The organism is Mesorhizobium sp. Arg314 (assembly GCF_053714275.1).
In genome coordinates this window covers 1-54,582 of the sequence record NZ_JBSKBP010000023.1, presented here as the reverse complement: position 1 = coordinate 54,582, position 54,582 = coordinate 1, and the positions used below count along the sequence as shown (strand labels likewise).

The 54,582-nt window shown below is 64.1% G+C and carries 58 protein-coding genes; 39 read left to right on the top strand and 19 right to left on the bottom strand.

The genetic code is table 11. The features are described from left to right. Positions 1-158 precede the first annotated feature (158 nt). The 10 genes from ACWGS9_RS22525 to ACWGS9_RS22480 all read left to right on the top strand — a co-directional run bounded on the left by ACWGS9_RS22525 (position 159) and on the right by ACWGS9_RS22480 (position 12,695). Entirely contained in the window at positions 159-1,343 is a 1,185-nt protein-coding gene (locus ACWGS9_RS22525) for a glycosyltransferase family 4 protein (protein WP_454507321.1), read from the top strand. Further along, positions 1,340-2,647, top strand: a complete 1,308-nt coding sequence (locus ACWGS9_RS22520) for a polysaccharide biosynthesis protein (RefSeq protein WP_454507320.1) — start codon at positions 1,340-1,342, stop codon at positions 2,645-2,647. Before ACWGS9_RS22525 ends, ACWGS9_RS22520 begins: the two co-directional genes overlap by 4 nt. A gap of 9 nt (positions 2,648-2,656) precedes the next feature. Continuing rightward, a complete protein-coding gene (locus ACWGS9_RS22515; RefSeq protein ID WP_454507319.1) occupies positions 2,657-3,886 on the top strand; it encodes a GNAT family N-acetyltransferase in 1,230 nt (409 codons plus the stop codon). A 94-nt stretch (positions 3,887-3,980) separates the two neighbouring features. Then, the gene (locus tag ACWGS9_RS22510) at positions 3,981-4,205 is read left to right on the top strand and encodes a hypothetical protein (RefSeq protein ID WP_454507318.1); all 225 of its coding nucleotides are present in this window, start codon (positions 3,981-3,983) and stop codon (positions 4,203-4,205) included. A 264-nt stretch (positions 4,206-4,469) separates the two neighbouring features. Then, positions 4,470-6,959, top strand: a complete 2,490-nt coding sequence (gene ligD / locus ACWGS9_RS22505) for a DNA ligase D (protein ID WP_454507317.1) — start codon at positions 4,470-4,472, stop codon at positions 6,957-6,959. A 449-nt stretch (positions 6,960-7,408) separates the two neighbouring features. Further along, positions 7,409-8,317: a non-homologous end joining protein Ku gene (gene ku / locus ACWGS9_RS22500; protein WP_454507316.1), complete on the top strand. Its 909-nt coding sequence runs from the start codon at positions 7,409-7,411 to the stop codon at positions 8,315-8,317. Between the two features lie 17 nt (positions 8,318-8,334). Further along, positions 8,335-9,438 (top strand): tetratricopeptide repeat protein, encoded by a 1,104-nt coding sequence (locus ACWGS9_RS22495; RefSeq protein WP_454507360.1) that lies wholly within the window; start codon positions 8,335-8,337, stop codon positions 9,436-9,438. 209 nt (positions 9,439-9,647) lie between these two features. Further along, entirely contained in the window at positions 9,648-10,298 is a 651-nt protein-coding gene (locus ACWGS9_RS22490) for an alpha/beta hydrolase family protein (protein WP_454507315.1), read from the top strand. Between the two features lie 167 nt (positions 10,299-10,465). After that, a complete protein-coding gene (gene xth, locus ACWGS9_RS22485) occupies positions 10,466-11,239 on the top strand; it encodes an exodeoxyribonuclease III (protein ID WP_454507314.1) in 774 nt (257 codons plus the stop codon). A gap of 265 nt (positions 11,240-11,504) precedes the next feature. Beyond that, entirely contained in the window at positions 11,505-12,695 is a 1,191-nt protein-coding gene (locus tag ACWGS9_RS22480) for a hypothetical protein (protein ID WP_454507313.1), read from the top strand. Positions 12,696-12,858: 163 nt separating this feature from the next. Here ACWGS9_RS22480 and ACWGS9_RS22475 read toward each other — a convergent pair whose 3' ends face one another. Then, positions 12,859-12,948, bottom strand: coding sequence for a putative RiPP precursor (locus ACWGS9_RS22475; RefSeq protein ID WP_454507312.1), 90 nt, complete (start codon positions 12,946-12,948; stop codon positions 12,859-12,861). A 356-nt stretch (positions 12,949-13,304) separates the two neighbouring features. On the opposite strand from ACWGS9_RS22475, the gene ACWGS9_RS22470 reads away from it, so the two are divergent. From ACWGS9_RS22470 to ACWGS9_RS22455, 4 genes are all read left to right on the top strand, one after another. Further along, positions 13,305-15,308, top strand: a complete 2,004-nt coding sequence (locus ACWGS9_RS22470) for an amidase (RefSeq protein WP_454507311.1) — start codon at positions 13,305-13,307, stop codon at positions 15,306-15,308. Positions 15,309-15,457: 149 nt separating this feature from the next. Continuing rightward, complete coding sequence (locus ACWGS9_RS22465; protein ID WP_454507310.1) at positions 15,458-16,234, top strand: hypothetical protein; 777 nt, start codon at positions 15,458-15,460, stop codon at positions 16,232-16,234. A 201-nt stretch (positions 16,235-16,435) separates the two neighbouring features. Further along, positions 16,436-16,768, top strand: coding sequence for a hypothetical protein (locus ACWGS9_RS22460; protein WP_454507309.1), 333 nt, complete (start codon positions 16,436-16,438; stop codon positions 16,766-16,768). A 131-nt stretch (positions 16,769-16,899) separates the two neighbouring features. Beyond that, positions 16,900-17,046, top strand: coding sequence for a hypothetical protein (locus tag ACWGS9_RS22455; protein WP_454507308.1), 147 nt, complete (start codon positions 16,900-16,902; stop codon positions 17,044-17,046). Between the two features lie 9 nt (positions 17,047-17,055). Here ACWGS9_RS22455 and ACWGS9_RS22450 read toward each other — a convergent pair whose 3' ends face one another. Continuing rightward, positions 17,056-17,583 (bottom strand): hypothetical protein, encoded by a 528-nt coding sequence (locus ACWGS9_RS22450; protein ID WP_454507307.1) that lies wholly within the window; start codon positions 17,581-17,583, stop codon positions 17,056-17,058. Between the two features lie 139 nt (positions 17,584-17,722). On the opposite strand from ACWGS9_RS22450, the gene ACWGS9_RS22445 reads away from it, so the two are divergent. The 6 genes from ACWGS9_RS22445 to ACWGS9_RS22420 all read left to right on the top strand — a co-directional run bounded on the left by ACWGS9_RS22445 (position 17,723) and on the right by ACWGS9_RS22420 (position 22,681). After that, on the top strand, positions 17,723-18,271 hold the full coding sequence (locus tag ACWGS9_RS22445) for an isochorismatase family protein (RefSeq protein WP_454507306.1): 549 nt from the start codon (positions 17,723-17,725) through the stop codon (positions 18,269-18,271). A 261-nt stretch (positions 18,272-18,532) separates the two neighbouring features. Further along, entirely contained in the window at positions 18,533-18,988 is a 456-nt protein-coding gene (locus ACWGS9_RS22440) for a GFA family protein (RefSeq protein WP_454507305.1), read from the top strand. A gap of 462 nt (positions 18,989-19,450) precedes the next feature. Next, positions 19,451-20,647, top strand: coding sequence for an amidohydrolase family protein (locus ACWGS9_RS22435; protein ID WP_454507304.1), 1,197 nt, complete (start codon positions 19,451-19,453; stop codon positions 20,645-20,647). Between the two features lie 101 nt (positions 20,648-20,748). Then, on the top strand, positions 20,749-20,931 hold the full coding sequence (locus ACWGS9_RS22430) for a DUF2934 domain-containing protein (protein ID WP_320216258.1): 183 nt from the start codon (positions 20,749-20,751) through the stop codon (positions 20,929-20,931). A 90-nt stretch (positions 20,932-21,021) separates the two neighbouring features. After that, positions 21,022-22,335: a mechanosensitive ion channel family protein gene (locus tag ACWGS9_RS22425; protein ID WP_454507303.1), complete on the top strand. Its 1,314-nt coding sequence runs from the start codon at positions 21,022-21,024 to the stop codon at positions 22,333-22,335. A gap of 190 nt (positions 22,336-22,525) precedes the next feature. After that, positions 22,526-22,681, top strand: a complete 156-nt coding sequence (locus ACWGS9_RS22420; RefSeq protein WP_454507302.1) for a DUF1127 domain-containing protein — start codon at positions 22,526-22,528, stop codon at positions 22,679-22,681. Between the two features lie 110 nt (positions 22,682-22,791). Here the strand turns inward: ACWGS9_RS22420 and ACWGS9_RS22415 are convergent, their stop codons facing one another. The 4 genes from ACWGS9_RS22415 to ACWGS9_RS22400 all read right to left on the bottom strand — a co-directional run bounded on the left by ACWGS9_RS22415 (position 22,792) and on the right by ACWGS9_RS22400 (position 24,759). Continuing rightward, positions 22,792-23,088, bottom strand: coding sequence for an antibiotic biosynthesis monooxygenase (locus ACWGS9_RS22415; protein ID WP_320216255.1), 297 nt, complete (start codon positions 23,086-23,088; stop codon positions 22,792-22,794). A gap of 12 nt (positions 23,089-23,100) precedes the next feature. Beyond that, positions 23,101-23,415, bottom strand: coding sequence for a GYD domain-containing protein (locus tag ACWGS9_RS22410; protein ID WP_454507301.1), 315 nt, complete (start codon positions 23,413-23,415; stop codon positions 23,101-23,103). Positions 23,416-23,651: 236 nt separating this feature from the next. Next, positions 23,652-24,392, bottom strand: coding sequence for a sulfotransferase family protein (locus ACWGS9_RS22405; protein ID WP_454507300.1), 741 nt, complete (start codon positions 24,390-24,392; stop codon positions 23,652-23,654). A 178-nt stretch (positions 24,393-24,570) separates the two neighbouring features. Beyond that, complete coding sequence (locus tag ACWGS9_RS22400; protein ID WP_454507299.1) at positions 24,571-24,759, bottom strand: hypothetical protein; 189 nt, start codon at positions 24,757-24,759, stop codon at positions 24,571-24,573. Between the two features lie 385 nt (positions 24,760-25,144). Here ACWGS9_RS22400 and ACWGS9_RS22395 point away from each other — a divergent pair, with 385 nt between their 5' ends. Next, on the top strand, positions 25,145-26,314 hold the full coding sequence (locus tag ACWGS9_RS22395) for an aminotransferase-like domain-containing protein (protein WP_454507359.1): 1,170 nt from the start codon (positions 25,145-25,147) through the stop codon (positions 26,312-26,314). Positions 26,315-26,494: 180 nt separating this feature from the next. After that, positions 26,495-27,040: a YbhB/YbcL family Raf kinase inhibitor-like protein gene (locus tag ACWGS9_RS22390; protein ID WP_454507298.1), complete on the top strand. Its 546-nt coding sequence runs from the start codon at positions 26,495-26,497 to the stop codon at positions 27,038-27,040. Between the two features lie 327 nt (positions 27,041-27,367). Here the strand turns inward: ACWGS9_RS22390 and yghU are convergent, their stop codons facing one another. After that, positions 27,368-28,237 carry a glutathione-dependent disulfide-bond oxidoreductase gene (gene yghU / locus ACWGS9_RS22385; protein ID WP_454507297.1) on the bottom strand — a complete coding sequence of 290 codons (870 nt, stop codon included), beginning with the start codon at positions 28,235-28,237 and terminating at the stop codon, positions 27,368-27,370. A gap of 227 nt (positions 28,238-28,464) precedes the next feature. Between yghU and ACWGS9_RS22380 the strand changes: the two genes are divergently transcribed. Together ACWGS9_RS22380 and ACWGS9_RS22375 are read left to right on the top strand one after the other, a co-directional pair. Further along, complete coding sequence (locus ACWGS9_RS22380) at positions 28,465-29,367, top strand: S1C family serine protease (RefSeq protein WP_320216251.1); 903 nt, start codon at positions 28,465-28,467, stop codon at positions 29,365-29,367. A gap of 13 nt (positions 29,368-29,380) precedes the next feature. Beyond that, positions 29,381-30,337 carry a LysR family transcriptional regulator gene (locus ACWGS9_RS22375; protein WP_454507296.1) on the top strand — a complete coding sequence of 319 codons (957 nt, stop codon included), beginning with the start codon at positions 29,381-29,383 and terminating at the stop codon, positions 30,335-30,337. Here the strand turns inward: ACWGS9_RS22375 and ACWGS9_RS22370 are convergent. Beyond that, on the bottom strand, positions 30,288-31,010 hold the full coding sequence (locus ACWGS9_RS22370) for an SDR family oxidoreductase (RefSeq protein ID WP_454507295.1): 723 nt from the start codon (positions 31,008-31,010) through the stop codon (positions 30,288-30,290). The two genes, ACWGS9_RS22375 and ACWGS9_RS22370, sit on opposite strands and share 50 nt — an antisense overlap. 453 nt (positions 31,011-31,463) lie before the next feature. On the opposite strand from ACWGS9_RS22370, the gene ACWGS9_RS22365 reads away from it, so the two are divergent. Beyond that, positions 31,464-32,060, top strand: a complete 597-nt coding sequence (locus tag ACWGS9_RS22365) for a YdeI/OmpD-associated family protein (protein WP_454507294.1) — start codon at positions 31,464-31,466, stop codon at positions 32,058-32,060. Between the two features lie 178 nt (positions 32,061-32,238). Here the strand turns inward: ACWGS9_RS22365 and ACWGS9_RS22360 are convergent, their stop codons facing one another. Next, positions 32,239-32,535 (bottom strand): hypothetical protein, encoded by a 297-nt coding sequence (locus ACWGS9_RS22360; RefSeq protein ID WP_454507293.1) that lies wholly within the window; start codon positions 32,533-32,535, stop codon positions 32,239-32,241. Positions 32,536-32,895: 360 nt separating this feature from the next. Here ACWGS9_RS22360 and ACWGS9_RS22355 point away from each other — a divergent pair, with 360 nt between their 5' ends. The 7 genes from ACWGS9_RS22355 to ACWGS9_RS22325 all read left to right on the top strand — a co-directional run bounded on the left by ACWGS9_RS22355 (position 32,896) and on the right by ACWGS9_RS22325 (position 40,684). Beyond that, positions 32,896-34,269, top strand: a complete 1,374-nt coding sequence (locus ACWGS9_RS22355) for an adenylate/guanylate cyclase domain-containing protein (protein WP_454507292.1) — start codon at positions 32,896-32,898, stop codon at positions 34,267-34,269. Positions 34,270-34,608: 339 nt separating this feature from the next. Beyond that, positions 34,609-35,316, top strand: coding sequence for an SDR family NAD(P)-dependent oxidoreductase (locus ACWGS9_RS22350; protein WP_454507291.1), 708 nt, complete (start codon positions 34,609-34,611; stop codon positions 35,314-35,316). 476 nt (positions 35,317-35,792) lie between these two features. Next, complete coding sequence (locus tag ACWGS9_RS22345; protein WP_454507290.1) at positions 35,793-37,001, top strand: ABC transporter substrate-binding protein; 1,209 nt, start codon at positions 35,793-35,795, stop codon at positions 36,999-37,001. Positions 37,002-37,045: 44 nt separating this feature from the next. After that, a complete protein-coding gene (locus tag ACWGS9_RS22340; protein WP_454507358.1) occupies positions 37,046-37,798 on the top strand; it encodes an ABC transporter ATP-binding protein in 753 nt (250 codons plus the stop codon). Next, a complete protein-coding gene (locus ACWGS9_RS22335) occupies positions 37,791-38,495 on the top strand; it encodes an ABC transporter ATP-binding protein (RefSeq protein ID WP_454507289.1) in 705 nt (234 codons plus the stop codon). Before ACWGS9_RS22340 ends, ACWGS9_RS22335 begins: the two co-directional genes overlap by 8 nt. A gap of 322 nt (positions 38,496-38,817) precedes the next feature. Beyond that, a complete protein-coding gene (locus ACWGS9_RS22330) occupies positions 38,818-39,705 on the top strand; it encodes a branched-chain amino acid ABC transporter permease (protein WP_454507288.1) in 888 nt (295 codons plus the stop codon). A gap of 1 nt (position 39,706) precedes the next feature. Beyond that, the gene (locus ACWGS9_RS22325; protein WP_454507287.1) at positions 39,707-40,684 is read left to right on the top strand and encodes a branched-chain amino acid ABC transporter permease; all 978 of its coding nucleotides are present in this window, start codon (positions 39,707-39,709) and stop codon (positions 40,682-40,684) included. A gap of 56 nt (positions 40,685-40,740) precedes the next feature. Here ACWGS9_RS22325 and ACWGS9_RS22320 read toward each other — a convergent pair whose 3' ends face one another. The 3 genes from ACWGS9_RS22320 to ACWGS9_RS22310 all read right to left on the bottom strand — a co-directional run bounded on the left by ACWGS9_RS22320 (position 40,741) and on the right by ACWGS9_RS22310 (position 43,353). Continuing rightward, positions 40,741-41,271: a hypothetical protein gene (locus tag ACWGS9_RS22320; protein WP_454507286.1), complete on the bottom strand. Its 531-nt coding sequence runs from the start codon at positions 41,269-41,271 to the stop codon at positions 40,741-40,743. Further along, entirely contained in the window at positions 41,271-42,770 is a 1,500-nt protein-coding gene (locus tag ACWGS9_RS22315) for an HD domain-containing protein (RefSeq protein WP_454507285.1), read from the bottom strand. The genes ACWGS9_RS22320 and ACWGS9_RS22315 overlap by 1 nt, the downstream gene beginning before the upstream one ends. A 112-nt stretch (positions 42,771-42,882) precedes the next feature. Then, the gene (locus ACWGS9_RS22310) at positions 42,883-43,353 is read right to left on the bottom strand and encodes an Lrp/AsnC family transcriptional regulator (RefSeq protein WP_454507284.1); all 471 of its coding nucleotides are present in this window, start codon (positions 43,351-43,353) and stop codon (positions 42,883-42,885) included. 103 nt (positions 43,354-43,456) lie between these two features. On the opposite strand from ACWGS9_RS22310, the gene ACWGS9_RS22305 reads away from it, so the two are divergent. The 4 genes from ACWGS9_RS22305 (at position 43,457) to ACWGS9_RS22290 (ending at position 48,760) form a co-directional block, all read left to right on the top strand. Continuing rightward, positions 43,457-44,659 (top strand): diaminopropionate ammonia-lyase, encoded by a 1,203-nt coding sequence (locus tag ACWGS9_RS22305; protein WP_454507283.1) that lies wholly within the window; start codon positions 43,457-43,459, stop codon positions 44,657-44,659. A 14-nt stretch (positions 44,660-44,673) separates the two neighbouring features. Further along, entirely contained in the window at positions 44,674-45,828 is a 1,155-nt protein-coding gene (locus tag ACWGS9_RS22300) for a M20 aminoacylase family protein (protein ID WP_454507282.1), read from the top strand. 321 nt (positions 45,829-46,149) lie between these two features. Beyond that, on the top strand, positions 46,150-48,252 hold the full coding sequence (locus tag ACWGS9_RS22295; RefSeq protein ID WP_454507281.1) for an EAL domain-containing protein: 2,103 nt from the start codon (positions 46,150-46,152) through the stop codon (positions 48,250-48,252). Positions 48,253-48,358: 106 nt separating this feature from the next. After that, the gene (locus tag ACWGS9_RS22290) at positions 48,359-48,760 is read left to right on the top strand and encodes a hypothetical protein (RefSeq protein WP_454507280.1); all 402 of its coding nucleotides are present in this window, start codon (positions 48,359-48,361) and stop codon (positions 48,758-48,760) included. Positions 48,761-48,819: 59 nt separating this feature from the next. Here ACWGS9_RS22290 and ACWGS9_RS22285 read toward each other — a convergent pair whose 3' ends face one another. Both ACWGS9_RS22285 and ACWGS9_RS22280 read right to left on the bottom strand, forming a co-directional pair. After that, on the bottom strand, positions 48,820-49,119 hold the full coding sequence (locus tag ACWGS9_RS22285; RefSeq protein WP_454507279.1) for an AzlD family protein: 300 nt from the start codon (positions 49,117-49,119) through the stop codon (positions 48,820-48,822). Next, positions 49,116-49,859 carry an AzlC family ABC transporter permease gene (locus tag ACWGS9_RS22280; protein ID WP_454507278.1) on the bottom strand — a complete coding sequence of 248 codons (744 nt, stop codon included), beginning with the start codon at positions 49,857-49,859 and terminating at the stop codon, positions 49,116-49,118. The genes ACWGS9_RS22285 and ACWGS9_RS22280 overlap by 4 nt, the downstream gene beginning before the upstream one ends. A 169-nt stretch (positions 49,860-50,028) precedes the next feature. On the opposite strand from ACWGS9_RS22280, the gene ACWGS9_RS22275 reads away from it, so the two are divergent. Next, on the top strand, positions 50,029-50,487 hold the full coding sequence (locus ACWGS9_RS22275; RefSeq protein ID WP_040981044.1) for an Lrp/AsnC family transcriptional regulator: 459 nt from the start codon (positions 50,029-50,031) through the stop codon (positions 50,485-50,487). A 160-nt stretch (positions 50,488-50,647) separates the two neighbouring features. Here ACWGS9_RS22275 and ACWGS9_RS22270 read toward each other — a convergent pair whose 3' ends face one another. The 3 genes from ACWGS9_RS22270 to ACWGS9_RS22260 are packed head-to-tail and all read right to left on the bottom strand — an operon-like array spanning position 50,648 to position 51,746. Continuing rightward, the gene (locus ACWGS9_RS22270; protein WP_454507277.1) at positions 50,648-50,962 is read right to left on the bottom strand and encodes a plasmid stabilization protein; all 315 of its coding nucleotides are present in this window, start codon (positions 50,960-50,962) and stop codon (positions 50,648-50,650) included. Positions 50,963-50,993: 31 nt separating this feature from the next. Continuing rightward, positions 50,994-51,209: a hypothetical protein gene (locus tag ACWGS9_RS22265; RefSeq protein ID WP_454507276.1), complete on the bottom strand. Its 216-nt coding sequence runs from the start codon at positions 51,207-51,209 to the stop codon at positions 50,994-50,996. Between the two features lie 24 nt (positions 51,210-51,233). Beyond that, complete coding sequence (locus ACWGS9_RS22260) at positions 51,234-51,746, bottom strand: hypothetical protein (protein ID WP_454507275.1); 513 nt, start codon at positions 51,744-51,746, stop codon at positions 51,234-51,236. Between the two features lie 379 nt (positions 51,747-52,125). On the opposite strand from ACWGS9_RS22260, the gene ACWGS9_RS22255 reads away from it, so the two are divergent. Further along, positions 52,126-52,350, top strand: a complete 225-nt coding sequence (locus tag ACWGS9_RS22255; RefSeq protein ID WP_454507274.1) for a hypothetical protein — start codon at positions 52,126-52,128, stop codon at positions 52,348-52,350. Positions 52,351-52,389: 39 nt separating this feature from the next. Here the strand turns inward: ACWGS9_RS22255 and ACWGS9_RS22250 are convergent, their stop codons facing one another. Next, positions 52,390-53,283, bottom strand: coding sequence for an alpha/beta fold hydrolase (locus tag ACWGS9_RS22250; protein WP_454507273.1), 894 nt, complete (start codon positions 53,281-53,283; stop codon positions 52,390-52,392). A gap of 32 nt (positions 53,284-53,315) precedes the next feature. After that, positions 53,316-53,549 (bottom strand): DUF6894 family protein, encoded by a 234-nt coding sequence (locus tag ACWGS9_RS22245; protein ID WP_454507272.1) that lies wholly within the window; start codon positions 53,547-53,549, stop codon positions 53,316-53,318. Between the two features lie 163 nt (positions 53,550-53,712). On the opposite strand from ACWGS9_RS22245, the gene ACWGS9_RS22240 reads away from it, so the two are divergent. Next, entirely contained in the window at positions 53,713-54,432 is a 720-nt protein-coding gene (locus ACWGS9_RS22240) for a Crp/Fnr family transcriptional regulator (protein WP_454507271.1), read from the top strand. Positions 54,433-54,582 lie beyond the last annotated feature (150 nt).

Here is a 54,582-nt window from a genome sequence, read left to right as displayed (position 1 = left end):
GGTCGCAGCCGGGCATTCAAGACCCGGCATGATCCTTGCTCCGGGGCCTCCAGTGGCCACCGCTGGGTAGGGCGGCGTGCGGATTTGGCATGAAGTTCCTTCCGCGCTTGAAGGGTCCGGTGCAGAGCGGACTCGGGGTGCAAGGTGGAAAGATAGCAATGCGCATTGCCTGCGTTCATCAGGGCTACGAGCTCTATGGCTCTGACCGCAGCTTCGCGGAGAACGTGGCTGCGCTGCGCGCCGCGTTTCCGGCCGCCGAGATCGAGGTCGTGCTGCCGCGCGAGGGGCCGATCGTCGATATCCTGAAGCCGCATGCCAGCCGCATCGTGTTCGAACCGCTCTGGGTGCTCAGGCGCCAGGCGATGCTCAAGCTCGCCACCGTCGAGATGGCGCGGCTGCCGGCGGCGCTCTGGCGGGCCTGGCGGCGCATGCGCGACAACGACCTGACCTATATCAACACCTCGATCATCGCCGACTATGCGCTGGCCGCGCGCTTGAAGCCGCGCAAGGCGCTGCTGCACATCCACGAAATCCCCGAGGGCGTCCTGCGCAAGGTGCTTGTCGCCCTGATGCGCTGGAGCCGCGCGGACCTGATCTTCAATTCACGCGCCACGCGCGCCAGCTTCGGCGATCCGCCGGTGCTCGATGCCAAAGGACGGCGCACGCATGTCGTCTATAACGGCGTCGCCGGTCCCGCCGCGGCCCTGCCGACGACCTATGACGGCAGCCGTCCGCTCAAGGTCCTGCTGCTTGGCCGCGTCAACCGCATCAAGGGGCAGGAGGTGCTGCTCGAAGCGGTTACGTCGCTGGAAGCCGCTCTGCGCGATCGCGTCGAGGTCCGCCTCGTCGGCGGCGCCTTCGAAAGCGTCGAGCGTGAGCAGGCCTTGGCCGGGCTGGTCGAGCGCATGGGGCTGACCGGGCATGTCGAGGTGCTGCCTTTCGTCTCCGACCCCGCCGACCATTACCGCTGGGCGGACATCGTGGCGGTGCCGTCGCGCCGTCCGGAATCGCTTGGCCGCGTCGCCATCGAGGCGATGAGCTGGGGCAGGCCGCCGCTGGTGTCGGCGATCGGCGGGCTGGTGGAAGTGGTGGCCGACGGCGAGACCGGCTGGCATGTGCCGCCGGGCAACGCCGCGGCCCTTGCCGACAAGCTCGGCGAGATCATTCTGCGGCCGGATCGCTGGCGCGGCTTCGCCGCTGCCGGCCGGGCGCGCTACGAGGCGGTCTTCAGCGAACCGATCGCCGCCGCCGCGATCGTGGCGATCGTGGCCGACAAGCTGAAGGCGGCAACGCCGCGGCCGCGGCGGGCGCGTGTCGCCCGCGAGGCGGAGACGAGCCTGTGAAGTTCGCGTTCCCGGCCCATCTGGTGCGGCGCCTGATGCTGATGATCGGCGGCGAGGCCATGCAGAGCGGCTTCCATTTTGCCCTCAACATCGCGCTGCTGCATCTTTTGTCGGCGGAAGGTTACGGTCTCTTCGCGCTGGCCATGGTGATGGGCGGCGTCGGCCTGTCCTATGTTCGCTCGCTCACCGCCGTTCCCGCCACAATATGGATGAGCAAGAGCACCAACAGCGCCGGTGTCAACGCCCATGACGTCACCTTCGGCTCGGCGGCGCTGGTGGTGGCGCTGCTGATGGGGCTGGGCACGGGGCTGCTGATGCGCCTGCTGGGCGACCCGAGCGGCGTCGGCGCCGCCTGCTTCGTCGGCGCCTGGTCGCTGCGCAGCCATATGCGCTCAGCCTTCTTCGCGCGCCGCATGCAACTCGTCGTCTCCATCAGCGATGCCGTGTTCACCATCGCGGGCACGGTGCTCGCTGGGGCGGCGATCTGGTTCTTCGCGGACGCGCTTCAGGCCACCTTCTATGCGCTTGCCGCGGCCAATGTGGTCGGCATCGCCGTGCTGGTGAGGCTGGCCCGCCGCAAGCTGCGTATCTCTTTCCGCTCGCCGACCTGGCGGCGCTACGCAAAGCTCTGGCCGCAGCTCCGCTGGTCGGGGTTCAGCGCCACCACCACCAACATCCAGGGGCAGTGCCTGGCGCTGCTGGTCGCCGGCATTGCCGGACCTGCCGCTTACGCGCCGCTCGCGGCGGTGCTGGTGCTGTTTGCGCCGCTGCGCATCTCCACCCTTGCCTTCTCGAACATGACGCAGCCGGAACTGGCAAAGCTGGCGCGCAACAAGGAGTTCGACCGCGTGTGGACGCAGGCCAAGATCTGGGCGCTCGTCATGGGAGGTGGCAGCCTGGTCTATGGCTGCGGCATCCTGTTCATCCTGCCGATGATCAAATCCCAGGCGCTGCAGCATGCCTCGGTCGGGCTGATAGGGCTTTTCGCCATCGCCAACTTCGTGCCGATCATGGCCTATGTCATGCCGCGCGTGGTGCTCGAGATCCTCGGCGATTTCCGCATCGTCGCCTTCATCACCATGGCCGGCGCGATTGTCGGGCTGACGACCATCGGGATCCTGCTGGCCTTCGCGCCGCCGACATGGTCGCTGGCGGGTGCGGCGGTTTCCGAAACCTTCGTGCTGGTGGCCTCATGGTATTTTGCGGCCAACCGCATGTGGAACCTCAAACACCCGAACGAGCAGCGCCGCACCGTGATCGGCGCCTGGCGCCGCGCGGCCACGCTGGCCGCGCAGAGACGATAGGAGAATGATGTGTCAAGCCAGGCAATGTCGATGGCCGCGATGACGACCGGCTTGGCCGACGATGAGGCATCTGCGCACGCCGCCGGCGCAGCCAGTGGCGCTTACGTGGCGCGGCTGCACACCGGCCTCCAAGCCGTCAAGCCGCTCTGGCTGTTTCTTGAAACGACGGGCGTGTGCACCGGCCACCAGCATTTCGCCTGGGCCGAAGGGATCGTCGAACGGCTTGTGCCCACAAAAGCCGAACTTGCCGTCGTCGAGCTGGGGGACGCCGCGACAGGCGAACCGGTCATGCTTTTGCCGCTGATGCGGCGCCGCGCGTTCCACCATTGGGTGATCGAGTGGCTGAACTGCGGGGTGTGCGACTATGCAGCACCCTTGCTCGCCGACGCGACCCCCTGGACCAGGCAATCCGCCGAGGCCGCGTGGGCCGCGGTTCTTTCCGTGCTGCCGCCGGCGGATCGCATCCACATCACCGGTATCCCGAAGGAGATCGGCGGCGTCGCCAATCCCCTGGCGCTGCTTTCGCCGGCGCGCGACTCCATCCACTCCCACTACGGCATCGCCATGGACGGCGACGCCGAAACCGTCGTCAAGCGCATCTGTCGCCCGTCCTTCGTCAAGGCGCTCAACAAGGACCTGCGCCGGCTCGAGCGCAACGGCGGCCTGGCCCTGGTGGAGGCCGACACGCCGGCCCTGATGGACTCCATCTTCGGCAAGCTGGTCGAGATGCGGCTCAGCCGTTTTCGCGAGCTCGGCCGGTTCGATCTCCTCGCGCAGCAGCCGGTCGTCGATTTCTACCGCGACGCCGCCCATCGTGGCCTGACAGACGGTTCGGTGCGGATCTTCGGCCTGCGCGCCGGCGACACCATGGTCGCGGTCCAGTACCTGGCTGTCCATTTGGGCACCTTGCATGCGCTTCTGGTCGCGATCGACCAGGGTGCGGTTCCCAACGTTTCGCCGGGACTTTGCATTATGGGCGAGCTGATCAGATGGGGACGCGGGCAGGGGTTCGATTACTTCGACCTGTCGGTCGGCAACCAGAGCTACAAGGAACATATGGGCGCGGTGAAGTCCGTTCTGTCCGAACTTTGCTATGGCATCACGCTGAAGGGGGTGACCGCTAGCGGCGCCATAAAGTACCGCGGCCAAGGCGTTGCCTTCGTGCGCGACAACCCGCGCCTGTTCAAGGTCGCGCAAGAAACGATGCAGCGCTGGCGGCGGCTGCGGGCGCCGCGGTGAGCAGCACCCCGAGCCCGGCAAATTGACTCATATTGCGCTCTCCGCCATGCTTATGTCAGCCGCATCTCCAGCGGCAGCGTGTTCGAGTGAGGCCATGGCCAGTCCCGTCGCCAGAGAAAATTCCCGCCGCGCCGCGGTGAAGACCGCGCTCGAGCGTCACAAGGTCTATGTTACCGGGCAGCGTTTTTCCGGCGGCACCTACAGCGCCCGCGTGCTGGTCGACGGCGAGGCCTACTGGGTCGACGAGTTCCGGCTGAGCCAGCTGAGGCAAGGGCTGACGCCCGCCGAGCTGGAACTGACGCCGGCGATTGACGATTGATCCTGGTCCCTTGCCCCGCCGCGATTTAGGAAAATCCGAAATGCTGGCGGGACAGCACCCCCCTCTGGCCTGCCGGCCATCTCCCCCGCGCGGGGGGAGATTGGCAGGTTCGCTGCCGGCGCTTTTCCTGCAGCGTTTGCGATTGGCGAAACCGGCGGCGACATCTGATCTCCCCCCTTGCGGGGGAGATGTCCGGCAGGACAGAGGGGGGTGTGCCGGAACGCGGCGCTGGCAGCCTTCGCTTGACATCACTCCCGCCTAGTCATGCCCGCCAAGCTCAAATCCTACCGCGCCAAGCGCGAATTCTCCCGCACGCCCGAGCCTGCCGGCGGACCGGAAGTCGGTGGCTCCAACCGCTTCGTCGTCCACAAGCACCACGCCACCGCAGACCACTATGATCTGCGTCTCGAAGTCGGCGGCGTGCTGAAGAGCTGGGCGGTGCCGCGCGGACCTTCGCTCAATCCGGCCGACAAGCGCCTCGCCGTCGAGACCGAGGACCACCCCATCGAATACATCGACTTCGAGGGCGTCATCCCCGAGGGCGAATATGGCGGCGGGCCGATGATCGTCTGGGACACCGGCACCTGGGCGCCGATGGAGGATGTCGAAATGAGCCTCAGGACCGGCGCCTTCAAGTTTCGGTTGGCCGGGCAGAAGCTGAATGGCGGCTGGATGCTGACGCGTCTCAAGCCGAAGCCCGGCGAGGACGAAAACAAGAAGAACTGGCTGCTCTTCAAGGAGCGCGACCTCGCCTCGGACACCAAGCTCGACATCCTGGAAGCGCGGCCTGAAAGCGTGAAATCGGGCCGCCGCATCGAGGAGCTGGCGGCGCCGCCTAAGAAGCGCGAACGCCTGCCGCCGAAAGCCGGCTCGCTGAAACCCGCCGCGCTGCCCGGCGCGCTGAAGGGCGACCCGCCGACCCGCATCGAGCCGCAGCTCGCCACGCAGGTGCCGAAACCGCCAGGCAGCGATGATCCTGCCGAGCGCACCGGCGAGCTCTGGCTGCACGAGATAAAATTCGACGGCTACCGCACCATGGCGCATGTCGTGGATGGCGAGGTGCGGTTGATCACCCGCGGCGGCATCGACTGGACGAAGCGCTACGGCGATCTTCCGCAGGCCTTTTCGCGACTGCCGGTCGCCCAGGCGATCATCGACGGCGAGATCATGGTGCTCGACGACAAGGGCATCTCGCGTTTCGCGCTGCTGCAGGACGCGCTGGCCGAAGGCGCCGGCTCGAAACTGCATTTCTATGCCTTCGACCTTCTCCACCTCGACGGCTGGGACCTGCGCAAGGCGCCGCTGCAAAGGCGAAAAGGCCTGCTTGCCGAATTGCTCGCCGGCCAGGCCGCCAACGCCGCCATCCAGTACAGCGACCATGTCGAGGGCGACGGGCGAGGGCTCTACGAACAAGCCTCGGACCTTGGATTGGAAGGCGTCGTCTCCAAGCGCGCCGACGCCATCTATATCAGCGGCCGCACCAAGAGCTGGACCAAGGTCAAGGCGCAAAAGACGGATGATTTCGTCATCGCCGGCTACACCGTCTCCGATCGCGCGGAGGGGCTGGCGGCGCTGGGCATGGCCGAGTTCGAGAATGGCGAGCTGCATTATCGCGGCAAGGTCGGCACCGGCTTCGACCGCGACATGGCGGGCGACCTGCTCGTCAGGCTGGAGCGGATGACCGCCGGCGCCACGCCACCCGAAGGCGTGCCGCGCGAGATCATGCGCGAGATGCATTGGGTGAAGCCGCTGCTGTCGGCACGCGTGCGCTATTCGAACCGCACCGCCGACAATGCCATCCGCCACGGCGTCTTTCGCGGGTTGCGCGATGTCGGCGGGCTGACCACGCCAGCGCCGGTCAAGCGCAAGCGGCTGATCGCGGAGTCCGATCTCGCCACCATCTGGGTCACCAATCCGGAACGGCGCCTGTTCGGCAAGACCGGGCCGACCAAACTCGACATCGCCGTCTATTACGCGCTGGTCGGCGATTTCATGCTGCCGCACATCATCGGCCGGCCGGTGTCGCTGGTGCGCTGCCCGACCGGCAAGCCGCAGGACTGCTTCTTCCAGCGCCACGCCTTCACCGGCATGCCGCCTTCGGTGGCGGTGTTCGAGAGCATCAATTCGGAAGGCGAGACGAAAACCTATCTCTCGGTCGAGGACGCCAAGGGCTATCTGGCGCTGGCGCAGTTCGGCGTGGTGGAATTCCACACCTGGGGCACGCATCGCTCGAAGCTCGACAAGCCCGACCAGATCGTCTTCGACCTCGACCCGGGCGAGGGGATTTCCTGGCGCGAGGTGGTGGAGGCTGCCGTCCACATCAAGGGCGGGTTGGAAAGCCTCGGCCTCGTGCCCTTCGCCAAGACCTCCGGCGGCAAGGGCATCCACATCACCGTGCCGGTGACGCGCAAGCAGAACTGGAAGAAGCTGCACCAGGCATCGAGCGCGATTTCGACTTTGCTGGCAGCAAGCGCGCCCGACAGCTTCACCACCACCATGGGCAAGGAAAACCGCAAGAAGCGGATCTTCATCGACTTCCACCGCAACGCCCGAGGCCACACCTCCGCGGCGCCCTATTCGCTGCGCGCCCGTACCAATTTGCCGGCCTCGACGCCGGTAAGCTGGATCGACCTGGAGACGGTCGACGCGCCCGAGGACCTGAACTACGCCTCGCTGCCGGGCTTGCTGGAGACGTCGGGCGATCCCTGGGCTGAGATCGACGAGGCGGCGAGGGATCTGCCGGCCGTCGGGTAGTTGGATTCTCGGCTTTGCGGAAACAGCCTCAATTTGGCCGATCGGGCAATCTTGTAACTATATGATCATAAAAGATTTTCTTAAATGGTATATGGAAATTGGCCGATCTTTTGGCCGATCTTCCAATTCGGCTACGGCGGAAGCTTGGACGGGGCCACGGCACTCTATCGCCATCGACGCTCCTTACAATTTGAATTATTCTCCCGCCGGCCCCGAAAAACATTTCGCTAGGAATTCGGCTGTAAGGTGAGGGGTCGGTGTAGGATTTCCACGGCGCCAATCGTCCTTTGGACGAAGCGCTGAAGAGAGCATGATCCCAAAAGTGGGAACCGGTTTTGGAGAAGATCATGCTCAAGCTAACGAGCATGGTCCCAAAAAGTGGGAACCGGTTTTTGGACAAGACCATGCTCCACCATAAATGTCAGCGCATGGCCGCGTAGGAGTTCATCATGGCGCCCAGGGCAAGTTGGAAAGGTTACCTCAAGCTCAGCCTCGTCAGCTGTCCGGTCCGGCTCTATCCGGCCACCAGCGCGAGCGAGCGTATTTCGTTCAATCAGCTGCACAAGAAGACCCACAACCGCATCAACATGAAGCCGGTCGATCCCGAGCTTGGCCTGGTCGAGCGCTCGGACCTGGTGCGCGGCTACGAGTATGAGGACAAGCAGTACATCATCATCGATGACGCCGACCTCGATGCGGTCAGGATCGAGTCCAACCACACGATGAACATCGAGGCCTTCGTCGACGAGGGTGAGGTCGATGTCATCTACCAGGACGCGCCCTATTATCTGGCGCCCGACGGCGCCATGGCGGAGGAAACCTTCGCGGTGCTGCGCGAAGCCATGCGCAAGTCCGGCAAGGTTGCCATTGCGCGCCTGGTGCTGTCCAGCCGCGAGCGTGTCGTGACGATCGGGGCGCGCGAGAACGGCATGTTCGTCTGCACGTTGAGGAATCCCAACGAAGTGCGCGGCACCAATGAATATTTCGGCAACATCCCGGATGCCAAGCCCGACGCGGAAATGCTGCAGCTGGCCGAGGCGCTGATCAAGCAGAAGGAAACCCACTTCGATCCGAAGAACTACGAGGATCGTTACGAGGTGGCGCTGATGGCGATGATCCGCGAGAAGCTGAAGGGCCACAAGCCGATCATCGCGGCCGCGCCCGAGCGCGGCAACGTCATCAACCTGATGGACGCGCTGAAGGCGAGCCTCTCGCAGCAGGCGAAGCCTCCGGCCAAGTCGAAGAGCAAGGCCGAGGAAGCGCCAGCCAAGCCCGCCAGGAAGGCGGCTGCCGGCGGCGCGCCTGAGAACCCGCTGAAGGCGAACCTGTTGAAGGCCGTCGGCAAGAGCAAGAAGTGACGGGAAATGCAGGGTCAGTGATCGTTCCCGGCGCCGTCTTCGGCGTCGTCGGCGCGCTGGCCGCCTTTCCGCTGCGCCTGGCGGCGCGGGAGGTCGAGCGCCGCCATGCGGAGCTGAGGCGCGGCGTCACCCGCCGCACCACTGATGTCGTGTTCGGCCGCGCGCTTCTCGCCAAGGCCGGAATGACGAGAGCCGGCGATGCCGATATCGAGCGTTGCGCGAAGGCTGAGCGCGAAGCCGGTCGCGCGCTGATCAGCGAGAATGGTTTCCTGCGGCTGCTCGGGCTGATGAAGGCGCCGGACGCCTCCTCGCTCTCCAGGCAGTCGCTCATCGACCAATCGCGGCTAGCCGGTGCCGATCTCGACATGCTGTCGCTGTTCGACGCCTTCGAGCATGACGGCGAACCCTATTCCTTCCGCGACCTGATCCTGGCGCGCAAATATGCCGGGCTGATCGCCAGTGGCGCCTCCTGGGGCGCAATCGCGCGTTCCGTGCACCGCTCCGGCCCGGTCGCCTCGCTCACCGCCAAGTCGCTCAACCTCGGCTCGCAGCGCGGCCGCCCCGATGCGATTTATCTCGACGAAGGCCGGAGCGAGCTCGACGGCCAATTGCTGTTCGACCTCGGCTCCCCGGAAGACGACACGCTGGAGGAGCTGTTCGCCGAGGCGGAGATGGCGGAAGAGGAGGGGCGCCACGACGATGCGGCCGCGCTCTACCAGCGCTGCCTGGCGATCGACCCGAAAGACGCCATCGCAGCCTTCAACCGCGCCAACTGCCTGCGTGGCGCCGGCCGCGTGGCGGAGGCAGCGCACGACTACGCGCGTGCGATAAAACTCGATCCGGGCTTCGTCGAAGCCTGGTTCAACCTCGCCGGGCTGATGAGTGACGAGGGCAAGGTTGCCTCGGCGCGGCGGCATCTGCAGAAGGCAATCGCGCTCGACAAGACCTATGCCGACCCGGTGTTCAACCTCGCGCGGCTGGAATTCGATGCGGGCAATCTTGCCGAGGCGCGCCGGCTGTGGGTGCGCTACCTGGAGCTCGACGCGAAGTCCGAATGGGCGCGGACTGCGCAAAAGGGGATACAGTTCGTGGATTTGCATATGGCGCGCACGGCGGGGTGAGCGCCTAGCCTTCTCCCCTTGTGGGAGAAGGTGGATCGGCGCATAGCGCCGAGACGGATGAGGGGTGTTGGAAGGAATGAGGCGCTGGTGACCTTGTCGCTAGTAAGGATATCGATGGACGTGTCCGCCAAGCTGGAGCACCCCTCATCCGTCCGAGCTTCGCTCGGCCACCTTCTCCCACAAGGGGAGAAGGAGAGGTTGGAGCACCCATGACCCACTTCCTCTTCGACGGCCATGACACCGCCCCCGTCACCATCCTGCTCGCCCACGGCGCCGGCGCGTCAATGGACTCGCCCTCGATGACCGCCACTGCCAAGGCACTCGCAGCGGCCGGCTTCCAAGTCGCGCGTTTCGAGTTCCACTACATGGCGGCGCGCCGCTACGGTCACCGCAAGCCGCCGCCGCGCGCCGAGACTGTGAACCCGGAATACATCAAGGCGATCGCCGATCTGCGCGCCAAGGGCGTGGCCGGCAAGCTGATCATCGGCGGCAAGTCGATGGGCGGCCGCGTCGCCTCGATGGTCGCCGACGAGATGTTTGAAAAAGGCGAGATCGCCGGTCTGGTTTGCCTCGGCTATCCGTTCCATCCGCCGGGCAAGCCCGAGCAGTTGCGGACGAAGCATCTCATTGATTTGAAGACCCCGGCGCTGATCTTCCAGGGCACGCGCGACGAGTTCGGCACAAGGGATGAAGTCGCGAACTACGGCCTTTCCAATGCCATCGAGGTGATCTGGCTCGAGGATGGCGACCACGATTTGAAGCCGCGCAAGGCGATCTCGGGCTTTTCGACGGCGGATCATCTGAAGACGGTGGCGGAGACGATCGACGCTAAATTCGCGCCCTCGAGCTCGTCATCCTAGGGCGAAGCAAGGAGCGAAGCGACGCGCGCAGACCCTAGGATCCATGCCGTTACATACGAGCGTTGCGGCGTCTCAGAATCCTGCATCGCCGAACCCCACGGCGACCGTCACGGCATGGATCCTCGGGTCAAGCCCGAGGATGACGAAGCGAGGCGCGTCTTCGGCAAATGAAGCTCGCCACCTTCAACATCAACAACATCAACAGCCGGCTGGAAAACCTGCTCGCCTGGCTCGCCAGGGCAAAGCCCGATGTTGTCTGCCTGCAGGAACTCAAGTCCCGCGACACGCAGTTTCCGCTGACCAGACTTGCGAACGCAGGCTATGGCGCGGTGTGGAAGGGCGAGCCTACCTGGAACGGCGTCGCCATACTGGCTCGCGGCGCCGAACCCGTCCTGACCAGAGATGCACTGCCCGGCGACGATGCCGACCGCCAGGCGCGCTACATCGAGGCGGCGGTCGACGGCGTGGTCATCGCCTGCCTCTACGCGCCGAACGGCAACCCGCGGCCGGGGCCGAAATTCGACTATAAGCTCGCCTGGCACGAGCGCTTCGCCGCGCATGCCGGTGATCTCCTCGACACCGGCCTGCCGGTGGTGCTCGCCGGCGACTTCAACATCGTGCCCGAACCGCGCGACATCTATGAGACCCGCTCCTATGACGACAACGCGCTGGTGCAACCGCAAAGCCGCGCCGCCTTCGCCGCGCTAATCGACCAGGGCTGGACCGACGCGCTGCGCAAGGTCTTCCCCAAGGAGGGGAAGCTTTACACCTTCTGGGACTACCGCCGGAACCGCTGGCTGCGCGACGCGGGATTGCGGCTCGACCACATATTGCTGTCGAAGAAGCTGGCGCGAAAACTGAAAGCGGCGGGCATCGACCGCGAGGTGCGGGGAGGGGACAACCCCAGCGACCACGCGCCGGTCTGGGCGGAATTGGGGTGAGGAGGGGCGCGGCGTGTCTTAAGCACCTCAATCGGCTTGACCGAGTTCCCGCCCACCCCCCCTCTGTCCTGCCGGACATCTCCCCCGCAAGGGGAGATGTCCGGCAGGACAGAGGGGGGGGTGCTGTCCCGCCGCCATCGCCCGCTTCTCGCCAACTGCAGCTGTGCAGGAAAGATGACGCAGGCTAGGTTGAAAATATATTCAAGGGGGACCAACATCATGCTCGTGATCTTGAACGCATGTCTCCATCCATCGCCTCCCCGCCATGGCTGACACTGCCCTCGTCGTCCTCATCTCGACCCTCGTCCTTGCCGGCGCGATCGCCCTGATCGCGATCGCGCTGCGGCGGGGCCGCAAGCGCCGCAAGGCGCGCGGCAACCCCAATCCGGCCGGCGACTATGCGCAGCGCGTCACTTGGGGCCCGACATCCGGCAAGCTCAACTTCTCGTCCTTCGTCTACATGGATGTCGACGACGACGGCACCTATGGCGTGGCCGACCGGCCGATGGCGGGCGTTATGGTGCGGCTCTATGACGAGCGCGGCGCGTTCCTTGCCGCCGCGCGCAGCAACGGCGCCGGCTTCGCCAATTTCGCGATGTCGGCCAAGCGCCGCAGCGCGGTGATCCAGCGGCCCGGGGTCTATCGTTTCGCGGTCTCGGTGCCGCCCGGCTGGCGCGCCAGCAGCGCCAATGCGGACCAGCCGGTGCGGCTGCTGGAAGCGCCGGGCTCCATGGTTGGCCTCGCCGGCGAGGGCCTGCCGAAGCCGGTCGGTCTGGCGCCGCGGCGGACGGTTAGCGGCAGCACGCCGGCCGGGACGGGCGCCACGCTGTCGGTCATGGGCAAGGGCCAGTTGCTCGAGAGCCGCGCCCTGCCCGCGGACGCCGCCTTCCGCCTCCCGCTGGGCATCGATGCCGATGAAATCGTCATTGCCGGTTCCGGGCTCGACCGGCGACTCAAGCTATCGGCCTATCCGGTCGATCTCGGCCGGTTGTCGCCCGGTGCGCCGGCGCCCGAGGCAACGCTCACCGTCATCGGTTTCGACGACATAACCCCGCGCGGCCTGTGCAAGGTGCCGTCAGGCCATGCCGGGCTCGACTGGCGCAATCTCAACGCCATGTCGCGCGACCACACGCCAAACAGCGAGGGCTATGTCAACGGCAACGTGTCGGGCGCCTACATCGCCTATACCAGCAGCGGCCATCCGGCCGAGTTCGGCCGCGCCGCGCCCTTCGGCTTCCATTCGGTGATGCTGACCGCGGCCTGGCTTACGTCGGAAGGCGAGGTCGCGCTGGTCGAAAGTTGGCTGGGGGAGGAACTGATCGCCAGGAATGAGATCGTGCTGTCGGCGCTGGCGCCGGTCCACCATGCGCCGATGCTCAAGGCGGTGACACGCGTGCGTATCTCCACCAGGCACCACTGGCAGGCCGTGCTGGATGATCTCGTGGTGGCGCTCTGATGTCGCCGGAGCGTACCGGCGGGACAAGGCCTGAAGGCCACCGGCAGACACAGCGGCTGGCCACGTAACCATCAGGAATGTTGGTCAAAGTCCAAGAGCTGAATCACAAGATAATCCCGGCCGTGGCGGGGATTATTGAGAGATCAATTTTTGGGTAGCCCTATCAGGCGCCGTTGACAAGCGAAGCAGTCGCCACAACCGTCGAAAGCTGGCCCTTGCGTACGAAAACCGGCTTTTCGTAAGTCTTCTTCATGTAATTGCCCTCGTAAAACATTGGCGGATAATCTCATATGAGCGGTTTCTGTCAAGCAAACGGCCGAGCAGGCCGTGCCTTTGCGGGGGCGCCGGAAGGCGGGCGGGACAGCACCCCCCTCTGGCCTGCCGGCCATCTCCCCCCTCTGGCCTGCCGGCCATCTCCCCCTCGAGGGCCCCAAGGGGGAGATCAGCAGCTTCCGTGCGCCGCCATGCCCTGCGAGGCCGACAATTGGCGAAAGCGTTCGCGACATCAATCTCCCCCCTTGCGGGGGAGATGCCCGGCAGGGCAGAGGGGGGGTGTGACGGAACGCGGCCTTGGGTCGATACAGCCGATCACGGGCGCAAGGACGAATCATGCCCTCTCTCCACCTCGTCGAAGCCTCGATCGCCGACCTGCGCCGCGCGCTGGCAGACGGCACCGTCACCAGCGTCGAGCTGGTCGGCGCGTATCTCAGGCGCATTGCGCATTACGATCGCCACGGCATCGCGCTCAACGCCGTGCCCATCCTCAATCCGAACAGTTTCGAGGAGGCCGAGGCCTCCGACCGTCGTCGTCGCGAGGGCAGGGTCCTCGGGCCGCTCGACGGCATCCCCTACACCGCCAAGGACAGCTACAAGGCGAAGGGCCTGACGGTGGCGGCCGGCTCGCCGGCCTTCGAGCGTCTTGTTGCCGCCGAGGATGCTTTCACCATCGCCCGGCTGCGCGCCGCGGGCACGGTGCTGATCGGCCTCACCAACATGCCGCCGATGGCCAATGGCGGCATGCAGCGCGGCGTCTACGGCCGTGCCGAGAGCCCTTACAACAGGGATTTCCTCACCGCCGCCTTCGCCTCCGGCTCATCCAACGGTTCGGGCACGGCGACTGCCGCGTCGTTCGCCGCCTTCGGCTTGGGCGAAGAAACCTGGTCGTCCGGGCGCGCGCCGGCCTCCAACAATGCTTTGGTCGCCTACACGCCCTCGCGCGGCGTGATCTCGGTGCGTGGCAACTGGCCGCTGGTGCCGACCATGGATGTGGTGGTGCCGCATACACGCACCGTTCCCGACATGCTGGAGCTGCTCGAAATCATCGTCGCCGACGATGTCGAGACGCGCGGCGATTTCTGGCGCGTGCAGCCCTGGGTGGATATCCCTAGAGCCTCGGCGCTGCGGCCGGCGAGCTATACGGCGCTTGCCGTGCAAGGCGCGCTCAAGGGCAAACGCCTCGGCGTGCCGAAAATGTATATCGGCAAGGATGATGGCGCGGAGCGCCCGATCGAGACCCGCGCCTCGGTGCTGGAGCTGTGGCGGCAGGCGGCGCGCGATATGGAAGCGCTCGGCGCCGAGGTGGTCGAGGTCGATTTCCCTGTCGTCTCCAACTATGAGCGCGCCCGTCCGGGCGCGCTGTCGATGGTCGACCGCGGGCTGGTGCCGGTGGAATTCGCCGGGTGCGAGATCTGGGAGCTGTCCATCTGGTCGTGGGACGATTTCCTGCGCGCCAATGCCGATCCGGCTATCCCCGATCTTGCGTCGGTCGACGGCAACAAGATTTTCCCGCAGCCGCCCGGCACGCTGCCCGACCGTTATGGGGACGCCGATTTCGATCTGGGGCAATATGTGGAGCGGGCAAAGAAAGGCGTGGCGCCGCTCGCGGACATTCCGACCATAGAGGCGGGACTGAAGGGCCTGGAGGCAACGCGCCGCGTCGATTTCGAGGACTGGCTCGATGCCAACCGCCTCGATGCCGTGGTGCTGCCGGCTGTCGCCGATGTCGGCCCGGCCGATGCCGACATCAACGAGGCCTCGGCCGCGCTTGCCTGGCGCAACGGCACCTGGGTCGCCAACGGCAATCTCGTCTGGCGCCATCTTGGCATCCCGACGGTGACGGTGCCGATGGGCACCATGGCCGACATCGGCATGCCGGTCGGATTGACCTTCGCCGGTAAGGCCTATGACGACGCGGCGCTGTTGGCGATTGCCGGCGATTACGAACGCGCCACGCAACGCCGCACCGTCCCGCCGCGCACGCCGGCGCTGGCCGATGATGTGTTCGAGGGCAGGGGCGTGGCGGCAGGCGATGCGCCGCTTACGCTTGCGCTCACCGGACAGACGACGCATTTCGGCGACACCGACGAGATCGCGATCATGCTGGAAGTGGGCGCGGACGAGCCGGCCGCCGTCAAGGTTCACGTCAATGGCGAGCCCGTCCTGATGCAAGCGAGCGGTAACCGATACACCGGCCGGGTGGTCGTGCCGGCCTCGACGCACCAGGGCCTCCACAGCGTCTGGCGCGGCGCCTACGGCTCGATCGTCACGGCCATCGCGCGGTTGCCCGATGGGCGCTGCAAGGGAACCTTCATAATCACCGGCGGGATCGGGTGACAGGCCACGGCCGATCTGGCAGAGTGACCATACGAGGCCGGGCTGGTCTGTACCTGTTTACCGCTCGGGAGGGGTCATTGCACGTTGGCGGGTCAGTCCGTTTTTTGGCTGGACTTCGGTTTAAGCTGATCCGCGCGGTCGTGGCATTGATGGGACTTGCCCTGCTGGTGGAGGGCTGCGCCAACCCCAAGATCATCGAAAGCGCCGTGCCGCAGGCTGCCAAGCCGAAAGCCGCCGCACCCAAGCCTGACAAACTGGCGGCTGCCTCACCAACTGCTCCACCGGCGGCGGCGCCCGTTGTCGCATCCGAGAAGTCCTGCACCGCGCAATGGAAATCCCATGGGCACACTACCCAGCCGGAGGCGCAGGCCTTCGCGAAAAACTGCCTTGCGGGGCAGGGCGCGGTGGCAAAGATGGTCGACCACAAGACCGTGACGCGCAAGCTGGCATACCTGATCGATGCCGAAAAGCCGCTGAGCGGTCTCGAGCCTTCCGATATAGGGGTTTTCTGCCCGGGCTATCTGCGCCAGGACCGCAGCGGCCGTGCCGTGTTCTGGCGCACGCTGCTCGCCGACCTGGTCAGCGCGGAATCCGTCAACAACAGCGCGGCCGCCTATTGGGAAGCGGACCAGGATCAGTATTCGATCGGCCTGCTGCAATTGTCGCTGTCGGACGAGCAGAGATACCATTGCGGCTTCAAGTCGGAGGTCGACATCACCGACCCCGACCGCAACCTTGCCTGCGGCGTCAAGGTCGTGACGATGCTGGTCGGCGCCGACGGCGCGCTCGGCGGCGATGCGGGCAATGAAATGAAGGGCATCGGCGCCTACTGGCAGAATTTGCGCCGGCCTTCGGAAATGCGCGGCAGGCTGATCGCCGCCACCCGCGCGATCCCGCAATGCCTGGCCGATCCGAGGAATGCGTAAGCGGGAACGCCGCAGCCCAACACTCCGACCACCTTGACCATGCTTAATCCCGAGCTAACCAGGGAGCGATAGACTGCCGGCATGAATTGGTGGATCGGATCGTGCTGGATGCTTGGCAGCCTCGGTTCTGCGGCGCTCGACTATTGAATCCAAAAACTTGCTGCCAGACCGTGGCTCGCAGACTGGCCGTGGCGTCTGGCGATGTACCTTGTGCTTGGCGGCCTCGTCGCGATGGTAGGATACGTGCCTGTCTTCGTTTACCGCTTCGCGCAGGCGGTCATCGGCCTCTATAATCATCCGCCAACCGCAAGGATGTTGCTGGCGCTTTTCCCTTTGGCGGTTGCCAGCATTGTCGCCGTTTTAGCCTTCAGGAGAGTTGCCTGGATAGGCGGCGGATATTGCAGTCAGCTTCACCGTGGTCATTCGCTGGCAGTCGTCTGGCGGATTGTCGCTGCGCTTTCGTTGCTGGCCGTTGCAATGGCTGCTCTTGGCGTAGGTGTCCTTGGCAATTTGTATCTTTTGCAGGATCACTAGCGGGGTGATCGGCGCGGCGCAGTATCTCCCCGTAGGCGCCGCGCTACTCTAGCCAGTCCACCACGAGCGCCACCACCCCGAACGCCCTGCCCGCCGCGCACACCGCGTTCCAGCCGCCCCAGGCCCAGGCGATGCCGGCCAGCAGCGAGCCGATCGCTCCGCAGGTACGCTGCTGGCTCTTGCACCGTCCGCCGGCCGGAAGGCTGGCGCGCCCGATCGCGGTCTTTCGCGATGCGCTGGCGCAAGCGCTGAAGGGGCCGATGCCGCCGATGTCGTAGGGCGGGGCCTTATCTTTCCCCTGACCGTGGAAAAAGCGATTTCAACATCTTGGCAAAGCTAAGTGTTAGAGACTGCCAGAGGGAGTGGACTGAGCCGTCCTTTGAGTTCGCTACCTCCGGGTCTTGCGATCGGGGCAGGGAGGCGAGCCACGAATCCCAAAACTTCTGCTGCATGTGGACGAACACGGGCGTCACATCATAGCCTTCGTCAAATATATTGACTAAGTCGCTCTTCTTAGGATGTTCCCCGGTTTTCACCTTGCAGACCACCAATCCACGACTCATCTCTGTCACGGTGCCTTCAGGGAAAACATTGTAACTAGCGCCATAACAAAAGGGCAGTATCCCTTCCACTTCGAGCTGCTTGCGGATTTGGCATAGGGCTTCGAAATAGTCGTCTTCTTCTGCCTCGATGACCTTGTTCCGATAACTGCAGGTGAGCCTGCACCTTGTTCCCATGTCGTGCAGCGCAAACACCGCTTGCTCGTCACCGCCAGTGCCTCCGCCGATCAGATGCACCGTGTATTGTTCATTCATTGTCACCCCCCAATCCCTCGACCTACCTTAGTTGTAGCATTTTGTGATTTCAACTGGGGGTTGTTTCTCCTGACTGAGGAAGACGCTTGCCGGCTGTTCCCGTTCTTGACCCATCCCCCACCCACGCTATCTTCGCGCCATGCCGGACATCACCCCATCCCCCGCCGCGCCGCTCATCGTCATCGACCTGCAGACCGGCATGTTCGACGGCCGCTTCGATCCGCCGATCCACGACGCCGACGCCATCGCCGAACGCACGCGCAGGCTGATCGACTGGGCGCGGCATTCCGGCCGCAAGGTGGCGTTCATCCGCCATGACGGGCCGGAGGGCGACCCGCTGGCGCCGGGCGCTTCCGGCTGGCCGGTATGGCCGCCGCTCGGCCAGGCCGCCGACGAGCCGACCTTCGGCAAGAAGGTCGGTAATGCATTCTCCAACCCCGACCTGGCCGAATGGGTGGCGGGGCAGGGCGCCGGCGACGTCGTGCTCATCGGCGCCCAGACCGATTTCTGCGTCGCCGCCACAGTGAAGGGCGCCTTTGCCGAAGGCCTCGGCGTCACCGTGGTCTCCGACGCGCATTCGACGCTGGATTCGCTGGAGGAAAAGGCGCCCGACATCATCGCCCGCCACAACGAGGCATTCGCGGCGCAGGGCGTGCGGATGACCACGACGGCGGAGCTGGTTGGCTGAACGCTTTCTTCCTTCTCCCCTTGTGGGAGAAGGTGGATCGGCGCGTATCGCCGAGACGGATGAGGGGTGTTCCAGCGGAGTGAGACGCTGGCGTTCCCTGGAGCACCCCTCATCCGTCGCCTTCGGCGACGGTGCCCGGCCCTTCGCATTGCTCAGGGCGTTCGAAGCTCGAAAAGCCAAGCAATTGGCCTTTCGTCCGCTGCGCAGACCACTTCTCACCCCACAAGGGGAGAAGGGAAAACCCAACCCAAGGAGCCGATCTTGCCCACCGTCACTCTTCCCGCCGAAGGTGGCTGCCGCTGCGGCCGCGTGCGCCTCAAGATTTCGGCAAGCCCCTTGCTCACCATGGCCTGCCATTGCACCGGCTGCCAGCGGATGTCGTCCAGCGCCTATTCACTGAGCGCGGCGATCCCTTCGGAAGGTTTCGAGGTGACCGGGGGCGAGCCGGTGATCGGCGGCCTGCACGGCGCCTCGAAACATTATTTCTGCGGCTATTGCATGACCTGGATGTTCACGCGGCCGGAAGGGATCGACTGGTTCGTCAATCTGCGCCCGACCATGCTCGACGACCATGCCTGGTTCACGCCCTTCATCGAGACCTGGACGGCTGAGAAATTGCCTTGGGCGGCGACATCGGCCGTGCACAGCTACGCGGCGCTGCCCGCCTTTGAGGAATATGAGCCGCTGGTCGCGGAATACGCCGCGGCGCAGGGGTAAAAAACGGCGACCCTGGGCCAAGGTCGCCATTGGCATTTCCGTTCATGGTCGACGCGTCCGTTGGGGGCGCATTGTTGGGGATGTGCTTGGGCGTCCGCGTCGACCACGGCGGCCTCATACCGCAGACTTCACCATGCCATATTTGCCGCCCGCTGAAACTTCCGCGAAAACGGTATATTGCGGGCTCTTTCCTTCACCCCTTGCGGGAGAAGGTGGCCGAGCGAAGCTCGGTCGGATGAGGGGTGTTCCAGCTTGGCAACGCCGCTTGCCCAGATGTGACCGCACGGGTTCACTGGCGCCTCATTCCTTCCAACACCGCTCATCCGTCTCGGCGCTGCGCGCCGATCCACCTTCTCCCACAAGTGGAGAAGGGAAAGGCGAGACACTTTCTCCCTCGATCCGCATTGACCTCGTCCGCTCGACCGGCAACGACTGACGCTTGCCTTTTCAACGGATTGCATCGTGAACCAGACTCATTTTCTCAACGCCAGACTTGCCGACGGCACGGTCGCTGACCTCACCGTCGCCGGCGGCCGCTTCAGTGCCGTCACTCCGGCCACCAATGCCGCCACGCCGCCGGCCGGCGCTATCGACCTCGCCGGCGAGCTCGTGTTGCCGGCCTTCGTCGAGGGCCATATCCACCTCGACACCTCCTTCTATGGCGATGCCTGGCGTCCGCACATTCCCTGCACCAACGGTTTTGATGTGCGCGAGCGCGTCGCTTTCCAGATGCGCAACCTCGAGCGGGCCGCGCCGATGGAAGAGCGCGCGAAATGCCAGCTCGAGCTCTGCGTCGGCCATGGCAGCCTCGCCATGCGCAGCCATGTCATGGTCGATACCGCGGTCGGGCTGAAGCATGTCGAGACGATCCTCGCCGTACGGGAAAAGCATCGCGATCTGATCGACATCCAGCTCGTCGCCTTTCCGCAAGGCGGCATCCTGTCCTCGCCCGGCACCGCGGAGTTGCTCGACGAAGCGCTGAAGCTCGGCTGCGACCTGATCGGCGGACTCGACCCGGCGAGCTTCGACCGCGATGTGAAGGGACACCTTGATGTGGTCTTCGGCCTTGCCGAAAAGCGCGGCGTCGGCGTCGACATTCATCTGCATGACGGCGGCACGCTCGGCCTGTTCGAGATCGAGGAGATAGTCGCCCGGACCACGGCATTGAGTATGCAGGGAAAAGTCGCTGTCAGCCACGCCTACGCGCTGGGCGACATTTCCGCCGACGCGCTGGCCAGGGCTGGCGAGAGGATCGCCGCCGCCGGCGTCGCCATCATGACCAACGCGCCCGGCGATCATCCTTTCCCGCCGGTGGCGGCGCTGCGCAAGGCGGGCGTCACAGTCTTCGCCGGCTCCGACAACATCCGCGATTCCTGGTGGCCCTATGGCGATGGCGACATGCTGAACCGCGCCAACATGATCGGCTACCGCTCCGGCTTCTACGAGGATCGGGAGCTGGAAGCCGCCTACGACGTGGTGAGCCATGCCGGCGCGAAGGCGCTGGGCTTGGAAGGCTACGGCATTGCGGTAGGCGCCAAGGCCGACTTTGTCGCGCTCAAAGCCGAGCATGTTCCGCAAGCCGTGGTGGCGGTGCCGAAGGAACGCACAGTTTATCGGGCGGGCACCGCCATTGCCAGGGATGGCGCGATGATCGGGTGAGGCGGGTCGCGCCGAGAAAATTGGCCACCGCCGGGCCTTCGCATGGATCGTTTCGCTGGCGCCGGCGTTCCTTCTGGTGGAACAGAGATCGGGAGGTTTCCATGGCTGACCAGAGCAGGGAAGACCGTATCCGCCAGCGTGCCTATGAGCTTTGGGAAAAGGAAGGAAAACCCGAGGGCGCCGACTTGCGCTTTTGGGAACAGGCGATGGACGAGATCGACGCAGAGGATCAACGCAAGGGTTCGTCGGACAAACGCCGACGCGCCGGCTCGGGCGGCGCATAGCCGCCGGATCGCCATGAATGCGTGGCCTTGAAACGGGCCGTGGAAAAGCGGGTTCAAATTCTTTAGCCCGTTCATGATGGGCGTGTGGCAATGGATGTTCGCGACGCCATGAGCCGAGCGCTGGTCTGGTCCAGCGGATGGATCGACTATGCCGCCACGCCGTGGCTCCTCTATCAGCTCGCCATTATCCTCACGCTGTTCGTCGCGGCCAAGCTCGCTGGCCGGCGCGTCGAGCCGCTCATCGAGGACCAGGCTCGCCAGATCAAGGGGCACCCTGGACTGCTGCGGGTCGTGATCGCCCTGTTGCGGCGGACCGACTGGATTCTCTTCGCCCTGTTCCTGCTTGCCGCGCTCAATTTCATGCGCGCTTTCGTGTGGCCAAGCCACCTCTACCTCCTCCATGTTGTGCTTTCTCTGTCGCTTGCCTGGCTTGTCGCGTCGGTGCTGTCGCGCGTCCTCCACAATCGCCTCGCCGCTCGTCTGCTCGGCTGGCTGATCTGGATCTACGCGGCGCTTGTCATCCTGGGCATCAGTGACGAGACCGCGGCCTTCCTGGACAGCCTGGCAACCCCTTTGGGTGCGGTCCGATTTTCGGCTCTGATGTTGCTCAAGGCGGCGGTGCTGCTGGTCGCCACGGTCTGGCTTGCGGTGGTCATCGGCAACTATGTTGACGAGCGCGTCCGCATCTCCGAGGACCTGACACCCTCGATCCGCGTCCTCGTAGGCAAGGTGGCAAAGATCGGCCTCGTGCTGGTTGCCGGCGCTGTCGTCCTCTCCGCCGTCGGCGTCGACCTGACGGCGCTGACGGTTTTCTCCGGAGCGATTGGCGTCGGTCTCGCCTTCGGGCTGCAAAAGGTCGTTTCGAACTTCGTCTCCGGCATCATCATCCTGCTCGACAAGTCGATCAAACCGGGCGACACCATCTCGCTCGAAGGCACATTCGGCTGGATACGTGAATTGCGGGGGCGCTTCGTCTCGGTGGTCACGCGCGATGGCCGCGAATATCTCATCCCGAACGAAGACTTCATCACCCAAAGGGTCATCAACTGGTCGTTCAGCGACAATCTCGTGCGGCTCGACGTGGACTTTGGCGTCTCCTATGACGCCGACCCGCATAAGGTCAGCGAACTGGCGATAGAGGCCGCGATCAGCGTCGGCCGGGTCGAAGCCGACCGGCGGCCGGTCTGCTGGCTGACGGGGTTCGGCGACTCCTCGCTCAACTTCGTCCTGCGCTTCTGGATCCGCGATCCGCAGCAGGGCCTGACCAATGTGCGCGGCAAGGTGCTGCTGGCGCTGTGGGATACGTTCAAAAAGAACGGCATAGGCATCCCCTATCCGCACCGCGAGGTCATCGTGAGGGAGGCAGGGCCGACCGGGCTGAAAGGCAACTGGGCGGCACGTTGAAACGGCGGCGGGATCGCGGCCACGCGCCTGTAAATCCCATAAAATAGTTTGCATGCATATGTTTCAAGTCGCTCCGGCTTCGTGAAACATTTCACCGTTCGCGCGCAATCCACCGGTTACAGACGCATCGCAAAAGCGGAGTCGGGAAGAAGCGGCACCGGTTCTCCGCCGCTTATTTTGAGGGGTTTTCATGTTCAAAAGTCTCAACCGAATCCGCGCCGCATTCGCGCAGGCCAGCAAGCGCCGGCGCACGACGCGCGAGCTCAACGAGCTGCCTCCGGAGATCCGCAAGGACATCGGCTGGCCGCGGGCCCCTCAGGACGACGAGATCCGGTTGCCGTTCTGAGGCGAACGCGGAGGCGCCACACCAGCGCCGGCGGCATGTCGCGGAGCTTCATGCCAACGGCGCTGGCCGGGCGCGCAAGGCGGCCCGGCCAGCGCCAAACGGCGGCGCCTTCAGCCTATTTCGGCAACGACTGTCCCCGACACCGGATCCGTCACACCGAGATCGCCGCCGAGATCTTCAAGCATCTCGCGAAACGTGTCGAGAACGCCGATCATCATCGGGCGCGCCGCGGCGAGACTGTCCATGTCGTTCCATTCGCCGACCATGCAGAATGTGCGCTCGCCGGTCTTGATAAGGGCGCCCTTGCGAAAGCCCTTGGCGTTCAGCGAGATCTTCTCATGTGCCTCGACGAAGGCCTTTTCCTTGCCTGGCTTGGTGCGAAAGCGGACTACGTTGTAGGCAGTCATGGCGCCCTCCTGTCAGCCGGCAGGTTTGTAGGCGCCGGCGGCCTTGTTGGCGGCCGCGATCACTGACTTCATGTCGAGCTCTTCCAGAACGACGAGATCGCTCACCGAACCGCTTGCCCGCACCGCGAGCGTCATGCCCATCCCGGCAATCTGGTCCGGCACCTCGCCATTGACGATGACGTCATAGATGCCGCGCGTAAACATCAGGTTGCTCATCTTGCCGCCTACACTTTCAAAGAGCGCCTTGATTGCGGCTTCCCGGTTCGATCCTTGCATCAGTCCTTTGGCGGCATGGGGTTCGTAAGTCGCCAGTATGGTAACCTTCATGGGATCCTCCTCCACATATCACGACCGCCGGCTGCTTGAGCAGCGCGGATCTGCTGGCTTTCTCTGACATTTGACCTGGTCTGCGGACCGCCTGGGCACTACGGCAAGCGGGCGGTTCAACCGGAGCATGGCTTCGGCTTCCTACAATATGCGCCTATTCTAATATAACGACAATCCCGCCATGCGCCGGAGCACCGGGGCCTTGCCGATTTATCGACCGTCGCGAGTGGCTGTCGTTACCCCAGCCACCACCATAGTCCGCCGAGCGCCAGCGCGATCGCGGCCGCCACGCCGGCCAGCATCAGATAGGATCCCATGATCATGCCGTTGATGATCTTCTTGATGCTGGCGCGGTCGTTGAGGTTGGGGAAGGGCTCGTTGGGCAGCGCGACGCCGAGGAAATCGCAGAGCGGCGCCCAGCCGTCGCTGACCTTGAACACAAGCAGCTTCTCGGGCGGCACCGCCGCCTTCACCTCGTCGATATAGGAATTGTAGCGTGCCACCGCCTTGTCGCGGTCGTTCATCACGCCCTTCAACGTTCGGCCCCAGACCAGCTTGCGCGACATGTCGCCGAACTTGCGGCCAAACGGCGTCAGCCATTCCAGCACCCTGAACTGCCAGACATTTTCGGTGAAGTAGATCGTGTCGATGGTGCTGTCATACCAGGCTTCGGCGCCGCGCGGATGCAGCGTCAGAAGCACCTTGGCTTCCGGATAGGCGGCCATCAACTCACGCCACACGCAGCAGCCCGGATTGTCGACGGTCGCCCGGTAATTGGCGAAGACCCGGTTCCAGTCCTGCTGCATGCCGGGCGGGCTGTTCGCCACCTTGCGCCAGAAATCGAGATGACCCTTGTTGGCCTTGTTGATGATGACTTCCTGCATGTGGTAGCTCGGAAATCCGAGCCTGTTCAGCGCGGCGAAAGTCGACCATGTGCCGGTGCGGCCGAACCCGGCGCCGATCAGTTCGAGCGTCACTGCCCCCTCCCATGTTCCGGGCCAATATTCTTCTTCTGGCCGGTCTTCTGGAATGAGGTTGCATCCGCTCGCGCTTTCGCGCAACGGAATTCCATTCGCAGTCGCTAAAATGTTTGAATTGGCCGGCTGGCCAGGGTGGCGGTCCCCTTCTCGTCCGCCACCCACGATCGGAGCTATGTCAGGCGTGGCCGGCCAACGCGTTCAACTTCGCGCAGAATTCGGCATGCGGCTTGCTCATTGCCGCGTCCTGGCATTCCTTCATCATCGCCGCCTGGTCCTTCTTCGACATCTTGGCCCAGACCTTCTTCATGTCGGCATCAGACTTCATCGTCTTCATGGTCTTGTCGGTGAAGAAAGGAGCCATCATCTTCGGCTCGTCGAGTATGCCGGGCGAATGCCGTGCCGGCGATGACCGACGCGGTCAATAGGCTCACAAATGCCGTCTTGGTTTTCATGGCTTTTGTTCTCCCATCTTTGCAGCCCCGGGTTGGAGCCAGCTTCATCAGTACCACCGACGGTGATTGAGTTAGAGAATTCTGATATTTGTGAGCGGTCACGTTTCGGTGAGCGGCGACCGATAGTCGACGATCCGACCGAGGGCTGGATTGGCCTGTGCGCGTTTTCGCGGCTGGGCTATTCAACTTTGCCAAAAAGCCTGATAATAGGTCAGTAAAGTTGACCTAAATGCCGATTTGCCGCTCGGGAGGCGCGCCTTGACCCTGTTGAACCTTCTGGCCTCGCGCTCCTCGCGCATGAAGGCTTCGGAAATCCGCGAGCTGTTGAAACTGCTCGACCAGCCGGACATCATCTCCTTCGCCGGCGGCATCCCCGACCCGTCGCTGTTTCCGGCTGAGGCCATCGGCGATGCCTACCAGGCCGTGCTCGGCGGCGCCGAGGCGGGTGCTGCGTTGCAGTACCAGGTCAGCGAGGGTTTCCTGCCGCTGCGCAAATGGCTGGCCGGACAGATGGGCAAGCTCGGCGTTCAATGCGACGAGGGCAACATCTTCATCACCTCCGGCTCGCAGCAGGCGCTCGACTATCTCGGCAAGCTCTTTTTGTCCCCCGGCGACACTGCGCTCGTGACATGGCCGACCTATCTCGGCGCGCTGCAGGCCTTCAACGCCTACGAGCCGCGCTATGACCGGCTCAACACCGCCGGCGGCAACATGACGCCGGAAGCCTATCGCGCCGCTGCCGCCGCTAATGGCGGCCGGGTGAAATTCGCCTATCTGGTGCCGGACTTCGCCAACCCGACCGGCAACACGCTTGACGCCAGGCAGCGCGAGGCGGTGCTCGACCTTGCCGGCGAGCTCGACATCGCCGTCATCGAGGACGCGGCCTATCGGGCGCTGCGTTATGATGGCGAGGGCGTGCCGCCGATCTTGGCGCTCGACTGCGCCCGCTCCGGCGGCATCGACAAGGCGCGCACGCTCTATTGCGGGTCCTTCTCGAAAATCCTGTCGCCCGGCATGCGCGTCGGCTGGGTCTGCGCGCCGCGCCATGTCGTGGAAAAGCTGGTGCTGATGAAGCAGGCGTCCGACCTGCACAGCCCGTCGATCAACCAGATGGTCATGCACCGCGTCGCCGAAACCATCTTCGACGCCCAGGTGGAAAAGCTGATCGGCGCCTACCGCAAGCGCCGCGACGCGTTGCTCGGCGCGCTCGAAGCCGACATGCCCGACGGCATTTCCTGGAACCGCCCGGACGGCGGTATGTTCGTCTGGCTGACGCTGCCGGAAGGCGCCGACGCAACCGAGCTGCTGGCGCGTTCGGTGAAGGAGGCGCGCGTCGCCTTCGTCCCGGGCAACGCGTTTTACGCCGACGGCACCGGCCGCAACACGCTGCGCATGTCGTTCACGCTCGCCGACGACCGCGCCGTGAATGAAGGTGTGCCGAGGCTGGCGAAATTGCTGCGGGGATAGCAACAACTGCTGATCTCCCCCTTGTGGGGAAGATCAGATGCCGCCGCCGCCTTCGCCAATCTCCAGCGCCCCCGACGGCCTCCACCGGCGGGGCTTTCTCGTTGTCCGAGCAGGCCAGCACGTCGCTTGCCCTTTTTCGGGCTGCTTTTGCGCTACGCTGCGTTGTTCAGGGAGGATAGGATGAGTTTGCGCCTCGGCTTCACCATGCTTGCCCTCGTCGCCTTCGCCACCCAGGCGCAGGCCTTCGAAATTTCCAGCCCGTCGGTCTCCGACGGCAAATGGGATGCGAAATATCTCGGCGACAAGGCCGGCTGCGGCGGACAGAGCGTCTCGATCGCGCTAGTCTGGAAGGATCCGCCGGCCGGCACCAAAAGCTACGCTCTGACCATGTTCGACACCGACGCCAATGGCGGCAAGGGGTTCTGGCACTGGCTTGCCTGGAACATCCCGGCGAGCGCCAAGGGTCTGCGTGAAGGCGCCGGCGCGCAGGGCGGCAAGCGCATGCCCAAGGGGTCGGTGCTGGGCGAGGGCGGCGTCGGCCGCGCAGGCTATTTCGGCCCGTGCCCGCCGCCGGGCAGCGGCCAGCATCACTATGTCTTCACGCTCTATGCGCTCAGCGAAAAGACCCTGCGCATACCGGCCAGCCCGTTGCCCGAGATGGTCTCCGTCGCCGCCAAGAGCTCGGCGCTCGGCGAGGCGACGGTGACGTATACGTATGGGAGGTAGCGGCGGCTATTCTTCCCGTTGTGACGGAGATGCCCGGCAGAGCCGAGGCGGGCTCTGTGAAGGAAGCGGCCCTTCGCTTTCGTCATCGTAGGGCGGAGCAAGGAGCGAAGCGACGCGCGCAGACCCTAGGATCCATGCCGTGACCCTAAGGCGTTGAAACGGTTAATAATTCTGCTCCGTTGCGCCCTTCGGCGCGCGTCACGGCATGGATCCTCGGGTCAAGCCCGAGGACGACGAAGTGTCAGCGGGACCGGAGGACTAAGCGCCGAAGGCGGGCGGGAGGCGCTGGCCTGCCGGCCATCTCACCCTCGAGGGGAGATCAGCAGTTCACTCCGCCGCCTGCAGCTTATCCTGCGTCTTCGTCTCGAAATCGCTGGCGTCGTGGCGCTCACGCAGCTGGAAGGCCGGATCGCCGGACATGCGGTTGACCATGCGTCCGCGACTTACCGCCGGCCTCGCGTCGATCGCGTCGGCCCACCGCTGCACGTTCTTGTATTCATGCACCGAGAGGAACCGTGCGGCGTCGTTGTAGCTACGGCCCTTGGCGAGCCCGCCATACCATGGCCACACCGCCATGTCGGCGATCGTGTAGTCCGGTCCTGCGAGATATTCGCTCTCCGCCAGCCGGCGGTCGAGCACGTCCATCTGCCGCTTGGTCTCCATGGCGAAGCGATCGATGGCATATTCGATCTTTTCCGGCGCATAGGCATAGAAATGGCCGAAGCCGCCGCCGAGATAGGGCGCCGAACCCATCTGCCAGAACAGCCATGAGAAAGTCTCTGCCCGCGCCGCACGATCGGTGGGCAGGAATTCGCCGAATTTTTCGGCGAGATAGGTAAGGATCGAGCCGGATTCGAACACGCGCACCGGCTTCGGCTCGCTGCGGTCCATCAGCGCCGGGATCTTCGAGTTCGGGTTGACCTCGACGAAGCCCGAGCCGAACTGGTCGCCATCGCCGATCTTGATCAGCCAGGCGTCGTATTCGGCGCCCTTGTGGCCAAGCGCCAGCAACTCCTCCAGCATGATCGTCACTTTCTGGCCGTTGGGCGTGGCCAGCGAATAGAGCTGCAGCGGATGCTTGCCGACCGGCAGCTTCTTGTCATGCGTGGGACCCGCGATCGGCCGGTTGATCGAAGCGAACTCGCCGCCATTCGGCTTGTTCCAGGTCCAGACTTTCGGCGGGATGTATTGGTTCATCGTTGGGGGGCCCTGCAGGGTTGGGTGAACAGCGGAGACGGCCGGTTGCCGGTAAAATTAGGTACGGCGGCGCGCAGGTCAAAGAAAAAAGTTCAATTTCTGTTGAACTAGTGCTTGGGCCAGTGCGCCGCTTCCCTTCTCCCCCAAGCGGAGAAGGGCAATCCGCCCTTGCACCACGCTCCTTTGGCCATACTTATAGAAAAACACCCGCTATGCAGGATGGATCGATGACCATCGAGAAAATTTCGCGCTCCGTCGTTGCCGTGCGCGCCACGGTTCCGGACGACGCTTTCACCGCCAATGCGCTGGGCACGCGCCGCGAAGGCAGCGGCGTGGTGATCCGCGACAACGGCTTGGTGCTCACCATCGGCTATCTCATCACCGAGGCCGAGGAAGTGTGGCTGACCGACCAGGACGGGCGCGTGGTCGCGGCACACGCGTTGGCCTATGACCAGGAGACCGGTTTCGGCCTGGTGCAGGCGCTTTCGCCGCTCAATCTGCCAGCAGTCCAACTCGGCAATGCCGGCAAGGCCAATATCGGCGACGCCGTGACGCTCGCCGACGGCATCGGCCAGCAGGTCGACGCCCACATCGTCACCAAGCAGGAATTCGCCGGCTACTGGGAATATCTGATCGACGAGGCGATCTTCATTGCTCCCGCGCATCCGTCCTGGGGCGGGGCGGGCCTGTTCGACCGCGACGGCAAGCTGCTCGGAGTCGGCTCGCTGCGCCTGCAGATGAGCCGCGCCGGCGAGGTGGCCGACATCAACATGGTCGTACCGATCGATCTCTTGCGGCCGATCCTCGACGATCTCATCAAGCGCGGCCAGGCGGCCAAGGCGCCGCGTCCGTGGCTCGGAGCCTTCTCGGCCGAGTCGAACGGCATGGTGGTGGTGATGAGCGTGGCGGAAGGTGGTCCCGCGGCAGAGGCGGGCCTGCGCCAGGGCGACATCATTTCCGATGTGCGCGACGGCGAAGTCGACGGTCTGGCCGATTTCTACCGCAAGCTCTGGCAGAACCCGGCCGGCGCCGAGATTCCGCTGCGAGTGGTGCGCGACGGCCGCGAGACCTGGCTGCGCGTCAAATCCGCCGACCGCAATTCCTTCCTGAAGAAACCGCAGCTGCAGTAGCCTTGAGGCGCCGATGCATCCCAGGCTGCTGAAGACCTTTCTGGCGGTCGTGCGAACGCGCAACGTCACTCGCGCGGCGCAAGAGGTCAATCTTGCCCAGTCGAGCGTCAGCGACCAGATCCAGATGCTGGAGGCCGAGCTTGGCACCAGCCTCTTCACCCGCTCGCGGCAGGGGCTCGATCTGACGCTGGCGGGCGAGGCGCTGAAACCCTATGCCGAGGAACTGCTCGCCCTCGCCGACGACGCGAGGGCCGCCGTCGATGCCATCAGGGCCGAGACGGCAGGCAGCCTGGCGATCGGCGCGCTGGAGACGATTGCCTCGGCAAGGCTTGCCGGCTGGCTAGGGGGGTTCCGCGCCGCTCACGCCGGCATCGACATCAAGCTCAGGATCGCCGGCAGCGGCGAGTTGCTGCGCAGGCTGGGTGAGGGCGAGATCGACGTCGCCTTCTGCTTCGCGCGTTCTCGTGAGCTTGATCTCGATGCCGGCGCGCTCGACCAGCGCCTTGCCAGGCGCGTCGTTGCGGTCGAACCATTGGCGCTGATCGCTCCGCCCGGCGACAACCGGGCGGATGTCGATCTGGCGACGCTGGCCGAAAAGCACTTCGTCGCCACCGAGACCGGCTGCGTCTATCGCGGCATGGTCGACGAGGCGTTTGCCGAGGCAGGTCTCGGCAAACCCAGCCTCGCCGCCGAAGCCGGCAGCATCGACGCCATAGCCGGGCTGGTGGCGGCCGGCGCCGGCTTCGGCCTCGTACCGCGGCTGGCGGTCGCCGCCGCGATCGATCGCGGCGAGGTGGCCGAGCTTGCCTGGCCCGGGCCGGTCCGCTCTGCCGACGTGGTGATGACCTGGCGGCGCCGCCGCATCCAGCCACCGGCGTTGAAGGCGCTGCTTGTTGCTGCCGATGAGGCCTTCGCGCCGGTCAGACCAGCCGGTGCCCGCCCTCGACATGCAGCGTCTCTCCCGTCGTAAAGCCGTTGCCGATCAGGAAGCGAATTGCATCGGCGATATCCTCCGGCTGTCCGACTCGTCCCGCCGGCAGGCGTTTCGCCATCGCGGCAAGCGTCTCGTCCTTTTTCTCGCCCGCGACGAACGCCCAGATCGGCGTGTCGACCCAGCCGGGCGACACGGCGTTGACGCGGACCGGCGCCAACTCGACGGCCAGCGCCCGCACCAGCCCTTCCAGCGCCGCGTTGACGGCCGCGACCACCGAGCCACGCGCCGCCGGCCGATGGGCCGCGATGCCGGATACGAAAGTCAACGAACCTGTCGTCGGCAGTTTCGGCGCGCCGTGCTTGGCAAGCAGCAGCGGCCCGTAGAACTTGCTTTCCACCACCCGCTGCGCGGCCGAAAGCTCGATCTCCGGTAACAGCCGGTAGGCGCCTTCGATCGCGGCGGCGGTGCTGACGATATGGTCGAGTCGGCCGATGCGCCCGAAAAGTGCCGCGACCTCATCCTCGCGGCTGATGTCGACCACCGCCGTTTCGAGCGTGCCCGGCCGGCCGAGCTCGTCGCGCGCCGCGCTCAGCTTCGCTTCGCCACGCCCGGCGATGATGACGTTCGCGCCTTCCTCAAGGCAGCGCCCGGCGAGCGCCAGCCCCATGCCCGAACTGCCGCCGACGATCAGGATTTTTTCCATGTCCATGCCTTTCCTTTGCATGGACGGGACTTGGCAGGCTGGCGCGGGAAGCGGAAACGGAAGAAACCGATAGTGGTATCGGAGGGTCCGATGGTAGATCAGCGACCGCCCACCTTTCGTTGCGAAAGTCAGGCGGCTTTGTGGAACTCCATGTCAAACCGCAGCGGATGGCCGAGCGCCTTGAACGCCTCGTCGAGCGAGTCGAGCCGTGAGTTGTGGTCGAGCCGGAACAACCGATCGACATGCTCGCGCTGGCGTAACTCCACACATCTGTGGAAGTCAACAGAAGTGTGGAGTTTGCCAAGCTATTGAAAACAAGAGAACTGTCGCTTCAATTCGCAAAATGGGGGATCCATCGGATCAAGCCGGTTGGCGTCCACTGACAGAAACTGGCATCAGCCGCCGCTACAACCGCCGCGGAATCATCCACACTGGTGGCGATGAAACGACGAGGTGACAATGGCCCCGATCAAGGTCGATCCCGACAAGGTCCGGGAATTCCCCGATGCCGACAGCTTCTATGCCTGGTTGGACGACAACCACGCCGGCGAAAGCGAGGTCTGGATCAAGGTCCACAAGGTGGGCTCGGGGCTGGCCTCGATCACGCCGAAGGAAGCGATCGACGTCGTGCTTTGCTTCGGCTGGATCGATGCTGTGCGCAAGTCGCTCGACGACAGGAGTTTCCTGCAGCGCTACACGCCGCGCGGCAAGAAGAGCATCTGGAGCAAGATCAACGTCGACAATGTCGCGCGGCTGATCGAGGAGGGTCGCATGACCAGGCATGGCCTGCGCGAGGTCGACGCGGCCAAGGCGGACGGCCGCTGGGACCGTGCCTATGGCGGCTCGAAGGAGATGACCATCCCGCCCGACCTGCAGGCCGCGATCGATGCTGAACCCAAGGCGAAAGCGATGCTGGAAAAGCTCTCCGCCCAGAACCGCTTCGCGCTCGCCTTCCGCACCCACAACATGAAGACCGAGGCGGGGCGCAAGAAGAAGATCGCCGATCTGGTGGCGATGCTGAAGCGCGGCGAGACGATCCACCCGCAGAAGAAGTAGGGCATGATCCGCAGCCGAAGGACCGCGTCAGCGGACATGATGCCCGAAAACAAAAACGCCGCCCCGAAGGACGGCGTTTCCGGAAGCGATGATCCCGAACCCTGTTGAAGCGGCTTGGGACCATCCAGTCATGAAGTCTTTGGCCAATCGCTGAAAAGCAAAAAGCCGGTGGCGCGCCTTATGCGGCCTTCTTGGCGTACTTCTTGTGGGTATGCTTCTTCACGTGGTGCTTCTTGGCGTGATGCTTGTGGTGCTTCGCCACGTGATGCTTCTTGGCGTGATGACGGTGATGCTTCTTATGCTTCTTGTGCGGGCCATTGGCGGCCGGCTTCGCCGTCTCGGTAGCTGCGGCCGGGGTGGTGGTGGTCGTCGCCGGGGCGGTGGTCGTCGTGGTGGTGGTCTGGGCGTTGGCGGCCGGCACCGCGAAAGCGAGCGCGACGGCAAGGCCAAGTGCGGAAAGAAGGGTCTTTTTCATATCGGCATTCCTTTTCGAAGATCGATATCGGGTTGTCGCGCGCCGCAATCGTTCGGCTGCTCCGGAGCAGTTTATGACAGCCGGTCTTTTCGCGAGTTTTTCCCGACTGTTGAATCTTGTTTCTGGAATGTGTCCGGCATTTCCCGACCCGTGGGGTTGCCTGGTGGTCAAGATCTGATGCTTGGCATCCGATGCGGAACACGCCTTTCGACCGACCCAGGCGGACTATCGGACTAGACGATGGCATCCAGGCCGTTGCTGGGCTAGTGTTGCCCGAACGAGGCCAAAACGGTGCCCGGCTGATAGACCTGTTATCAACACCAGCGTCTGGCGCCACTTCGTAGTGGAAGATCAGTTCCGATGCCTACGTTGCTATCGCTGCCCGACGACATATCGATCAAATCGGCGCTTGGGGAATCTGTCCTTGAAGCCGCTCGCCGGGCGGATGTCCCGATCGCCTGCGCTTGCGGCGGCAAGGCCAAGTGCTCGACCTGCCGGATATGGATTCTCGACGGTGCGGACGGCTGCCCGGAGCGCACCGCGCTGGAGCGCACGCTCGTCGAGCGGTTGGGGCTTGGCAACAACGTACGCCTGGCATGCCAGCTCAGACCTGCCTCCGACATCACCTTCCGCAGGCTCGTCCTCGACGAGACCGACCTGCGAATGACCAGTCAGTTGCTGCCGCACAGGTCCACCAGTGCGGGCGAGCTGAAGTCGGTCGTCATTTTCTTCAGCGACGTGGCCGGGTTCACCCACTTCTCCGAAACGTTGACGCCCTACGATGTCATGTATCTGCTCAATCGGTATTTCACTCAGGTCGCCGAAGTCATCGAGCTCAACGACGGCTACATCGACAAGTTCGTCGGCGACGGGCTTATGGCGATATTTGGCGTGAAGGGCCAGGACGATGCACCGGTGCGCGCGGTCAATGCGGCCCTACAGACCCTTGCCACGGTCGATCGGCTGAAGCCCTTTTTTGCCTCGATGTACGGCATCGACTTCGACATTCGCGTCGGTTTGCATCTGGGCGAAGCGGTGATCGGCTCGGTCGGATCACCCGGCAACGAACGCCTGACGGCTATCGGCGATGCGGTCAATGTGGCGAGCCGCGTCGAAGCAGCCAACAAGGAGGCCGGAACCCGCCTCCTGATTTCCGAGACGCTCTATGAACAGGTCAAGGGTGAGGTTGAAATATCCGATTTCATTCGAGTGCGTTTGCGCGGGACCTCCGACCGAATTTCGCTGTACGAGATAAAAAAGCTGAAGGTTGAAGCCGAGCGCCGGCTGAACGAAAAGGGCGCGCGGGAGACCATGCAACTGGGCGGCAAGACGTGGCACCGGACGGTCGCGACGAGCGAACTGAAGGATGGTGACCACAAAGTCATCGAGTTCCAGGCGCTCTATGCGGTGATTTTGCGCAGGGGCGGGCGCGTCTATGCCTTTAACAATGCCTGCCCGCATTTGAAATTGCCATTCTTCGAGACTACCTCGCGGGCCAACGGCCACGCAGGACAGGCAAGCACTTTCGGCGGGGATGGTACGCTGGTGTGTCGCTGGCATCACAGCGGATTCGATCTGGATACAGGCGAAATCGTAAAGTGGTGCGAGGCGCTCAATGAGGACGGAACTTCTGCCGGCATGGAGATTCTCGGCGATATTTCAAAGAACCGGGCCCCGCTGCATCTCATTCCGTGCCGCGAGGAGGATGGCTACATCTGGATCGGTTTCGATTGAGCGTGCCGGCCAGATCGTCCAAAACTCCCGCCAAGCTGCTTTCGGTCCGACCGGTAGAGCGTCCTCCAACCGAGTTAGGATCATTCAGCCCTAAGGTCTCCTCCATACACTGAGCGGACTTATGACTCCGTCAAGTCCTAACCAGCGCTCGGAGCAGGGGCAGCGCTCCCCGACGCGCCTACCTCCGCTTGCGGCGGCGGCGGTGGCGATCCGCTTTGCTCGAGACCGCGCCATTCATGAGCTGCATCGCGCAATGAGTGTCAATTCGGCGCTCTAATCGGTCGGCGTGATCGATGCCAAATTTGCCGTCGATAAAAGGAAATTGAAGGAGCAGGAGCAATGACCGGCAACAAGGATCATTCCGGCAAGGTGGCGCTCGTCACCGGCGGCAACCGCGGCATCGGCCTGGAGACGGCGAGGCAACTGGCCGAACTCGGCTTCACCGTGCTCATCGGCGTGCGCGATCTCGCCAAGGGCGAGGCGGCGGCGAACACGCTCGGCGGCAAGGTCGAGGCCACCGCGCTCGATGTCGCCGCGCCCGATGCGGCAGCGCACGCCGCGGCCGAGGTCGAGCGCCGCTTCGGCCGGCTCGACGTTTTGGTCAACAACGCCGCCATCCATTACGACCCGTCGGCGCGGGCGCTTCGGCCCGACTGGACTATGATCCGCGAGGCTTTCGAGACCAATGTCTTCGGCGCCTGGCTCGTTGCCGCCGCCTTCGCGCCGCTGCTTAGCGCCTCCGGCCACGGCCGGCTGGTCAACGTCACGTCGCAAGGCGGCTCGCTCGCCTCGATGGGCGCCGGCGCGCCGGCCTACTCGACCAGCAAGGCGACGCTCAACGCGCTGACTTGCATCCTGGCAGCCGAGCTCCGCAGCGCCGGCGTGCTGGTCAACTCGATATGCCCCGGCTGGGTCGCGACCGACATGGGCGGCCCCGGCGGCCGTCCCGTGGCGCAAGGCGCGGCCGGCATCGTCTGGGCCGCGACCTTGCCGGACGACGGTCCGACCGGCGGCTTTTTCCGCGACGGCAAGCGACTGCCGTGGTGAGTAAAATCAGAGTTTGAGATAAGCTTTTGAAAAATATGTTTTTCCCCTCAATCGCCGGAAAACGGGCGCGGGAGTGGAAAACCCAGCCAGTGCAAGCCCTTAGCCATGGATCACCTCGACGGCTCGTATTTTCGGGTAACCGCCGGCTTGCCCTTCCACATGCTACGAAAATAGCATTCTCGACCGGTGAAATGTGATGCTAGGCTCGCGTTCGTGCACCCAAGGCACACGGCGGCGCTGCCCCGCAAAAAAGAGGAGTTGCAGGCGGGATCGAGGCCCCAAATCCAGAATCCGGACGGAACTGTTGAACCATCGCAAGGCGGCCGCGTTTCTCGTGGTTGGCCGCTAGAGCCGGATGATTTCGGGTCTGTTCGACCTGAAATCTGAATCCGTCTCTAAATCAAAGAGATGGAGCATGATGTCGTCCGAAAACCGCTTCACACTTTTCGGCGTCATGCTCCAGGGAGGAACCACCAGTGAAAGCATCCTATCTCGTCTCGGCCGCGCTCATTGCGGCATCCGCAATGCCGGCGGCGGCTGGCGAAATTTCCGACGGAAAGGTCAAGATCGGCATCCTCAACGACCAGTCGGGCGTCTACGCCGATTTCGGCGGCAAATGGTCGGTCGAGGCAGCCAAGATGGCGGTCGAGGATTTCGGCGGCAAGGTGCAGGGCGCGCCGATCGAGATCGTCAGCGCCGACCACCAGAACAAGGCCGACATCGCCTCCAACATCGCGCGCCAGTGGTACGACACCGAGCAGGTCGACGCGATCATGGAGCTCACGACGTCTTCGGTGGCTTTGGCCGTCCAGGGGCTTTCCAAGGAAAAGAAGAAGATCGACATCGTCACCGGCGCCGCCTCCACCGATCTCACCGGCAAGCAGTGCTCGCCCTATGGCTTCCACTGGGCCTATGATACGCACTCCCAGGCGGTCGGGACCGGCGGCGAACTCGTCAAGCAGGGCGGCGACAGCTGGTATTTCATCACCGTCGACTATGCCTTCGGCTATTCGCTGAAGGACCAGACCGCCAAGCTGGTCGAGGCGAGCGGCGGCAAGGTGCTGGGCGAGGTGCGCTATCCGCTCGGCTCCACCGACTATTCCTCCTTCCTGCTCCAGGCGCAGTCCTCCGGCGCCAAGATCGTCGGGCTTGCCAATGCCGGCCTCGACACCTCGAACTCGATCAAGCAGGCCGCCGAGTTCGGTATTGTCGCCGGCGGCCAGCGGTTGGCCGCGCTCCTCTTCACGCTCGCCGAAGTGCACGGCCTCGGCCTGCAGGCGGCGCAGGGTGTGGTGCTGACCGAAGGCTATTACTGGGACCGCGACGACGAGAGCCGCAAGTTCGCGGACCGCTTCTTCAAGCGCACCAACCGCATGCCCAACATGATCCAGGCCGGCACCTATTCGGCGGTGACGCAGTATTTGAAGGCCATCGACAAGGCCGGCACCGACGAGACCGAAGCGGTGGCCAAGCAACTGCATGAAATGCCGGTCAACGACGTCTTCACCGCCAACGGCAAGGTGCAGGCCGACGGCTCGATGGTGCACGACATGTATCTCTACCAGGTCAAGAAGCCGGAGGAGAGCAAGAAGGACTGGGACTACTACAACTACCTGGCGACCATTCCGGGCGACAAGGCCTTCATGAAGGCCGAGGAAAGCGGCTGCCCGCTCGTCACCAAGTGACGCTCGATACCGCCACCGCCGTCCGTCCGGACGGAAAAGAACAGATGCCGCCGGTGGTGCTTTCCGCCCGCGGCCTCAGGCGCGACTTCGCCGGCTTCGTCGCGGTGAAGGATGTCGACCTCGACGTCCATCACGCCAGGATCCATGCCCTCATCGGCCCGAACGGCGCCGGCAAGACCACGATCTTCAACCTCTTGACCAAATTCCTGCAGCCGACCAGCGGCAGTATCGAATTGCTCGGCACCGACATCACCCGCACGCCGCCGGCGCGCGTGGCGCGCATGGGCCTCGTCCGCTCCTTCCAGATATCGGCGATCTTTCCGCATCTCAGCGTGCTCGATAATGTACGCGTGGCACTTCAGCGCCCGGGCGGGCTGGGCTACCAGTTCTGGCGCCCGGTCTCGGCGCTGGACGCGTTGACGCCCCGGGCGCGCGAGCTGCTCGCCATCGTCGGCCTCGACGATGCGGCCCATCGTCTCGCCGGCGATCTCTCCTATGGCCGCAAGCGCGTGCTGGAGATCGCCACCACTCTGGCGCTCGACCCGAAGGTGCTTTTGCTCGATGAGCCGATGGCCGGCATGGGGCATGAGGATGTCGGCATGATCTCCGGCATCATCCGCTCGCTGGCAAAGGACCGCGCCGTGCTGATGGTCGAGCACAACCTCACCGTCGTCGCCGATCTCTGCGACTGGATCACCGTCATGCAGCGCGGCCAGGTACTCGCCGCCGGCGATTACGCCACCGTCAGCAAGGACGAGCGCGTGCGCGTCGCCTATATGGGGACCGAGCATGAGTGAGCCGCTGCTTGCCGTGCGCGATCTCCACGCCTGGTATGGCGAGAGCCATGCGCTGCACGGCGTCGACCTCGACGTCTTCCGCGGCGAGACCGTCACGCTGCTTGGCCGCAACGGCGTCGGCAAGACGACGACGCTGCGCGCCATCATGGGGCTGCTCGGTAAGCGCACCGGCTCCGTCACCTTCAACGGCAAGGATCTGATCCGCCTGCCGCTGCACCGCGTCGCGCATCAGGGTATCGGCTTCGTGCCGGAGGAGCGCGGCATCTTCGCGACGCTGACCGTCGACGAGAACCTGATCCTGCCCCCGGTCGTGGCCAAGGGCGGCATGAGCGTGGAGGAGATTTTCGAGCTCTTCCCCAACCTCAAGGAACGCCGCAACAGCCAGGGCACGAAACTGTCGGGCGGCGAGCAGCAGATGCTGGCGATCGCTCGGATCCTCAGGACCGGCGTCGAGATGCTTTTGCTCGACGAGCCGACCGAGGGCCTCGCGCCGGTCATCGTGCAGCGCATCGGCGAGTTGCTGGCGACGCTGAAGAAGCGCGGCATGACCATCCTGCTGGTCGAGCAGAATTTCCGCTTCGCCGCCCGCATCGCCGACCGTTTCTACCTGATGGACCACGGCAAGGTGGTTGAAGGTTTTGCCGTCGGCCAGCTTTCCGCGCACACCGACAAGCTGCACGAGGTGCTGGGGGTATGATCGAGATGGGCCATCATTTGATCCCACAAATGGGGCCCTTGGCGCGGCAGCACTTAAGCGACAATTGGATATTGCCTCTTACCGATCAGGCGTCGGCGCTGCCCCTCATTGCCCTGCCGGGCATTTCTCCCCGTAAACGGGGAGAAAGAAGCTGGCCGAAACGCTGGCGCTCATCCTGCGACGTTTGCGATTGGCGAAATCGCCGGCGCCAGCGTCCCTTCTCCCCGTTCACGGGGAGAAGATGGCGGCAGCCAGATGAGGGGCGGCGCCAACGCAGGCGGCTGGCCGCGCCGCTTTCAACGGACATCTCGGGGAGGGCGCCATGACCATGGTCTTCGGCATCCCCATCCAGGCGCTCCTCGGCCAGCTCCTTGTCGGCCTGATCAACGGCTCGTTCTATGCCATGGTCAGCCTTGGCCTCGCCGTCATCTTCGGCCTGCTGCGCATCATCAACTTCGCCCATGGCGCGCTCTATATGCTCGGCGCCTTCATCGGCTATCTGCTGCTCGTCCATCTCGGCATCGGCTACTGGCCGGCGCTTGTCCTGGTGCCGCTTATCGTCGGCCTGTTCGGCATGGTGGTCGAGCGCCTTGCCCTGTCGCGGCTCTACCGGCTCGACCCGCTTTACGGCCTGCTCTTCACCTTCGGCCTCGCCTTGGTCATCGAAGGCGTGTTCCGCTATTACTACGGCGTCTCCGGCAATCCCTACGCGGTGCCTGTGCTGCTTGCCGGCGGCACCAATCTCGGCTTCATGTTCCTGCCCAATTATCGCGGCTGGGTGGTTGTCGCCTCGCTCGTCGTCTGCATCGGCACCTGGCTGCTGATCGAGAAGACAAGGCTCGGCTCCTATCTCCGTGCCGCCACAGAAAACCCGGAGCTGGTGCAGGCCTTCGGCGTCAACGTGCCGTTGCTGCTCACGCTCACCTACGGGCTGGGCGCGGCCCTTGCGGGGCTCGCCGGCATTCTCGCCGCGCCGGTCTACCAGGTCAGTCCGCTGATGGGCTCGGACCTCATCATCGTCGTCTTTGCCGTCGTCGTGGTCGGCGGCATGGGATCGATCCTCGGCGCCATCGTCACCGGCTACATGCTCGGCCTCGCCGAGGGCCTGACCAAGGTGTTTTATCCCGAGGCTTCGAACCTCGTCATCTTCGTCATCATGGCGATCGTGCTTTTGCTGCGGCCGGCCGGCCTGTTCGGAAGGGACGCCTGAGATGAGCGAGGCGACCCTTCACCAGGAACGCGCCGCTGCCTCCGTCAGGCTGGAACGGGCGCTGGTGGCACTGGGCATCGTGACGCTGATCGCCGCGCCCTTCGTCATCTACCCGATCTTCGTCATGAAGATGCTGTGCTTCGCGCTGTTTGCCTGCGCCTTCAACCTTTTGCTCGGCTACACCGGCCTGCTTTCCTTCGGCCACGCCGCCTTCTTCGGCGGCGCGGCCTATTTCTGCGCCTATGCGGTGAAAGCCTGGGGCTGGCCGCCCGAGGCCGGCATCCTGCTCGGCACCGCGGGTGCCGCGCTGATGGGCCTCGTCATGGGCTTCCTCGCCATCCGCCGGCAGGGCATCTATTTCTCGATGATCACGCTGGCGCTGGCGCAGATGTTCTACTTCTTCTGCGTCCAGGCGCCTTTCACCGAGGGCGAGGACGGCATCCAGGGCGTTCCGCGCGGCCATCTCTTCAGCATCGTCGACCTCAACCAGCCGATGAACATGTATTTCTTCGTGCTCGCCGTCTTCCTGATCGGCGTCTTCGCCATCTGGCGCATCGTCAACTCGCCCTTCGGCATGATCCTGCGCTCCATCCGCGAAAACGAGAACCGCGCCATTTCGCTGGGCTATTCCGTCGACCGCTACAAGCTCGCCGCCTTCGTCATGTCGGCGACCCTTGCCGGCTTTGCCGGCGCGACCAAGGCGATCGTCTTCCAGTTCGCCACGCTCACCGACGTCACCTGGCAGATGTCGGGCGAGGTGATCCTGATGACGCTGCTCGGCGGCATCGGCACCATGGTCGGCCCGGCGGTCGGCGCGGGCCTGGTCGTCGGTCTCGAAAACACGCTTGCGACGTCAGGCTTCCCGGTGACCATCGCCACCGGCCTGATCTTCATGATCTGCGTGCTGATCTTCAGGCGGGGGATCGTCGGCGAGATCTATGCGCGGTGGCTGGGACGGGCGCGAGGCAAGGCTAATTGAGTGAGCTCACCCTACCGCACCCGCACTCCGTCTATCGCAGCGAAGATGCCGCTTGACTACGCAATTGCCGGAAGTGGGATCGGGGTCGGGATTTCTCTAAGCTTGTGATACGCAATCTTCGCACGTTCGAGGCGCCCATCTCCGGCTTTCTCGGGCTTTCGACGAGCAGTTTCCTCCCAAGGGTCTTTCTGGTTGTTATTTCCAAACCCTTCGACTTCAAAAAGAAATGCTGCTGTGGCCGCTAGTTCAAGCTCAATGGCGCCCACCTTCGCTGCAGCAGACATAAATGCTACGCGCTCTTGGTTGGCGGCCTTCTTCTGCTTCGCTGTGAAAACCGAATACCAGCCACCCCAATCAGTGCGTCGCTCTTCTTCGGTCACTAGCCTGAGGCCTACCGCCAACTTTATGGCGTCGGCGAGGTCCTCGCTAAATGGGCCATAGTGCCGATACTCAAATTCGAACTCATTTGAGAGGCCAGCTAGATGGGCAAGGTAAGCCACTTTTTGAAGGCGAGTGCGTCCAACCAACTCTCCTCCTGCATCCAAAACGAGAGACGCAGCATGTTCATGGAGGTCATAGATTGACATTATTTTTCTCCCTCTGATTTCTCTACGATCTTGGAAATCATATCTCGCCCATCAGAATCATCTTCGCTCAGATATATCCGGCTGATATCGAAAGATCCTGCGCCGGATACAACAGATGAAAGATAGGCCATGTCCTCTATTGAGTCCGATTGACGAATTAGTATTTGATTCAAAGGCGTCTGAGAGTCTTGAAATTTCTTGTATGGAGAGCGTCTGTATTCATCAGTAAGAATTTGATGTCCGCCACGCTTCTCTCTTTCTACTGAAATTTCCGAGACCTCTTTCAATATGGATTTGGCAATAACGGAAATCTTTGCTTCCCGTTCCGAACGATCATCCGTCGTCATTCCACGCTTCAGGGGGATTCTGGCCTCAATCGATCGCCGGACGTCAAAGCACTTCAGCAGCCGCCGGTTCTGGAGCCGGTTTGCGTACTCAGCCACAAGCTGATTTTTCGATTCTGCGAGAAAATACAAGCTACCCCAAAAGACAGAATCATCCAGAAGGAGAGCCGCGTTGATATCGCTAGGGTTAGAAAGGAACAAAAGAATTGGATGGCCATTTGGAAGGCCGCTTTCTTCGGCTTGACCCTCTTTAACAAGTTGGTGCAATTTAATAATAAGAGACGAAAAAATCTTTTCTGCGCCGCGCGTAGTTTTGTGAAGGTAGACGTTTGGGTAGAGCTGAAAAAGAGATAGAACGTAATGTTCGGCGGCGTGAAAGGCCTTCGGACCCAAAACAAGGGTTTTAACTTCTCCAGCTGCTTCTTCGTCAGCGTTTATACGAACTGTGCCTACTTCGAGGTTGGCGAGAATCCACGTAGCATCGACTCCACTACCTTGAACTCCTGTCATCATCCGATCGCGCTGCATATAGTCGAGTCTGTCAGCATCAAATTGGCTGGAAACAACCGAATCAAACAGATTTCCCGGCTTCTTGTTACGAATGACGTCAGCGACCTCATCCGAAAAGCTTCGGCCCAACTCAGAATTAAGTGTCTCACTAACCTCAGAATTACGAATTAGGGCGTCGCTTACATTTTCATGAATGGCCATTGGCAAATCGAGCTTCTTGCCAACATCTTCAAACGCATGGCTGAACATCCCATGTCCCAAATCGTGAACGAGAGCAGCGGCAAGAGCCACATCTGCTTGATGCGCCCGCTTCGCGGTGTCGCTTTCGATTATCCTCATCAATATTCGGGCTATATGAAAAACGCCGACCGAGTGAGCGAATCGCGTGTGAGTCGCGCCGGGAAATACAAACTCTGAAAAACCGAGTTGCCGAATTCTCCTTAGGCGCTGAAACGGGCGCGTCTGAAGGACCCGCCACATAGTTTGCTCGAACTGCCCCGTGTCAAATTCGATCAAATTGTGAAGCGGGTCACGTATCCGCTGAGACTTTTCCTTGTCAGCCATTCCCCACTGTGCCCGCATTGCCTGCAGCGAATCACCGTCGCTTGCAGAACTTTGGATAGGAAATGATGCGAATGAACGCATTGAAAATCTCTAAGCATCCCAAGAAACTCGCGCTTAGCGGTGTTTTGAACGTTAGCATAAGCGGAACAAAAAGGGAACAGTTTTTAACTTGAGGCCGCAAATCGCGAGCCACTCACACCGGCACCTCCAGCCCCACCTTCACCCGGTCCATCGCCACGAACGTCCGGAACCGTTTCACATTGTTGTTCGCGAAGAACAACCGCCTTGTCAGCGCCTCGTAATCGGCCATGGTCGCAACGTTGACGACGAGGATGAAATCGGCCTCGCCGGTCACGTAGTAGCATTGCTGCACTTCCGGCACTTCGGCGAAGCCGCGCTTGGCGGCGTCGATCAGCTCTGCCCGCTCGCTCTCCACTTCGACCTCGACGAAGATGGTGATCGGGTGGCCGACCTTGGCCGGGTCGACCAGCGCGACATTGGCGCGGATGGCGCCGGTTTCCTCCATGCGTTTGATGCGCCGCTGCACGGCCGGCGCCGACAGGTTCACCCTCTCGCCGATCACGCGCTGCGGCGTGGCGTTGTCCTTCTGCAGGATGGCGAGGATCGCGCGGTCAAAGGCATCGAGGCCGGGCAAAACAGGCATGGCGGCGTTCCAACGAAACAAACTTGCATCCAAACCGGGAAACAGAGCGCTTTTATCGGTCGTCTTGCAATAATTTCAGCCATCAGACGGAGAGAGCCGACCCATGTTCCTACTCAATCGCCATCCGGACCATCGCCAGCCGCTGACCGAGGAAGACGCCGCGACGCTTGGGCTCGCCGGCGCCGACGAGGCCGAGCGCTTCCTTGCCGCGCGCGACAGCGATGCCGAGACGCCGCTGTACGCCTTGCCGGCGCTGGCCGGCGAGCTCGGCATCGGCGCACTCCACATCAAGGACGAGGGCAAGCGCCTCGGCCTGGGCAGCTTCAAGGCGCTGGGCGGCGCTTATGCCGTCATGCATCTGGTGCTGGAGGAGTCCGGCAAGCGGCTTGGTCGCACTGTCGATGTCGCGGACCTGCAGAGGCCCGACGTGGAGGCGATCGCCGCCGGCATGACGTTCGCCTGCGCGACGGACGGCAATCACGGACGCTCTGTGGCGCAGGGCGCCGGCCTGGTCGGCGCGCGGTCCGTCATCTTCGTCCATTCGGGTGTCAGCAACGAACGCGTGGCGGCCATCGCCCGCTTCGGCGCCGAGATCGTGCGCATCGCTGGCGACTACGACCAGTCGGTCAGGGAAGCCGCCCGCGTCGCCGCCGAGCGCGGCTGGACCGTCGTCTCCGACACGTCCTGGCCGGGCTACGAACGCATACCGGGACTGGTGATGCAGGGCTACACCGTGATCGTGCGCGAAGCCCTGAAGCGCTTGCCCCAGCCGCCCACCCACGTCTTCCTGCAGGCCGGCGTCGGCGGCTTCGCCGCGGCGGTGGCCGGCCATCTCGCCATCATGCTTGGCGAGGAACGCCCGTGGGCAATCGTGGTCGAGCCCGCGCGGGCGGCGTGCGTCTACGCCACCGCGAAGGCCGGGCGTCCAATCGCGATTGCGCACAGCAAGCCCACCGTGATGGCGATGCTCGAATGCTACGAGCCGTCGCCAGTCGCCTGGCGCGTGCTGTCGCGGATCGGCGATGCTTTCATGACCGTGGACGAGGAAGATGCGGTTTCGGTGATGAACCGCTTGGCGCGGCCTGTGGGTAATGATCCGGCGATCGTCTCCGGCGAGAGCGGCGGGGCAGGGCTTGCCGGGCTGATCCGCGCTGCCGGCGACAGGAAGTTGCGGGCGGCACTTCACCTTGATGCAGGGTCCCGCGTGCTTATCATCAACTCCGAAGGCGCGACCGATCCCGGCCGTTATGCCGAGCTGGTCGGGATGGCGCCGGCAGAGGTCGCGCAGGCGAGGCAGCCGGCGTGACAGAGGAGCGAGGGATGGCTGAACTCGACCAGCGCGCACTGCACCGCGAGATGACGGCGTGGCGGCACGATCTCCACGCCCATCCCGAATTCGGCTTTGAGGAAAAGCGCACCGCCGCTTTCGTCGCCGCGAAGTTGCGGGAGTTCGGGCTGGAGGTGGCCGAGGGCATCGGCGGCACCGGTGTCGTCGGCACGCTGACCAGGGGCAGCGGCAATCGCGCCATCGCGCTGCGCGCCGACATGGATGCGCTGCGCATTGACGAGCAGGCCACGCGGGCCTGGCGCTCGCAAACGCCCGGCACCATGCATGCCTGCGGCCATGACGGCCACACCTCGATGCTGCTCGGCGCGGCAAAACTGCTTGCCGGCGAAGGCGGCTTCGACGGCACGGTGCGCTTCATCTTCCAGCCGGCCGAGGAATGGGGCAGGGGCGCGCTGGCGATGCTGGAGGACGGGCTGCTCGAGCGCTTCCCCTTCGAGGAGATTTTCGGGCTGCACAACATGCCGGGCCTGGCAATCGGCCATTTCGAGACCCGGAGCGGTCCGGTCATGTCGGCCGAGGACAATTTCGAGATCGTGCTCAAAGGCCTCGGCGGCCATGCGGCGCGGCCGCATGCCGGCCAGGAAACGCTGGTCGCGGCCTGCGCGCTGGTGGTCAGCCTGCAGACCATCGTCTCGCGGCGCCTGAGCCCCGCCGATATCGGCGTCGTCTCCGTCACCGAGCTCATCACCGACGGCACCCGTAATGCGCTGCCGGGCACGGCGCGCATCCTCGGCGATTGCCGCAGTTTCCGGCCGCAGGTCAGCGCTGCGATCGAGAAGGAGATGCGCCGCATCGCCGAGGGTACGGCGCAGGCCTATAACGTTGCTGCCGACATCACTTACACGCGCGAGTTCGTGCCGTTGATCAACGACGCCACACTTGTCGACGAAGCGCTTGCGGCGGCGCGCACGGTGCTGACCGACGACGCTGTTCGCGTCGCGGCTGAGCCGATGACCGCCTCGGAGGATTTCGCCCGCTTCCTTGACCATGTCCCTGGTTGCTTCGTCTTCATGGGCAATGGCGGCACCGCGCCGTTGCACAACCCGGCCTATGATTTCAACGACGAAGGCCTGCTGCACGGCGCGCGATTTCATGCGGCAGTGGTGCGGCGACGGCTGGGCGGTTAGCAATCTCCCCCCCTTGTGGGCCCTTGTGGGGGAGATGCCCGGCAGGGCAGAGGGGGGCGCTGTCCCGCCAGCATTTCGCCCTTTGCGATGCCCAAACGCATCGACCGGCAGTTGGTCTCAAGTCAACCAACGCCGCGATCCTTTGCGCCCCCCTCTGGCCTGCCGGCTTTCGTCGCTCGGAAAGCCAAGCAATTGGCTTCCAGTCCGTTGCGCGGACCGCTCCTCAACCCCCACAAGGGGGGAGATCAGGAGCTCCACCCGGTAACCCTTTCTTCTCTGCTTTCGTGCAGTATTGCCGGGACGGGACGGCAAGAACAAAGAATGGCGGACGACGACAAACGCAACGGCAAGTTCTGGGCACTGGCGCTCGACCGCGCTCATCTGGGCCTGTGGGACTGGAATCTGTCGACCGGCGATTGCTACTATTCGCCGACCTGGTCGAAGATGCTCGGCTATGAGGCCGGCGAGCTCGCCAACACGTCCGATCTCTGGCTGAAGCTCACCCATCCCGACGACCGCCAGCGCGCGCAGGAAAGCGGCGACCGCCACATTGCCGGCCTCGTCGATTCCATCGAGACCGAGCTGCGCCTGCGCCACAAGGACGGTCATTGGGTCTGGGTGCTCGACCGCGGCGGCATCGTCGAGCGCGACGCCGACGGCAAGCCGCTGCAGCTGATGGGCGTGCAGACCGACATCACCCGGCAGAAAGAGGCCGAGGCGGCGCTCGAACAGGTCAATATCCGCTTCCGTCTCGCGCTTGCTGCCAGCGGCACTGGCATCTGGCATCACGATATCGGCACCAGGAAGAGCTATTGGGACGCGCGCAGCCGCGAGATATTCGGCCTCGTTGCCGACAAGGACGAGGTTGCCGCCGACCTCTGGCATACCTTCCTGCATCCCGACGACAAGGAAGTCACCGAGCGGGCGCACCTGCTGCCCACAGGCTCCCACGATGTCGTGGCCTCGCAATACCGCATCATCCGCCGCGACGGCGTGATCCGCCATCTCGAATCGCTGGTGCGCTTCGTCGCCGATGTCGGCTCGGCCGGCCAGGTGCTCGGCACGGTGCGTGACATCACCGAGGAGAAGATGCGCGCCGAGGGGCTTGCCTTCGCCGCGCGTCACGACGCCCTGACCGGGCTGCTCAACCGCTCGGCCTTCGACCGGCTGCTTGCTGAAAACATCGCCATGGCCGAGCGCCTGCCGCTTGCGGTGTTTTATGTCGACCTCGACTACTTCAAGGCGCTTAACGACTATGCCGGCCATGCCGCCGGCGACCTGGCGCTGAAGAGCGTCGCGGCGGGCATTCTGGCCAGCCTGCCTGCGTCGGCGCATGCGGCGCGGCTCGGCGGCGACGAATTCGCGCTGATGGTGCCGAACTGCAATGACGCCTGTGCCGAGCATCTTGCCCGTGCCGTGCTTGCCGCGGTGCGCGATGCCGATCTCGGCTCGGCCGTCACCTCGCGTCGGCTTGCCGCCAGCATCGGCATCGCCTTCGTGCGCGACCGCAACATGAGCGTGGCCGACGCTCTCGCCTGCGCCGACGATGCCTGCTACGCCGCCAAGGCCGGCGGCCGCGACCGTTTCGCCGTGTTCTCGCCGGAGTCGGTTGCCGGCTCCAGTGGCCTCAACGCTGCGCGGCTTGCCGCCGACCTGGTCGACGCGATGGAGGACGGCCGGCTGAAGCTTTACGGCCAGGAAATCCACAAGCTCTGCCAGCCATGGGAAGACAGCCGCCATGTCGAGGTGCTGGCCAGGCTCGAAGGCCGCAACGGCAAGATGATCCCGCCGATCGATTTCATGCCGGTCGCCGAACGCTTCGGCCTTGCCGCCCGGCTCGACCGCTGGATCATCCGCACCGCGCTGACACGCCACAGCAACGCGATGCGGGCGGGCGCCATCTCGCTCGACTTCAACCTGTCGGCGCAGACGCTTTCCGATCCGCAGCTCTGGGATTTCGTCGACGAGGCCATCGCCGAAAGCGGCGCGCCGCCGTCGACCATCGGCTTCGAGATCACCGAGACCGCCGCCGTCACCAATTTCGACGCCGCGGCGGAGTTCGTGCGCAAGGCCAGGCAGCGCCATTGCCGCGTCAGCCTCGACGACTTCGGCGCCGGCATGAGTTCGTTCGAGTATCTGCGGCGCTTCCCCATCGACGCCATCAAGATCGACGGCTCCTTCGTCGAGCACATCGCCGACAGCCGCTTCGACCGCGAGATCGTCTCGGCGATCACCGGCATCGCACGCTCGATGGGTGCTTCGGTGGTGGCGGAGAAGGTCGAGGAGAAAAACGCGCTGGAGATCCTGCAGGGCATGGGCGTCGCCTATGGCCAGGGCTATTTCCTGCATCGGCCCGAGCCGCTGGAGGCGATTGTCGCCAGGGCGACGGGCGGATTGACCCTGCCAGCCAGGCGACAGATGTAAATAAGCAATCTCTAAAATTGCAATCGGCCGCTTAAGGACGTCGTAATCCGGCCAGGCCGATGATCAGCCATGACGATGGCGGCTCGCGGGCCGCAAGGAGAACAACATGAAGGCTTATCCCTTGCTGCTGGCGGCTTCGGTCTCCTTGCTCGCCATTCTGGCGGCGCAGCCGTCGCTCGCGGGTTCCGATCACAGCGGCGAGGTGACCGCCCCCGTGCAGGACGATCAAGTCACAGGCAGCCAGGAAGGGGATAACGCCACGGCTGAAAATCAACAGGGCGATCACGACGATGACGGCGTCGACACCGGCTCGCACCAGGGCGACCAGGCTGACGACGAGGGCGATGATCACGAGGGCGATCATCACCAAGGTGAGGGCAGCAGCGGCACCCATGACAGCGGCGGCGATGGTAGCGGGGGCGATAGCGGCAGCCATGACGGCGGCGGTGACGGCGGCAGCGGCGGCGGCAGTGGCAGTGGTAGCGGCAGCCACGGCAGCGACGACTGAGCTGCCGCGCCGGACTGCGATCTCTGGGGGGAGATCGCAGCTCCGGCATAGGCTCCATCCTACCCCATCAGCCACCGCAACACGCCCGCCGAAGCCACCCCGATCGCCACGGTCGGCAGCATCGACAGCCTGGTCGCGGCAAGCAGCGTGATGGCCAGGGCGGCGAGGTCCGCCGGGTTCTTGGAGACGAAGTCCGGCGCGATCACCGAGATCAGGACGCAGCCGGGCGCGGCTTCCATCACCGCCGTGGCGCGAGGGCTGAGCGTGCGGTTCCTCAGCACCACATAGCCGCCGATGCGGGTCAGATAGGTCACGCCGGCCATCGCCAGGATGGCGAGCACGGTCGTCGGATCGATCATTTCCCACCTGCCAGAAACCACGCGGCAACCAGGCCGGACAGCGCGCCGGCCGCCACATGCCAGGCGCCAGGGACGATGAGATAGGTAAGCGCCGCCACGACCAGGCTGACCAGCCAGGGCCGCGCCGCGGCAAAGCCCTTCCACATGCCGCTGAGCAGCACCATGAAGACGGCCGGGAAGGCCATCGCAAAACCGTATTTCTCGACGTCGCCAAGCACAGGGCCGAGCGCTGCGCCGCAGGTCGTGAATGCGACCCAGGCAAGGTAGAAGGGCAGGGCGGCGCCCAGATAATAGGCCAGGCTGAAGGCCGGCCGCATGCCGGCCGCGGCGCGGCGCCGCGCATCCGCCAGGCCCACGGCCCAGCTCTCGTCGCACATCAGGAACAGCGCCGGAAAAACCTGGCGCTTCGGCAGGTGGTTGATGAACGGTGCAAGTGCCGCGCCCATCAGGAAATGCCGGCTGTTGACCAGCAGCGTAATGGCGGCGATCAGAAGGATATGCGGCGGCGAGGTCCAGAGCTGGATCGCGGCGAATTCCGAGCCGCCGGCGAAATTGAGGCCGGTCATCAGCGGCACCTCGACCACGCTAAGGCTTTTCTGCGTGGCCTGTGCGCCAAGCACCAGCGCATAGGGGATGATGCCGAGCAGCACCGGCGTCGAGGCGGCAAGCCCGCGCCGGAACTCTCCGCCGCGCCCGCTGTTGGTCTGGCCCTCGGCGAGGGCGATCTCGGAAACGCTCATGGCTTTGCCTTCGGCGGGCCTCGCGGCCGCCGTTCTCCCGCTCGGTTGTCGGTTGTCGGTGGCCGCACCATAGCCGAAACGCCCGGCAATCGGGTTGCGAAGATGCGCCATTTCTGCCAAGATTTGGCATTGGATAGCGCATTCAGGAAAAAGATTGGAATCATACGCCATGAAGCTGGATGAGATCGACAGGCGCATCCTGCGCGCCTTGCAGCGCGACGGGCGCATGGCCAACAACGATCTGGCCAAGGAGGTCGGCCTGTCGCCGTCGCCCTGCCTGAGGCGCGTCAAGCTGCTGGAGGAGGCGGGCGTCATCGACCGCTATGTCGCCGTCCTCAACCCGGCCAAGATCGGCCGCGGCCAGACCTTCTTCACCCGCATCTGGCTGAAGCAGCAGGACGAGGACACGATCGAGCATTTCGCCGCCGAGGTGGCGAAATTCCCCGAAGTGATGGAATGCTATCTGATGCTGGGCGACTGCGACGCCATGGTGCGGATCGTGGCCGCCGGCATCGACGACTACCGCCGCTTCCAGTCGGAGCATCTGAGCCGCATCAAGGGCGTGCAGAACGTCAAGACGGACGTCCCCAGCCAGACGATCAAGCAGACGTCCGAGATGCCGCTGTAGGTCTTCCTTCTCCCCCTGTGGGAGAAGGTGGCCGCGAAGCGGCCGGATGAGGGGTGCTCCAGGGAATGCCGACGTCTCACTTCGCTGGAACACCCCTCATCCGTCTCGGCGCTGCGCGCCGATCCACCTTCTCCCACAAGGGGAGAAGGGGAAGGCTTCACTAATGCGCGTGCTCCGCATTGCGCTTGCGCGTCGCCGCAGCTTTCCTTGCCGAGGCCGAGCGCTCGGCCGCGGATCGCTCGCCCGACGCCTTGCCGCCCATCCTGCCGCCCTTGTGCGCGGCGGGATTGCCGGTGTGCTTGCCGCGGCCCGAGCCGCCTTCCTTCTTGCCGCCGGCGTCGTCCTTGTTGACGGTCGCCCAGGCGCGCCGCTCGGCTTCCTTTTCGGAAACGCCGCGCTTCTCGTAACCTTCGGCGATATGGTCGGCCTTGCGTTCCTGCTTGTCGGTGTATTTCGATTTGTCGCCACGTGGCATGGTTTTCCTCCTCGGTGAATGGAAAGCCGGGTCAGCTCTCCGCCTTCATGGTTCGCGCGATCTCGAGCAGCTTTTCGCGATCATGTCCGTGCTCGCGGATCAGCTCGCGCGCCTGCTTCGGCGACAGATCGGTGTTCTCCGCCAGCAACCGCACGTCTGGATCATCGCCGCCCTTGATCGACGTGTCGGTCGCCGGCGCATGAGCAGCACCCGGCCGGTGCGGGATCTTGTCGTTTGCCCGGGTCATCGCAGATCTCCTTCGATTTTCGTATCAGCTTGCCGTGCCCGTCTCCTTGCGCCGCGCTTCCTCCTTGCGCCGCGCTTCCTTCTTGCGGCGCAACACCTCGTCGGTACCGACAATGTCCTTGGCGCCGCCGGTGATCGCGGTCGACACCACGGCCGGCGGATCGCTTGCCGGAAAACTGTCCTCGAGGCCGGACTGCAACTGTTCTTCCAGCGTTTCCGGATTCTCTGAACGGCCTTCGGTGCGCCGGCCGTCGATCTCTTCCAGATCGTGCTTGGCGTCGGGATGCTCACGCACGTTGCGCAGCGTCGACACGACGAGCTCGATGGCGAATTCCTTCATCGCTTCGCCATGCGGTCCCGCGATGTCGGAATCCTCCACCAGCCGGACAAGCGACTTCTCGACCTCGCCCAGCTCTTTCATACCCTGGCATTTGGCCAGCCGCTGCATCAGCGCGTTGATGAGGGCAGGGGCGAAAGCCGAATAGGCCTGCATGCGGGTCTCATCTACCCGTTCGGGATGAAGTGAATGCAAGGACATTGATGCCTCCATTGGAATATCCAGCGGCGACGGCTGCCCTTTGGGCGACCGGTCCTAAGCTGAACTGGGGGACGGGGAAGAGGTTCCATCGCGGAAGGAGCCGGTAGAGGAAACAGCGTTCGCGAAGCAGGTGCCGGCAGCCGACGTTCCTGCCGAAACATTTCGTGACCCGGGTCAGACTGAAGTCCGACCCGTCCAACGCATTGGGCTGGCTTGTGCAACCAATGTGATTTCTGCGAATTGGTGAGCGGCCGACGAGAAAAGCCCCCTCTATCGCCGGCCATGCTGGTGCCCGCCAATCGCCCCCACGCAATTCCGGCGGGCACCAATATCCAACAACAAGAAGGCCGCGCAGCCGGCTTCGGAGCGAGACGACGTTTTGACCTATATCTCTGCAAAGCCCGTCCGGCAGGACGCGGAAAGCCTGCCTGCCAATGACAACGACCGTGCCACCCTTGCCGACCTTTCGTTCCTCGATGCCATCAACAGCGAGGATGAGGTCGCCGACATTGCCAGGCGCGCCGAGCGTCTCGGCCATGCCACGCTCATTGTCATGGCAATCGGCCTGGCGGCCTTGCCGATTGTTTTTCTGATGCTTGTGTGAGTCGGGCCGGACAACGCCATTTCCCGGAAAGAACGATTCCTATCTTCCGGAAAAGAAGGCGTCGAGCGTGGCCGCCGTTTCGATTGGCGACACCTCCGGAAAGAAGTGACCGCCCGGCAAGGCGCCGCTGCTGACATCGTCCGCCCAGTTTCGCCACAGCGCCGAGGGGCCGCCTTCCTGGGCGCACCATTCGGCCAGCGCCCCATGCTCGCTCCACAGCGCCAGCACCGGGCAGGCGATGCGCCGGCCAGCTTCCCTGTCGGCTTGGTCATGCTCGCGGTCGAGGGAAGCCGCCGCGCGATATTCCTCGCAGATGGCGTGGATGTGCGCGGGGTCGCGCAGCGCATCCACATAAGCCTGCCGAACACCGGGCGGGAACGCCTCGGGGGCGGACCCCCAGCCGGAAAGCGCATTGTCGACGACAGTGTCGGCGGCCGCCGCCAGCATCGTCTCCGGCAGCGGCTCGGATTGCGCCAGCAGCGACCACGGCCAGTAGCCGAGCGCCAGCCTCGCATCGGCGCGATCCCAGGCATCGGCGGTGGGGATGATGTCGAGCACCGCCAGCTTTTCCACGCGGTCCGGATGGTCGAGCGCCAGCCGGTAGGCGACGCGCCCGCCGCGATCATGGCCGGCGACCATGAAGCGTTTGAAGCCGAGCGTCTCCATCAGCACCACCAGGTCGGCGGCCATGGCGCGCTTGGCGTAGGGCGCATGGTCGGCGGCCGATGGCGGGCAGGAGCTTTGCCCATAGCCGCGCAGATCGGCGCAGACGACGGTGAAATCCCGCGCCAGGCTGGGCGCCACGTCGCGCCACATCAGATGCGTCTGCGGAAAGCCATGCAGCAGAAGCAGGCTGGGTCCGCTGCCGGCGCGGCGCGCGAAAATCCTTGCTTTGCCGGTGTCGATCTCCAAGGCCTCAAAATCTGCGAACATGCTTGCCCTCCGGCGGATGGCACGCTGGGGTTTCAGGTCCAGGCCGAGTCCAGTATCAGCGACGCCTCGAAGATCTGCACCTTCTTCGCATCGCGCAGCTTCACGGTGATCTTCAGCCGCTCGGCTCCCGGTGCCTCATCGCGGGCAATGTCCTGCAGGATGCGCAACGCCTCCAGGCCGGCGCGCTGGCGGTCGGCAAAAAGCTGCCCCTGATCGTCGACCTGGCAATGCTCGGAATTATAGAGATCAAAATAGTAGCGTTCCATCGGTGAAGTGTTCCAGGCGGTTCGCAGGTTCAATCCGTGGCCGCGATCATGGTTCCAAGCGGTTGATCCCGAGGGGAAATCCGTGGCGCGTCGGCCCTTGCCGCATGCCCCCTGCAACCAGCCCCGGTCTGCGGCGTTAGCTGTTGCGAATGGAGGACGCCGGATGCTGGAATCGCTCTATCTCAACCTCGGCCAGCACGACGCCCTGTCGGCGGAAGAGAAGGCGCTGCTCGCCGGCGCCATGTCACTGGAAAGATATGTCGCTGCCGGCGAGGATATCGTCACGGAGGGCACGCGGCCGATCTACAGCACGCTGATCGTCGACGGGCTCGCCGCCCGTTACAAGGTGCTGGAGGACGGCGGGCGCCAGTTCACCTCGCTTCAGGTCGCGGGCGACTTCGTCGACCTGCACGCCTTCCTGCTGAAGACGATGGATCACGGCATCGTCGCGCTCTCGCCCTGCCATGTGTTGGGTGCGGAGCATAGCAAGCTGAAGGCGATCACCGAACAGGCGCCGCATCTCACCCGGCTTTTGTGGCTGGACACGCTGGTCGACGGCGCCATCCACCGCGAATGGATCGTGGCCATGGGCCGCCGCTCCAAGATATCGCATCTTGCGCATCTGATATGCGAGCTGTTCGTCAGGCTGCAGGTGGTGAAGAAGACCCACGAGATGAGCTTCCACCTGCCGCTGTCGCAGGCCGAGCTAGCCGACGTGCTCGGCCTCTCCGTGGTCCATATGAACCGGGTGATCGGCACGCTGCGCCGCATGAACGTGATCAACTGGACCAGCCATATGATCACGATCCTCGATTGGGAGCGGCTGGTTGTGATCGCCGAGTTCGATCCGACCTATCTCAGCATGGCACGTGAGCCGAGATAGGTCGGCCAGGACAGGTGGGACTTGGGTGCCTGAAGCGCTTGGCGTCGAAACGGATTCACGCGACGCGCTTTAGCAGGTTGCTGAAAAAGTCGTGCACCGGCTGCCAAGCAAGTCGGAATTGGAGTCCAAACGAGAATCGAAAAGCGAACA

What these genes read in the sequence shown, in the direction of transcription:
- ACWGS9_RS22315 (WP_454507285.1), bottom strand. Translation starts at nt 42,770, where the DNA reads ATGCGTTCATTCGCATCATTTCCTATCCAAAGTTCTGCAAGCGACGGT.
- ACWGS9_RS22360 (WP_454507293.1), bottom strand. Translation starts at nt 32,535, where the DNA reads ATGAAAAAGACCCTTCTTTCCGCACTTGGCCTTGCCGTCGCGCTCGCT.
- ACWGS9_RS22320 (WP_454507286.1), bottom strand. Translation starts at nt 41,271, where the DNA reads ATGTCAATCTATGACCTCCATGAACATGCTGCGTCTCTCGTTTTGGAT.
- ACWGS9_RS22395 (WP_454507359.1), top strand. Translation starts at nt 25,145, where the DNA reads ATGAAGGCTTCGGAAATCCGCGAGCTGTTGAAACTGCTCGACCAGCCG.
- ACWGS9_RS22525 (WP_454507321.1), top strand. Translation starts at nt 159, where the DNA reads ATGCGCATTGCCTGCGTTCATCAGGGCTACGAGCTCTATGGCTCTGAC.
- ACWGS9_RS22285 (WP_454507279.1), bottom strand. Translation starts at nt 49,119, where the DNA reads ATGATCGATCCGACGACCGTGCTCGCCATCCTGGCGATGGCCGGCGTG.
- ACWGS9_RS22465 (WP_454507310.1), top strand. Translation starts at nt 15,458, where the DNA reads ATGGGACTTGCCCTGCTGGTGGAGGGCTGCGCCAACCCCAAGATCATC.
- ACWGS9_RS22265 (WP_454507276.1), bottom strand. Translation starts at nt 51,209, where the DNA reads ATGACCCGGGCAAACGACAAGATCCCGCACCGGCCGGGTGCTGCTCAT.
- ACWGS9_RS22420 (WP_454507302.1), top strand. Translation starts at nt 22,526, where the DNA reads ATGTTCAAAAGTCTCAACCGAATCCGCGCCGCATTCGCGCAGGCCAGC.
- ACWGS9_RS22365 (WP_454507294.1), top strand. Translation starts at nt 31,464, where the DNA reads ATGGCCCCGATCAAGGTCGATCCCGACAAGGTCCGGGAATTCCCCGAT.
- ACWGS9_RS22415 (WP_320216255.1), bottom strand. Translation starts at nt 23,088, where the DNA reads ATGACTGCCTACAACGTAGTCCGCTTTCGCACCAAGCCAGGCAAGGAA.
- ACWGS9_RS22270 (WP_454507277.1), bottom strand. Translation starts at nt 50,962, where the DNA reads ATGCCACGTGGCGACAAATCGAAATACACCGACAAGCAGGAACGCAAG.
- ACWGS9_RS22475 (WP_454507312.1), bottom strand. Translation starts at nt 12,948, where the DNA reads ATGAAGAAGACTTACGAAAAGCCGGTTTTCGTACGCAAGGGCCAGCTT.
- ACWGS9_RS22350 (WP_454507291.1), top strand. Translation starts at nt 34,609, where the DNA reads ATGACCGGCAACAAGGATCATTCCGGCAAGGTGGCGCTCGTCACCGGC.
- ACWGS9_RS22250 (WP_454507273.1), bottom strand. Translation starts at nt 53,283, where the DNA reads ATGTTCGCAGATTTTGAGGCCTTGGAGATCGACACCGGCAAAGCAAGG.
- ACWGS9_RS22470 (WP_454507311.1), top strand. Translation starts at nt 13,305, where the DNA reads ATGCCCTCTCTCCACCTCGTCGAAGCCTCGATCGCCGACCTGCGCCGC.
- ACWGS9_RS22290 (WP_454507280.1), top strand. Translation starts at nt 48,359, where the DNA reads ATGAAGGCTTATCCCTTGCTGCTGGCGGCTTCGGTCTCCTTGCTCGCC.
- ACWGS9_RS22335 (WP_454507289.1), top strand. Translation starts at nt 37,791, where the DNA reads ATGAGTGAGCCGCTGCTTGCCGTGCGCGATCTCCACGCCTGGTATGGC.
- ACWGS9_RS22240 (WP_454507271.1), top strand. Translation starts at nt 53,713, where the DNA reads ATGCTGGAATCGCTCTATCTCAACCTCGGCCAGCACGACGCCCTGTCG.
- ACWGS9_RS22400 (WP_454507299.1), bottom strand. Translation starts at nt 24,759, where the DNA reads ATGATGGCTCCTTTCTTCACCGACAAGACCATGAAGACGATGAAGTCT.
- ACWGS9_RS22450 (WP_454507307.1), bottom strand. Translation starts at nt 17,583, where the DNA reads ATGAATGAACAATACACGGTGCATCTGATCGGCGGAGGCACTGGCGGT.
- ACWGS9_RS22305 (WP_454507283.1), top strand. Translation starts at nt 43,457, where the DNA reads ATGTTCCTACTCAATCGCCATCCGGACCATCGCCAGCCGCTGACCGAG.
- ACWGS9_RS22330 (WP_454507288.1), top strand. Translation starts at nt 38,818, where the DNA reads ATGACCATGGTCTTCGGCATCCCCATCCAGGCGCTCCTCGGCCAGCTC.
- ACWGS9_RS22355 (WP_454507292.1), top strand. Translation starts at nt 32,896, where the DNA reads ATGCCTACGTTGCTATCGCTGCCCGACGACATATCGATCAAATCGGCG.
- ACWGS9_RS22370 (WP_454507295.1), bottom strand. Translation starts at nt 31,010, where the DNA reads ATGGACATGGAAAAAATCCTGATCGTCGGCGGCAGTTCGGGCATGGGG.
- ACWGS9_RS22425 (WP_454507303.1), top strand. Translation starts at nt 21,022, where the DNA reads ATGGATGTTCGCGACGCCATGAGCCGAGCGCTGGTCTGGTCCAGCGGA.
- ACWGS9_RS22260 (WP_454507275.1), bottom strand. Translation starts at nt 51,746, where the DNA reads ATGTCCTTGCATTCACTTCATCCCGAACGGGTAGATGAGACCCGCATG.
- ACWGS9_RS22295 (WP_454507281.1), top strand. Translation starts at nt 46,150, where the DNA reads ATGGCGGACGACGACAAACGCAACGGCAAGTTCTGGGCACTGGCGCTC.
- ACWGS9_RS22375 (WP_454507296.1), top strand. Translation starts at nt 29,381, where the DNA reads ATGCATCCCAGGCTGCTGAAGACCTTTCTGGCGGTCGTGCGAACGCGC.
- ACWGS9_RS22300 (WP_454507282.1), top strand. Translation starts at nt 44,674, where the DNA reads ATGGCTGAACTCGACCAGCGCGCACTGCACCGCGAGATGACGGCGTGG.
- ACWGS9_RS22455 (WP_454507308.1), top strand. Translation starts at nt 16,900, where the DNA reads ATGCCGGCCAGCAGCGAGCCGATCGCTCCGCAGGTACGCTGCTGGCTC.
- ku (WP_454507316.1), top strand. Translation starts at nt 7,409, where the DNA reads ATGGCGCCCAGGGCAAGTTGGAAAGGTTACCTCAAGCTCAGCCTCGTC.
- ACWGS9_RS22445 (WP_454507306.1), top strand. Translation starts at nt 17,723, where the DNA reads ATGCCGGACATCACCCCATCCCCCGCCGCGCCGCTCATCGTCATCGAC.
- ACWGS9_RS22490 (WP_454507315.1), top strand. Translation starts at nt 9,648, where the DNA reads ATGACCCACTTCCTCTTCGACGGCCATGACACCGCCCCCGTCACCATC.
- ACWGS9_RS22390 (WP_454507298.1), top strand. Translation starts at nt 26,495, where the DNA reads ATGAGTTTGCGCCTCGGCTTCACCATGCTTGCCCTCGTCGCCTTCGCC.
- ACWGS9_RS22245 (WP_454507272.1), bottom strand. Translation starts at nt 53,549, where the DNA reads ATGGAACGCTACTATTTTGATCTCTATAATTCCGAGCATTGCCAGGTC.
- yghU (WP_454507297.1), bottom strand. Translation starts at nt 28,237, where the DNA reads ATGAACCAATACATCCCGCCGAAAGTCTGGACCTGGAACAAGCCGAAT.
- ACWGS9_RS22410 (WP_454507301.1), bottom strand. Translation starts at nt 23,415, where the DNA reads ATGAAGGTTACCATACTGGCGACTTACGAACCCCATGCCGCCAAAGGA.
- ACWGS9_RS22380 (WP_320216251.1), top strand. Translation starts at nt 28,465, where the DNA reads ATGACCATCGAGAAAATTTCGCGCTCCGTCGTTGCCGTGCGCGCCACG.
- ACWGS9_RS22280 (WP_454507278.1), bottom strand. Translation starts at nt 49,859, where the DNA reads ATGAGCGTTTCCGAGATCGCCCTCGCCGAGGGCCAGACCAACAGCGGG.
- ACWGS9_RS22340 (WP_454507358.1), top strand. Translation starts at nt 37,046, where the DNA reads ATGCCGCCGGTGGTGCTTTCCGCCCGCGGCCTCAGGCGCGACTTCGCC.
- ACWGS9_RS22480 (WP_454507313.1), top strand. Translation starts at nt 11,505, where the DNA reads ATGGCTGACACTGCCCTCGTCGTCCTCATCTCGACCCTCGTCCTTGCC.
- ACWGS9_RS22510 (WP_454507318.1), top strand. Translation starts at nt 3,981, where the DNA reads ATGGCCAGTCCCGTCGCCAGAGAAAATTCCCGCCGCGCCGCGGTGAAG.
- ACWGS9_RS22460 (WP_454507309.1), top strand. Translation starts at nt 16,436, where the DNA reads ATGTACCTTGTGCTTGGCGGCCTCGTCGCGATGGTAGGATACGTGCCT.
- ACWGS9_RS22325 (WP_454507287.1), top strand. Translation starts at nt 39,707, where the DNA reads ATGAGCGAGGCGACCCTTCACCAGGAACGCGCCGCTGCCTCCGTCAGG.
- ligD (WP_454507317.1), top strand. Translation starts at nt 4,470, where the DNA reads ATGCCCGCCAAGCTCAAATCCTACCGCGCCAAGCGCGAATTCTCCCGC.
- ACWGS9_RS22430 (WP_320216258.1), top strand. Translation starts at nt 20,749, where the DNA reads ATGGCTGACCAGAGCAGGGAAGACCGTATCCGCCAGCGTGCCTATGAG.
- xth (WP_454507314.1), top strand. Translation starts at nt 10,466, where the DNA reads ATGAAGCTCGCCACCTTCAACATCAACAACATCAACAGCCGGCTGGAA.
- ACWGS9_RS22310 (WP_454507284.1), bottom strand. Translation starts at nt 43,353, where the DNA reads ATGCCTGTTTTGCCCGGCCTCGATGCCTTTGACCGCGCGATCCTCGCC.
- ACWGS9_RS22275 (WP_040981044.1), top strand. Translation starts at nt 50,029, where the DNA reads ATGAAGCTGGATGAGATCGACAGGCGCATCCTGCGCGCCTTGCAGCGC.